This window comes from Mycobacterium sp. E1214 (genome assembly GCF_001666755.1).
Lineage (GTDB): Bacteria > Actinomycetota > Actinomycetes > Mycobacteriales > Mycobacteriaceae > Mycobacterium.
Window position 1 is genome coordinate 1 of sequence record NZ_LZJC01000083.1, and the last position, 55621, is coordinate 55621.

55 protein-coding genes, 1 tRNA gene and 1 pseudogene (1 of these 57 cut by a window edge) are annotated in these 55621 nt (G+C 70.6%); 22 read left to right on the forward strand and 35 right to left on the reverse strand.

Features of this window, described 5'->3' with window-relative positions:
- A partial coding sequence (locus A5700_RS10290) for an aminodeoxychorismate synthase component I (protein WP_197504151.1) occupies positions 1 to 1119 on the forward strand: 1119 nt, incomplete at its 5' end.
- 7 nt (positions 1120 to 1126) lie between these two features.
- On the opposite strand, the gene rsmI is transcribed toward A5700_RS10290, so the two are convergent.
- On the reverse strand, positions 1127 to 1963 hold the full coding sequence (gene rsmI / locus A5700_RS10295; RefSeq protein WP_068065292.1) for a 16S rRNA (cytidine(1402)-2'-O)-methyltransferase: 837 nt from the start codon (positions 1961 to 1963) through the stop codon (positions 1127 to 1129).
- Between the two features lie 24 nt (positions 1964 to 1987).
- Here rsmI and A5700_RS10300 point away from each other — a divergent pair, with 24 nt between their 5' ends.
- Both A5700_RS10300 and A5700_RS10305 read left to right on the forward strand, forming a co-directional pair.
- Entirely contained in the window at positions 1988 to 3565 is a 1578-nt protein-coding gene (locus A5700_RS10300; RefSeq protein ID WP_068065295.1) for a dolichyl-phosphate-mannose--protein mannosyltransferase, read from the forward strand.
- Positions 3566 to 3678: 113 nt separating this feature from the next.
- Positions 3679 to 4527, forward strand: coding sequence for a DUF559 domain-containing protein (locus tag A5700_RS10305; protein WP_068065298.1), 849 nt, complete (start codon positions 3679 to 3681; stop codon positions 4525 to 4527).
- Between the two features lie 60 nt (positions 4528 to 4587).
- Here the strand turns inward: A5700_RS10305 and arcA are convergent, their stop codons facing one another.
- The gene (gene arcA / locus A5700_RS10310) at positions 4588 to 5799 is read right to left on the reverse strand and encodes an arginine deiminase (protein ID WP_068065300.1); all 1212 of its coding nucleotides are present in this window, start codon (positions 5797 to 5799) and stop codon (positions 4588 to 4590) included.
- An 82-nt stretch (positions 5800 to 5881) separates the two neighbouring features.
- Between arcA and A5700_RS10315 the strand changes: the two genes are divergently transcribed.
- Positions 5882 to 6478, forward strand: coding sequence for an alpha-ketoglutarate-dependent dioxygenase AlkB (locus tag A5700_RS10315; protein ID WP_197502714.1), 597 nt, complete (start codon positions 5882 to 5884; stop codon positions 6476 to 6478).
- A 33-nt stretch (positions 6479 to 6511) separates the two neighbouring features.
- Here A5700_RS10315 and A5700_RS10320 read toward each other — a convergent pair whose 3' ends face one another.
- Genes A5700_RS10320 through A5700_RS10330 form a run of 3 tightly spaced genes read right to left on the reverse strand, consistent with a single transcriptional unit; the run spans position 6512 to position 8927 of the window.
- Complete coding sequence (locus A5700_RS10320; protein WP_068065303.1) at positions 6512 to 7162, reverse strand: DUF5642 family protein; 651 nt, start codon at positions 7160 to 7162, stop codon at positions 6512 to 6514.
- A gap of 28 nt (positions 7163 to 7190) precedes the next feature.
- Positions 7191 to 7880, reverse strand: a complete 690-nt coding sequence (locus A5700_RS10325) for a DUF5642 family protein (RefSeq protein ID WP_068065306.1) — start codon at positions 7878 to 7880, stop codon at positions 7191 to 7193.
- A 54-nt stretch (positions 7881 to 7934) separates the two neighbouring features.
- The gene (locus A5700_RS10330; protein ID WP_068065309.1) at positions 7935 to 8927 is read right to left on the reverse strand and encodes a GNAT family N-acetyltransferase; all 993 of its coding nucleotides are present in this window, start codon (positions 8925 to 8927) and stop codon (positions 7935 to 7937) included.
- Positions 8928 to 9159: 232 nt separating this feature from the next.
- Between A5700_RS10330 and A5700_RS10335 the strand changes: the two genes are divergently transcribed.
- Positions 9160 to 9933, forward strand: coding sequence for a WecB/TagA/CpsF family glycosyltransferase (locus tag A5700_RS10335; RefSeq protein ID WP_082960336.1), 774 nt, complete (start codon positions 9160 to 9162; stop codon positions 9931 to 9933).
- On the opposite strand, the gene A5700_RS10340 is transcribed toward A5700_RS10335, so the two are convergent.
- From A5700_RS10340 to A5700_RS10360, 5 genes are all read right to left on the reverse strand, one after another.
- Positions 9920 to 10483: an HAD-IIIA family hydrolase gene (locus tag A5700_RS10340; RefSeq protein WP_068065312.1), complete on the reverse strand. Its 564-nt coding sequence runs from the start codon at positions 10481 to 10483 to the stop codon at positions 9920 to 9922. The genes A5700_RS10335 and A5700_RS10340 overlap by 14 nt on opposite strands.
- Positions 10484 to 10485: 2 nt before the next feature.
- Positions 10486 to 11103 carry an SIS domain-containing protein gene (locus A5700_RS10345; protein ID WP_068065315.1) on the reverse strand — a complete coding sequence of 206 codons (618 nt, stop codon included), beginning with the start codon at positions 11101 to 11103 and terminating at the stop codon, positions 10486 to 10488.
- Positions 11091 to 12107 carry a GHMP kinase gene (locus tag A5700_RS10350; protein ID WP_068065318.1) on the reverse strand — a complete coding sequence of 339 codons (1017 nt, stop codon included), beginning with the start codon at positions 12105 to 12107 and terminating at the stop codon, positions 11091 to 11093. Before A5700_RS10350 ends, A5700_RS10345 begins: the two co-directional genes overlap by 13 nt.
- A 122-nt stretch (positions 12108 to 12229) precedes the next feature.
- On the reverse strand, positions 12230 to 13354 hold the full coding sequence (locus A5700_RS10355) for a M42 family metallopeptidase (protein WP_068065322.1): 1125 nt from the start codon (positions 13352 to 13354) through the stop codon (positions 12230 to 12232).
- Positions 13355 to 13424: 70 nt separating this feature from the next.
- Complete coding sequence (locus tag A5700_RS10360) at positions 13425 to 13916, reverse strand: MarR family winged helix-turn-helix transcriptional regulator (RefSeq protein WP_068065325.1); 492 nt, start codon at positions 13914 to 13916, stop codon at positions 13425 to 13427.
- Positions 13917 to 14049: 133 nt separating this feature from the next.
- On the opposite strand from A5700_RS10360, the gene A5700_RS10365 reads away from it, so the two are divergent.
- Positions 14050 to 14994, forward strand: a complete 945-nt coding sequence (locus tag A5700_RS10365) for an NADP-dependent oxidoreductase (RefSeq protein ID WP_068065328.1) — start codon at positions 14050 to 14052, stop codon at positions 14992 to 14994.
- A gap of 82 nt (positions 14995 to 15076) precedes the next feature.
- On the opposite strand, the gene A5700_RS10370 is transcribed toward A5700_RS10365, so the two are convergent.
- On the reverse strand, positions 15077 to 15430 hold the full coding sequence (locus A5700_RS10370) for a metalloregulator ArsR/SmtB family transcription factor (RefSeq protein ID WP_068065331.1): 354 nt from the start codon (positions 15428 to 15430) through the stop codon (positions 15077 to 15079).
- Between the two features lie 60 nt (positions 15431 to 15490).
- Between A5700_RS10370 and A5700_RS10375 the strand changes: the two genes are divergently transcribed.
- Positions 15491 to 17452: a heavy metal translocating P-type ATPase gene (locus A5700_RS10375; RefSeq protein WP_082960326.1), complete on the forward strand. Its 1962-nt coding sequence runs from the start codon at positions 15491 to 15493 to the stop codon at positions 17450 to 17452.
- A gap of 334 nt (positions 17453 to 17786) precedes the next feature.
- Here A5700_RS10375 and A5700_RS10380 read toward each other — a convergent pair whose 3' ends face one another.
- The 3 genes from A5700_RS10380 to A5700_RS10390 all read right to left on the reverse strand — a co-directional run bounded on the left by A5700_RS10380 (position 17787) and on the right by A5700_RS10390 (position 20196).
- Entirely contained in the window at positions 17787 to 18095 is a 309-nt protein-coding gene (locus A5700_RS10380; RefSeq protein WP_068065337.1) for a hypothetical protein, read from the reverse strand.
- A gap of 163 nt (positions 18096 to 18258) precedes the next feature.
- Positions 18259 to 19032 carry a hypothetical protein gene (locus tag A5700_RS10385; protein WP_068065341.1) on the reverse strand — a complete coding sequence of 258 codons (774 nt, stop codon included), beginning with the start codon at positions 19030 to 19032 and terminating at the stop codon, positions 18259 to 18261.
- A gap of 531 nt (positions 19033 to 19563) precedes the next feature.
- Entirely contained in the window at positions 19564 to 20196 is a 633-nt protein-coding gene (locus A5700_RS10390) for an NADPH-dependent F420 reductase (protein ID WP_068065344.1), read from the reverse strand.
- Between the two features lie 91 nt (positions 20197 to 20287).
- Here A5700_RS10390 and A5700_RS10395 point away from each other — a divergent pair, with 91 nt between their 5' ends.
- Complete coding sequence (locus tag A5700_RS10395) at positions 20288 to 20755, forward strand: MarR family winged helix-turn-helix transcriptional regulator (protein WP_068065347.1); 468 nt, start codon at positions 20288 to 20290, stop codon at positions 20753 to 20755.
- 176 nt (positions 20756 to 20931) lie between these two features.
- Here A5700_RS10395 and arsB read toward each other — a convergent pair.
- A pseudogene (arsB, locus tag A5700_RS10400) lies at positions 20932 to 22005 on the reverse strand (ACR3 family arsenite efflux transporter); the annotation flags it as partial.
- A complete protein-coding gene (locus A5700_RS10405; protein ID WP_068065353.1) occupies positions 22002 to 22466 on the reverse strand; it encodes an ArsI/CadI family heavy metal resistance metalloenzyme in 465 nt (154 codons plus the stop codon). The pseudogene arsB and the gene A5700_RS10405, both read right to left, overlap by 4 nt.
- 98 nt (positions 22467 to 22564) lie before the next feature.
- Here A5700_RS10405 and A5700_RS10410 point away from each other — a divergent pair, with 98 nt between their 5' ends.
- Positions 22565 to 22924 (forward strand): Rv2640c family ArsR-like transcriptional regulator, encoded by a 360-nt coding sequence (locus tag A5700_RS10410; protein ID WP_068065356.1) that lies wholly within the window; start codon positions 22565 to 22567, stop codon positions 22922 to 22924.
- Positions 22925 to 22935: 11 nt separating this feature from the next.
- On the opposite strand, the gene A5700_RS10415 is transcribed toward A5700_RS10410, so the two are convergent.
- On the reverse strand, positions 22936 to 23268 hold the full coding sequence (locus tag A5700_RS10415) for a metal-sensitive transcriptional regulator (RefSeq protein ID WP_068065622.1): 333 nt from the start codon (positions 23266 to 23268) through the stop codon (positions 22936 to 22938).
- 126 nt (positions 23269 to 23394) lie between these two features.
- Here A5700_RS10415 and A5700_RS26080 point away from each other — a divergent pair, with 126 nt between their 5' ends.
- Positions 23395 to 23712 (forward strand): hypothetical protein, encoded by a 318-nt coding sequence (locus tag A5700_RS26080; RefSeq protein ID WP_156671183.1) that lies wholly within the window; start codon positions 23395 to 23397, stop codon positions 23710 to 23712.
- Between the two features lie 176 nt (positions 23713 to 23888).
- On the opposite strand, the gene A5700_RS10420 is transcribed toward A5700_RS26080, so the two are convergent.
- The 5 genes from A5700_RS10420 to A5700_RS10440 all read right to left on the reverse strand — a co-directional run bounded on the left by A5700_RS10420 (position 23889) and on the right by A5700_RS10440 (position 28203).
- Positions 23889 to 23961, reverse strand: a tRNA-Ala gene (locus A5700_RS10420).
- A gap of 50 nt (positions 23962 to 24011) precedes the next feature.
- Complete coding sequence (gene glpR / locus A5700_RS10425) at positions 24012 to 25043, reverse strand: gephyrin-like molybdotransferase receptor GlpR (RefSeq protein ID WP_068065359.1); 1032 nt, start codon at positions 25041 to 25043, stop codon at positions 24012 to 24014.
- Positions 25044 to 25244: 201 nt separating this feature from the next.
- Positions 25245 to 25898 carry a GNAT family N-acetyltransferase gene (locus A5700_RS10430; protein ID WP_068065362.1) on the reverse strand — a complete coding sequence of 218 codons (654 nt, stop codon included), beginning with the start codon at positions 25896 to 25898 and terminating at the stop codon, positions 25245 to 25247.
- Positions 25899 to 25920: 22 nt separating this feature from the next.
- A complete protein-coding gene (gene glp, locus A5700_RS10435) occupies positions 25921 to 27213 on the reverse strand; it encodes a gephyrin-like molybdotransferase Glp (RefSeq protein WP_068065365.1) in 1293 nt (430 codons plus the stop codon).
- A gap of 78 nt (positions 27214 to 27291) precedes the next feature.
- Complete coding sequence (locus A5700_RS10440) at positions 27292 to 28203, reverse strand: UTP--glucose-1-phosphate uridylyltransferase (RefSeq protein WP_068065367.1); 912 nt, start codon at positions 28201 to 28203, stop codon at positions 27292 to 27294.
- 76 nt (positions 28204 to 28279) lie between these two features.
- On the opposite strand from A5700_RS10440, the gene A5700_RS10445 reads away from it, so the two are divergent.
- From A5700_RS10445 to mscL, 4 genes are all read left to right on the forward strand, one after another.
- Positions 28280 to 28879, forward strand: a complete 600-nt coding sequence (locus A5700_RS10445; RefSeq protein ID WP_068065370.1) for a 5-formyltetrahydrofolate cyclo-ligase — start codon at positions 28280 to 28282, stop codon at positions 28877 to 28879.
- A gap of 88 nt (positions 28880 to 28967) precedes the next feature.
- Positions 28968 to 29312, forward strand: coding sequence for an FmdB family zinc ribbon protein (locus A5700_RS10450; RefSeq protein ID WP_068065373.1), 345 nt, complete (start codon positions 28968 to 28970; stop codon positions 29310 to 29312).
- 65 nt (positions 29313 to 29377) lie between these two features.
- On the forward strand, positions 29378 to 30058 hold the full coding sequence (locus A5700_RS10455; protein ID WP_068065376.1) for an SAF domain-containing protein: 681 nt from the start codon (positions 29378 to 29380) through the stop codon (positions 30056 to 30058).
- 66 nt (positions 30059 to 30124) lie between these two features.
- Positions 30125 to 30586, forward strand: coding sequence for a large-conductance mechanosensitive channel protein MscL (gene mscL / locus A5700_RS10460; RefSeq protein ID WP_068065379.1), 462 nt, complete (start codon positions 30125 to 30127; stop codon positions 30584 to 30586).
- A gap of 16 nt (positions 30587 to 30602) precedes the next feature.
- On the opposite strand, the gene A5700_RS10465 is transcribed toward mscL, so the two are convergent.
- From A5700_RS10465 to rpmF, 5 genes are all read right to left on the reverse strand, one after another.
- Positions 30603 to 31100, reverse strand: a complete 498-nt coding sequence (locus A5700_RS10465; RefSeq protein ID WP_068065382.1) for a molybdenum cofactor biosynthesis protein B — start codon at positions 31098 to 31100, stop codon at positions 30603 to 30605.
- 60 nt (positions 31101 to 31160) lie between these two features.
- Positions 31161 to 32699: a S1C family serine protease gene (locus tag A5700_RS10470; RefSeq protein ID WP_068065385.1), complete on the reverse strand. Its 1539-nt coding sequence runs from the start codon at positions 32697 to 32699 to the stop codon at positions 31161 to 31163.
- A gap of 93 nt (positions 32700 to 32792) precedes the next feature.
- Positions 32793 to 34337 (reverse strand): HAMP domain-containing sensor histidine kinase, encoded by a 1545-nt coding sequence (locus A5700_RS10475; protein ID WP_068065389.1) that lies wholly within the window; start codon positions 34335 to 34337, stop codon positions 32793 to 32795.
- 16 nt (positions 34338 to 34353) lie between these two features.
- Positions 34354 to 35040 (reverse strand): two-component system response regulator MprA, encoded by a 687-nt coding sequence (mprA, locus tag A5700_RS10480; RefSeq protein ID WP_068065392.1) that lies wholly within the window; start codon positions 35038 to 35040, stop codon positions 34354 to 34356.
- Positions 35041 to 35098: 58 nt separating this feature from the next.
- Positions 35099 to 35272: a 50S ribosomal protein L32 gene (gene rpmF, locus A5700_RS10485; protein WP_068065395.1), complete on the reverse strand. Its 174-nt coding sequence runs from the start codon at positions 35270 to 35272 to the stop codon at positions 35099 to 35101.
- 237 nt (positions 35273 to 35509) lie between these two features.
- Here rpmF and A5700_RS10490 point away from each other — a divergent pair, with 237 nt between their 5' ends.
- From A5700_RS10490 to A5700_RS10520, 7 genes are all read left to right on the forward strand, one after another.
- The gene (locus A5700_RS10490; protein WP_068065399.1) at positions 35510 to 37231 is read left to right on the forward strand and encodes an acyclic terpene utilization AtuA family protein; all 1722 of its coding nucleotides are present in this window, start codon (positions 35510 to 35512) and stop codon (positions 37229 to 37231) included.
- Positions 37228 to 38376: an acyl-CoA dehydrogenase family protein gene (locus A5700_RS10495; RefSeq protein ID WP_068065402.1), complete on the forward strand. Its 1149-nt coding sequence runs from the start codon at positions 37228 to 37230 to the stop codon at positions 38374 to 38376. The genes A5700_RS10490 and A5700_RS10495 overlap by 4 nt, the downstream gene beginning before the upstream one ends.
- A complete protein-coding gene (locus A5700_RS10500) occupies positions 38373 to 39968 on the forward strand; it encodes an acyl-CoA carboxylase subunit beta (RefSeq protein ID WP_068204714.1) in 1596 nt (531 codons plus the stop codon). The genes A5700_RS10495 and A5700_RS10500 overlap by 4 nt, the downstream gene beginning before the upstream one ends.
- Before the next feature lie 5 nt (positions 39969 to 39973).
- Entirely contained in the window at positions 39974 to 41953 is a 1980-nt protein-coding gene (locus tag A5700_RS10505) for a biotin carboxylase N-terminal domain-containing protein (protein WP_068065625.1), read from the forward strand.
- Positions 41950 to 43116, forward strand: coding sequence for an acyl-CoA dehydrogenase family protein (locus A5700_RS10510; protein ID WP_068065408.1), 1167 nt, complete (start codon positions 41950 to 41952; stop codon positions 43114 to 43116). The genes A5700_RS10505 and A5700_RS10510 overlap by 4 nt, the downstream gene beginning before the upstream one ends.
- Positions 43116 to 43886: an enoyl-CoA hydratase family protein gene (locus A5700_RS10515; RefSeq protein WP_068065411.1), complete on the forward strand. Its 771-nt coding sequence runs from the start codon at positions 43116 to 43118 to the stop codon at positions 43884 to 43886. Before A5700_RS10510 ends, A5700_RS10515 begins: the two co-directional genes overlap by 1 nt.
- A 117-nt stretch (positions 43887 to 44003) precedes the next feature.
- Positions 44004 to 44606 carry a DUF1707 domain-containing protein gene (locus tag A5700_RS10520; protein ID WP_068065414.1) on the forward strand — a complete coding sequence of 201 codons (603 nt, stop codon included), beginning with the start codon at positions 44004 to 44006 and terminating at the stop codon, positions 44604 to 44606.
- A gap of 21 nt (positions 44607 to 44627) precedes the next feature.
- Here the strand turns inward: A5700_RS10520 and A5700_RS10525 are convergent, their stop codons facing one another.
- The 7 genes from A5700_RS10525 to A5700_RS10555 all read right to left on the reverse strand — a co-directional run bounded on the left by A5700_RS10525 (position 44628) and on the right by A5700_RS10555 (position 53982).
- Entirely contained in the window at positions 44628 to 45476 is an 849-nt protein-coding gene (locus A5700_RS10525) for an aldo/keto reductase (protein WP_068065417.1), read from the reverse strand.
- A 127-nt stretch (positions 45477 to 45603) separates the two neighbouring features.
- Positions 45604 to 47598 (reverse strand): VWA domain-containing protein, encoded by a 1995-nt coding sequence (locus A5700_RS10530; RefSeq protein WP_156671185.1) that lies wholly within the window; start codon positions 47596 to 47598, stop codon positions 45604 to 45606.
- Positions 47591 to 48976, reverse strand: coding sequence for a sigma 54-interacting transcriptional regulator (locus A5700_RS10535; RefSeq protein WP_068065420.1), 1386 nt, complete (start codon positions 48974 to 48976; stop codon positions 47591 to 47593). The genes A5700_RS10530 and A5700_RS10535 overlap by 8 nt, the downstream gene beginning before the upstream one ends.
- Positions 48977 to 49050: 74 nt before the next feature.
- Positions 49051 to 50634, reverse strand: coding sequence for a bifunctional phosphoribosylaminoimidazolecarboxamide formyltransferase/IMP cyclohydrolase (purH, locus tag A5700_RS10540; protein WP_068065423.1), 1584 nt, complete (start codon positions 50632 to 50634; stop codon positions 49051 to 49053).
- A complete protein-coding gene (purN, locus tag A5700_RS10545) occupies positions 50631 to 51278 on the reverse strand; it encodes a phosphoribosylglycinamide formyltransferase (RefSeq protein WP_068065426.1) in 648 nt (215 codons plus the stop codon). Before purN ends, purH begins: the two co-directional genes overlap by 4 nt.
- Positions 51279 to 51546: 268 nt before the next feature.
- The gene (locus A5700_RS10550; RefSeq protein WP_068065429.1) at positions 51547 to 52995 is read right to left on the reverse strand and encodes a DUF6350 family protein; all 1449 of its coding nucleotides are present in this window, start codon (positions 52993 to 52995) and stop codon (positions 51547 to 51549) included.
- 48 nt (positions 52996 to 53043) lie between these two features.
- The gene (locus A5700_RS10555; RefSeq protein ID WP_068065432.1) at positions 53044 to 53982 is read right to left on the reverse strand and encodes a DUF5336 domain-containing protein; all 939 of its coding nucleotides are present in this window, start codon (positions 53980 to 53982) and stop codon (positions 53044 to 53046) included.
- Between the two features lie 278 nt (positions 53983 to 54260).
- On the opposite strand from A5700_RS10555, the gene A5700_RS10560 reads away from it, so the two are divergent.
- Positions 54261 to 55109: an LLM class F420-dependent oxidoreductase gene (locus tag A5700_RS10560; protein ID WP_068065434.1), complete on the forward strand. Its 849-nt coding sequence runs from the start codon at positions 54261 to 54263 to the stop codon at positions 55107 to 55109.
- 25 nt (positions 55110 to 55134) lie between these two features.
- Here A5700_RS10560 and A5700_RS10565 read toward each other — a convergent pair whose 3' ends face one another.
- Positions 55135 to 55621: the 3' end of an acetyl-CoA acetyltransferase gene (locus A5700_RS10565; RefSeq protein ID WP_068065437.1), read on the reverse strand. Its footprint extends 1040 nt past the window's final position; the window shows 487 of its 1527 coding nt (coding positions 1041–1527); the start codon falls outside the window, past its right edge; it ends in the stop codon at positions 55135 to 55137.

Consider the following 55621-nt stretch of genomic DNA (forward strand, 5'->3'; position numbering starts at 1 on the left):
GGGGTGCCCCCCCCCCCGGGTCGGGGGCGGGGGGGGCCGCCGGCGCGGGGGGGCGCGGCCCCCCGGGGCCCCCGGGCCCGGGGGGCGACGGCGGTCGGCGGCGGGTGGATCGGCTTCCTGTCCTACCCCGATCCGGGGGCGGACGGCCTCGGGCACCGCATCCCCGAGGCCGCCGGGGGCTGGACGGACTGCGTGCTGCGTCGCGACCGCGACGGCCGCTGGTGGTACGAGAGCCTGACCGGGGCGCCGCTGCCCCCGTGGCTGGCCGGCGCCCTGGCCACGCCCGGGGCGGCGGCGCGTGACTGCCGCATCGACTGGGGCGGCGCCGATCGGGCGGCGCACCGCGAGGGGGTGCTCGCCTGCCTGGACGCCATCCGGGCCGGGGAGGTGTACCAGGCGTGCGTGTGCACGCAGTTCACCGGCGTGGCCGCCGGGGCGCCGCTGGACTTCTTCGTCGAGGGCGTCGCCCGCACCTCCCCCGCCCGGGCGGCCTTCGTCGCCGGCGGCTGGGGCGCGGTGGCGTCGCTGTCCCCCGAGCTGTTCCTGCGCCGGCGCGGGACACTGGTGATGTCGAGCCCCATCAAGGGCACCCTGCCACTGGATGCGTGGCCGTCGGCGCTGCGGGCGTCGCCCAAAGAGGTGGCCGAGAACATCATGATCGTGGACCTGGTGCGTAACGACCTCGGCCGCGTCGCGGTGGTGGGCAGCGTGACCGTGCCCGAGCTGCTGGTGGTGCGCCGCGCACCGGGCGTGTGGCACCTGGTGTCGACGGTCTCGGCGCGCGTGCCGGTCGAGCTGCCCACCGCGGCGCTGCTGGACGCCGCATTCCCGCCGGCGTCGGTCACCGGCACGCCCAAACACCGTGCCCGCCAACTGCTTTCGCAGTGGGAACCGAACCGGCGCGGGATCTACTGCGGCACCGTCGGTTTGGCGTCGCCCGTCGCCGGGTGCGAGCTGAACGTCGCCATCCGCACCGTGGAGTTCGACGCCGACGGCGGCGCGGTGCTCGGCGTCGGCGGCGGCATCACGGCCGACTCCAACCCGGACGCCGAGTGGGCCGAATGCCTGCACAAGGCGTCGCCGATCGTGGGCCCGGCGCCCGTCGCCCAGGCGGGCTGAGCGGCGCTCAGTCGCGGCGGGCCTGCAACACCGCGTCGTAGAGCTGGCGCGACCGCACGCCCGGATGGGCCGACGCCACCTCGCCGCAGGCGTCCTTGACGCGGCTGCCGCCCGCGACCAGGTCCTCCACCTGCGCGACCAGCGACGGCAGGTCGGCGCGCGGGGTCGCCCCGGCCAGCACGACGGTGATCTCGCCCAGCACGCCGTCGGCCGCCCATTGCGCCAGTTCGGCCAGCGAGCCGCGCACGACTTCCTCGTGCACCTTGGTCAGCTCCCGGCAGACCGCCGCCCGGCGATCGGGGCCGAGCTCGTCGACGGCGTCGGCCAGACATTCCGGCAGCCGCCGCGGGGACTCGAAGAACACGCAGGTGCGCGCCTCGTCGGCCAGCGCCGCCAGCCAGGCCCGCCGGGCCGCCTTCTTGCGCGGCGCGAACCCCTCGAAGCAGAACCTGTCCGACGCCAGGCCGGACACGGCCAGCGCCGTCAGCACCGCCGACGGCCCCGGCAGGCAGTGCACCGGCAGGCCGTGCTGCACGCAGGCGGCGACCAGCCGGAAGCCGGGATCGCTGATCACCGGCATCCCCGCGTCGCTGACCACCAGCACCGTCGCCCCGGCCTGCATGGCCTCGACCAGCGAATCCACCCGGGCGGCCTCGTTGCGGTCGAACATGCTGACCACCCGGCCCGCGATGCGCACCTCGAGCGCCGTCGCCAGCGCGCGCACCCGCCGGGTGTCCTCGGCCGCCACCACGTCGGCGCGGGCGAGCGCGTCGACGAGGCGGGGCGAGGCGTCCGACGGCTGCCCCAGCGGGGTCGCGCCCAGCAACAGACGGCCACGGGTCATGAGGGACAGCCTACGATCGACGAGATGACCGCCCCGCCCCGCGAAACCGCCGCCGCCGCGGGACGCGCCGTTCCGGAGCGCGAGGTGCCCGTGGTCAGCCCGGGCCCGGTGATCCCGGTGGCCGATTTCGGGCCCACCGACCACGTCCGCGGCTGGGTGGTCACCGGCGTCGTCGCCCTGCTGGCCACCATCACCCGGTTTCTCAACCTCGGCTCCCCCACCGACGCCGGCACCCCGATCTTCGACGAGAAGCATTACGCGCCCCAGGCCTGGCAGGTGCTGCACAACCACGGCGTCGAGGACAACCCCGGCTTCGGCCTGGTGGTGCACCCGCCGCTGGGTAAGCAGCTGATCGCCACCGGCGAGGCGCTGTTCGGCTACACCGGGGTGGGGTGGCGGTTCACCGGCGCCCTGCTCGGCGTCGTGCTCGTGGTGCTGGTGATGCGGACCGTGCGGCGGATCAGCCGCTCGACGCTGGTCGGCGCCATCGCCGGCGTGCTGGTCATCTGCGACGGCGTCAGCTTCGTCACCGCCCGCACGGCGCTGCTCGACGGCACGCTCACCTTCTTCGTGGTCGCGGCGTTCGGCGCGCTCATCGTCGACCGCGACGAGGTGCGCCGGCGCCTGCACGTCGCGCTGCTGGAGGGCCGCGCCGCCGCGACGCTGTGGGGTCCGCGGCTGGGCGTGCGGTGGTGGCGGTTTTTGGCCGGGGTGATGCTCGGATTGGCCTGCGCGACAAAGTGGTCCGGCCTGTACTTCGTGGTGTTCTTCGGGGCCATGTCGCTGGCCTTCGACGTGGCAGCGCGCCGCCAGTATCAGGTCACCCGCCCGTGGGTGGGCACCTGGGGACGGGACCTGCTGCCCACCGCGTACGCGCTGGCGATCATCCCGGTGGGCGTGTACCTGGCCAGTTACGCGCCGTGGTTCGCCTCGGAGACCGCGATCGACCGGCACGAGGTGGGCCTGACGATCGGCCCCCGCTCGATCGTGCCGCTGCCCGACGCCGTGCGCTCGCTGTGGCACTACACCGCGAAGGCCTTCCAGTTCCACGCCGGGTTGACCAACGCGGCCGGCAACTATCACCCGTGGGAGTCCAAGCCGTGGGCGTGGCCGATGTCGCTGCGCCCCGTGCTCTACGCCATCGACCAGCAGAACGTGCCGGGCTGCGGGGCGCAGTCGTGCGTCAAGGCCGAGATGCTGGTCGGCACGCCCGCCATGTGGTGGCTGGCGGTTCCGGTGCTGGTCTACGGGTTGTGGCGGTCGCTGGTGCGCCGCGACTGGCGGTACGCGGCGGTGCTGGTCGGGTATTGCGCCGGCTGGCTGCCGTGGTTCGCCGACATCGACCGGCAGATGTACTTCTTCTACGCCTCGACGATGGCGCCGTTTCTGGTGATGGGGATCGCGTTGGTGTGCGGTGACGTCCTCTACTCGGCGGGCCGCCCACCCGCCGCGAGCGAACGCAGGACGCTGGGGCTGATCGCGGTCTGTTGCTACGTCGCGCTGGTGGTGACCAATTTCGCGTGGCTGTTCCCCGTGCTGACGGGCATGCCCATCTCCCAGCAGACGTGGGACATGGAGATCTGGCTGCCCAGCTGGCGCTAGCCCCACCCCTCTTCTCTGCGCCGAGATTGCCGTCATGGTCGTGTTTTCGCCCGAATCGCGACCATGAGCGCAATCTCGGCGAATGTGTCAGGACGGGTGCGCATCATGACCGGGTGGCTGGCGTCTTTCTCGGAACCGAGGCGATCGAGCGCGGTCGGCTGACCCGAGGCCAGCTGCGTCACAAGTACCAACGCGTGCACCGCAACGTGTACCTCCCCGGCGACCGGGCCAGGTCGCTGGCCGACAACATCCAAGCGGCGTGGTTGTGGTCGGGCCGCCAGGCCATCATCGCGGGGCGGGCCGCGGCCGCGCTGCACGGCGCCAAATGGGTCGACCGGTTGACCCCCATCGAGATCGTCGGGCCGTTCCACCATCCGCCGCCCGGGGTGATCGTCCGCCGCGAGCGCATCGACGCCGCCGACCTCGTCGAGTTCGGGGGGCTCCGCGTCACGAATCCGGCGCGCACCGCGTTCGACCTGGCGAGGCACCTGCCGCGCGGTGCCGCGGTCGCCCACCTCGACGCCCTGTCCGCCGCCACCGGCGTCACCGCTGCGGACGTCACCCCGCTGATCGCGCGTCACAAGGGCGCCCGGGGCGTCCGCAGCTGTCGCGCCCCGCTGGCGCTCATGGACGGTGGCGCGCAATCGCCCAAGGAAAGCTGGTTGCGGCTGGTCCTCATCGATGCGGGCCTGCCGCGGCCGGTGACGCAGATCCGGGTGACCGAGGGCCCCGTCGTGGCCTATCTCGACATGGGCTGGGAGGCGCCGATGGTGGCCCTCGAGTACGACGGCGACCAGCATCGGACGGACCGCAACCAGTATGTGAAGGACATTCGGCGCGCCGAGATGGTCAACCGCTTGGGCTGGCTGGTCATCCGAGTAGTCAACGAGGACCGCCCACAGGCCGTCATCGCCCGCACCCGCGAGGCGTTGGCCCGTCGCACCGCGCCGAGATTGCCGTGAGGGTCGCGCCGTCCCGAAAATCGGGACCATGACGGCAATCTCGGCGAAAGCGGGACAGCGCTACAGCAACTCCCGCGCGACGGGGCACGACATGCAGCGGGGGCCGCCGCGGCCGGTGCCCAGCTCCGATCCGGCGATGGTGAGCACCTCGATGCCGGCGTCCGACAAACGGGTGTTCGTCTGCAGGTTGCGCTCGTAGGCCACGACGACGCCCGGCGCCAGCGCCAGCGTGTTGTTGCCGTCGTCCCACTGCTCGCGCTCGGCGACGACGGGGTCCAGGCCGGTGTCGATGACGCGCAGCTTGTCGATTCCCATCGCCGCGGCGGCCGCCTCCAGAAACGGCGCCTCCTCGCCGATCACCACGCCGTCGGGCGTGCGCCGGATCGGGAAGGCGGTCAACGAGTCCACGATGTTGGCGTACATCACCACGGTGTCGGTGTCGACCATCGTGCACACCGTATCCAGGTGCATCTGCGCGCGCCGCTGGGCGATCGGCACGGCCAGCACCGTCTGCGCCAGGCCGTCGTCGAACAGGCTGCGCGCCAACGCCTCCGCGCCCGCCGGGGTGGTCCGCTCCCCCACCCCCACTGCGAGCACACCGGGGGCGAGCAGCAGCACGTCACCGCCCTCGACGGGTGCGGTGCGCGATTCGTAGGCGCGCCGCACCCCGGTGAACCGCGGGTGGTGCGCGTAGATCAGATCGGTCAGCGACGCCTCGCGGGCGCGGGCCCGCAACGCCAGCGTCGGGATCACCACCCGCGGGCCGATCCAGATCGACGAGTCGCGGGTGAACACCAGGTTCGGCAGCGGGTCGATGACGAAATCACCGCCCTGGTGCATGCGCCACACCAGCGAGCCCTCACTGCGGGTCTCTGGCGATAATTCGCTGAACGTCAGCCCCGCCATCAACACCTGGGCCAGCCGACCGGGGGCCAGGCCGCGCAGGTGGCCCGAAAGGGCTTGCGCCAGGGGCACTCCGAGCCGGCGGGCGTCGACGGCGGCCGCGACGCCCTGCATGCGGGCGGCGCCGCTGTGCGTCAGCGCCTCGGTCAGCAGGTCCGACAGCAGCAACACCTCGACCCCACGCGACCGCAGCAGCTCGGCGAACTGGTCGTGTTCCTCCTGCGCGCGCGCCACCCACGGCAGACCGTCGAACAGCAGCTGGTCGACGTTGCGCGGGTTCAGCCGGCGCAACTCGCCGCCGGGTCGGTGCAGGATCGCCACCCGCAGCGCGCCCACCTCGGAATTCGTGCCCAGCTCAACCACACCCACCAGTCAACGGTAGCCGCCGCGCGCGCCACGCACCCGCCGCGTGCGACCCGTCATCGAACGGGTGTGCGATAAACTCGGATGCGTGGAGATCGCGGTTCAAGGCTCCCTGTTTCAACACACCGAGCGCCGGCAGCTCGGCGACGGCGCCTTCATCGAGATCCGCGCGGGCTGGCTGACCGACGCCGACGGGCTGCTCGACGCGCTGCTCGCGACGGTGCCGTGGCGGGAGGAGCGCCGCCAGATGTACGACCGGGTGGTCGACGTCCCGCGGCTGATCAGCTTCCACGACCTCGCGGTGCAGGACGCCCCGCACCCGGAGTTGGCCCGGTTGCGGCGCCGGCTCAACGACATCTACGCCGGTGAGTTGGGCGAGCCGTTCACCACCGTGGGGCTGTGCTGTTACCGCGACGGGGCCGACAGCGTGGCGTGGCATGGCGACACGATCGGGCGCAGCAGCTCCGAGGACACCATGGTCGCGATCGTCAGCCTGGGCGCCACCCGCACGTTCGCCATGCGGCGCCGCGGCGGCGGGCGGGCGCTGCGGCTGCCGCAGGCGCACGGGGACCTGCTGGTGATGGGCGGGTCGTGCCAGCGCACCTGGGAGCACGCCGTGCCGAAGACGGCGCTGCCGGTCGGCCCGCGCGTCAGCATCCAGTTCCGGCCGCGCGGCGTGCGCTGAGCCGGTCCGACGCGGCGGACAACCGGATGCGTTTCAGCCCCGGATGGCGGCCACGGCCCTGGTGAGCAGGTCACGGGCCCGTTGGGTGTCGACCGGGGCCACCGGCTGGCCGGGGATCACCAGCGGGTTGGCGATGACGACCACCTGGTAGTCGCCGAAGTGGGCGGAGAAGTCGTAGAGCTCGCCGGCGCGGGGCGGGCCGGCGGGCGCGAGGGCCTGCAGCACCTGGTGCACGCCCAGCGTCCGCGCGCCCTCGATGTGCGGCGCGTCGACAACCTGCACGCCGCCGCGCACCTGCGGCCCGGTGAAAGTCACCTTCGCGCAGTCCTTGCCGGGGTCGTCGACCGGCAGCTCCTTCGACGTCTCGAGGGCGATGACCACGAACCGGTTGCCCTTGCCCTCGGCGGACACCGCGGCCATGTTGCCCTGCAGGTCGGCCGGCAGCTGGGGTCCCGCCGCGACTTTCGCGCAGTTGGCGGGGTCGAAGGTCAGGCCGTCGGGCAGCCTGCGGGCGGCCAGCAGCTTGGGGTCGATGCCCCGTTCGCTGATGTCGGTGACATGGAACTCGGGCCCGAAGCTGGCCTTGACGTCGGAGACCTTGTTGATGTCGACCCTGGCGGAGCTCCCCGATGAGCAACCGGCGAGCAGGCACACAGCCGCCACCGTGAGCAACACCTTCGACATCGGGCCTCAATCTACCCAAGCGGGTCGCTCAGCCGCGCAACGTGGACACGGTTTTGACCAGAAGGTCGGCGGCGAATTGCGCCGGCAGCGCCGGTTGCACGGATCCGGGATCGGTGGTGAGCGTGGTGAACGCGTAGTAGTTGCCCAGGTAGGCGATGAACGTGTATGTGCGCGAATCGATTTCGGTGCCCGCCTCGACCGACGAGCGGATGTCGCTGACCATGCCCAATGTCGCGGCCCCGTCGATGTGCGGCGCGTCGGCGTGGCGCACCGCCGCGGTGGTGTGTTCGTCGGCCAGGCTCCACTGCGCGCACGTCGCCAGCAGGTCTTGCGGAAAATCCACGGGTCCCGGCAAAGCGACCACCACCGCGTCGACGATCCCGCCGCCGCCCGACCCGGACAGGCCCTGCGCCGACTGGTCGCCGCCCTCCCCCGGATCGGCCAGCCGCGCACAGCCGAGCGGCTTGGCGCGGGCGTCGGCCTCCAGGTGCCAGATCACCCGCGGGTTGGCGCCGCTGGGGATCCCGGTGGTCACCTCGTATCCGGGCGGCAGGTCGCGCACCACCCGTTTGATGTTGGCCGGGGTGATCGTGGCGGAGGCCGGCGGCGCCGATCTGGTGGGGCTGGCCGAGGGCGGGGGCGGGTGCGGGTGCCCGCAGCCGGCCAGCAGCGCCGCGAGCGCGGGAAGCACTGCCGGGCCCCACCTGAACGGCCGCATGCGGAGTTCATAGCACAGCGGCGGGGCGGTGCCGGCCCGCCCACGCCGCCGGCGTCAGCCGACCGCCTCGATCACCTGCCGGGCGACGCGCTGGATCTGATCGGCGACGTCGCGGCGGAGCTTGAGGTCGCGCCGGCGCGGCACGTCGATGACGGTGGTGATGACCCCGACGTCCTCGCGGCGCCACACCGCGCCGTAGCGGTCCATGATGACGCGCATCGGCAAGTTATCGGAAAGCATTCGCGCCGAGAACCTTTCGACGCCGTCGATGCTGGCGGCGATCGACAGCGCACCGATCAGGAAGCTGCCGATGCCGCGGCCCTGGTAGGCGTCGGCCACCATGAAGGCGATCTCGGCGACGGTCGGGTCGTGTTCGTCGCGCACGAACCGGGCGTCGGCCACCGGGTCGTCCCCATCGGTCACCACCCACACGAAGTGGTCGACGTAGTCGACCTCGGACAGGTAGTGCATCAGCGCGGGGCTGGGCCGCCGGGCGGTCATGAAGCGCCGGTACAGCGTCTCGTTGGAGAACCGGATGTGCCCGCGCACCGTCCGCTCGTCGTCGCCGGGCAACACCGGCCGCAACAGCAGCCGGGTGCCGTCGCGCACCCGGATCGGGATCGGGGTGATGAACCCGGCGAGGCGTTGCCGCACCGTGCGCAGCAGCCGCGGCAGCACGCCGGGGATGTGGATCAGCCGGGTGAACGCATCGTTATCGCCGATCCAGCCGGTCAGCGGCTCGGCGGTGGTGACCGTCGCGATGCGGGGAATGTCGCGCAGCAGGGCGATCTCGCCGATGATGGTGCCCGCGGTCGCCTCGCCGACCGCCACCACGCCGTCGGACCCCACGTGGTGGATCTCGGCGCTGCCCGTGGCGATCAGCAGGAACGACACCGCCTGCTCGCCCTGGCGCATCAGCACCTGCCCCGCCGCGGCGAACAGCGGCATCAGGCGCCCCGCCAGCGGGGCCAGCTCGTCGAGGGGACATCCCTTGAAGATGTCCATCGTGGCCAGCTCGTCGGCCCGCGCGCCGGTCAGTCCGACCACTGTGACAACCCGCCCGCCCCCGCAGCGCGGCCTCGAGCCGCGCGTCGCAGTGACCGCTGTGTCATGACCTGCCCGCCTGCGTTGCCGTCGTCTTCTGCGCCAGGCCCGACGTTCCTGGACGCGCTCGGATGTTGCCCAGGTTATGAGCAGGGTCGCGGCCCCGGCAAGGATGCGAGGTGACACGGTTTCGCCGCGCGTCGTGTCCGACGGCGGCGTCGGGCATGATGAGCGGGTGAGCGCCGCTCATCGTCCCCGGATCCGGGTGGGCGACGTCTCATTCGACGCGCTGACTCAGCAGCAGGTCGTCGACGTGGTGCGCAAGGAGTGGGCCGCCGGTCAGGGCGGCTCGATCACCCCGGTCAACGTCGACGTGGCCCGCACGGCCGCCCGCGACGCCGGCCTTGCCGATTTGATCGCCCGCGCGTCGGTGGTGGTCGCCGACGGCATGCCGCTGGTGTGGGCCGCGCGCATCCAGGGCGACCCGCTACCCGAGCGGGTCGCCGGCTCATCGCTGATCTTCGCGCTGTGCGAGGCGGCGGCGGCCGACGGGAAGTCGGTCTATCTGTTCGGCGGCGCCGACGGGATCCCGGACCGCGCGGGCGCGGCGCTCGCGGCCCGATTCGGCACGCGGATCGCCGGCACGCTGTCGCCCGAGTTCGGCTTCGACCGCACTCCGGAGGGAACCCGCCGGGCCGTCGCGGCCCTGGCCGCCGCCGCCCCCGATCTGGTGTTCGTCGGGCTCGGGTTTCCCCGGCAGGAGCGTCTCATCGAGTCGCTGCGCGCCGAGTTGCCCGACGCCTGGTTCTTGGCCTGCGGCGGCGGCATCGCGATGGCCGCCGGCGCGGTCCGCCGGGCGGCGCCGGTCATCCAGCGGCTGGGTTTCGAGTGGCTGCACCGGCTGGCGCTCGAGCCGCGGCGGCTCGCGCGCCGCTACCTGCGCGATGACCTGCCGTTCGCGCTCGCCCTGATGGCCCGCTCGGTGGCCCGGCGCTTCACCCGGCGCTGACGCCGATCCCGTTGCCGGCCAAGATGAGTCGCACGGCGGCGGCCAGGTCCTCGACCACGGCATCCGCGGCTTCCGGTGCGGCCGGCGCGCCGGCCGGGCGCAGCAGAATGGTGCCCGCGCCGGCGGCGCGCCCGGCGGCCACGTCGGCGGGGCTGTCCCCGACCATGACGGACTCGGCCAAGTCCAGGCCGTGCTCGCGGGCGGCGCGAAACAGCATGCCCGCCAGGGGCTTTCGGCAGTCACAGCTGTCCGCCGCGTGGGGGCAGTGATACGCGGCGTCCAGGTGCGCGCCCTCCTCGGCGAGCAGCTGCGTCAGGCGTTCCTGCACGGCGTCGAAGCCCGCCGGGTCCGCCGACGGCCCGGACAGCCACCGCTGGTTGGTCACCAACACGGTCCGCAGGCCGGCGGCGTTCAGGGCCGCCACCGCCCGGGCCGCGCCCGGCAATAGCACCAAATCGGTTGCGCGCGTGACGTATTCGCCTTCGTCGGCTTTGACGTTGATAGTGCCGTCGCGGTCCAGGAAGACGGTGCGGACGCTGCGCGGGCCCATCGTCAGGATGGTCTGGGAAACAGCGCCGCTTCGACCATCTCGCAGATCGAGTGACCCAGATGCAGGCACGCCTCCTGGATGCGGCCGGTGTCGTGGCTGGGCACCCGAATGCACAGCCGCGCCACGTCGGCCACCTTGCCGCCGCGGGCTCCGGTGAGCGCGACGGTGCACATGCCGGCCCGGTCCGCGGCCTCGAGCGCGCGCACGACGTTCGCCGAGTTGCCGGAGGTGGTCAGGCCCACCACCACGTCGCCGGGGCGGCCGGCGGCGAGCACCTGGCGGGCGAACACCTCGTCGTAGCAGTAGTCGTTGCCGATCGCGGTCATCGCCGCGGTGGCGTCGGGCAGGCTGAACGCGGCCAGGCCCGGGCGGTCGAACGCGAAGCGGCCCATCAACTCCGCCGCCAGATGTCCGGCGTCCTGCGCGGAGCCGCCGTTGCCGAGGAAGATCACCTTGCCGCCCGCGCGCAGGCAGTCGATCATCCGTTGCGCGACCTCGACGGTCCGCGCGGCGAAATCGCCGTCGAGCATCTGCTGTTTGACGGCGATCGTCTCCGCCAGTCGCTGCCGGACCAGCCCGGCGTCCGGAGCGACGACGTCGGACATGCTCACGCCTGCCATGTGGTCAATCCCTTGCTCTCGAAGGCGAATTCGGTGATGGTGGCCCCCGCGGACTCCAACGCCTCGATCAGGCGGTGCTTCTTGGCGAAGTCGCAGAACAGCAGGATGTAACCGCCACCGCCGGCCCCGGTGAGCTTGCCGCCCAGCGCGCCGTTTCGGGTGGCCACGTCGTAGAGCTCGTCGATGCGCGCGTTGGTGATGTAGGGCGACATGCGTTTCTTCTCGTTCCACGCCTCGCCGAGCAGCGCGCCGAATTCGTTGAGCTGGCCGGTGAGCAGCGCGGCCTTCATCGCGACGGCCAGTTCCTTCTGCGCCCGCAGACCCGCCAGGGTGTCGCCGGAACCCGTTGTGGCGCGCCGAGTTTGGTCCTCGATCACGCGCGCGGAGTCCCGGGTGATGCCGGTGTAGCAGAGCAGCAGGCTCAGCTCGAGCTCGAAGGCGGTCTCGTCGCGAATGCGCAACGGGTTGACGATCACCCGGTCGGTGAACTCGATGAAGTTGAACCCGCCGAACGTCGCGGCGTACATGTCCTGCATGCCGCCGGCGATGCCGAGGTCTTCGCGTTCGATGGCGCAGGCCAGCTGCGCGGTCTCGTATTCCCCCATCGGCACCCGGTAGTGCTCGGCGAGCAGGCCGGTCAGCGCCACCATCATCGTCGACGACGAGCCCAACCCCGAGCCCGGCGGCGCGCTGGACCGCAGCACCAGGTCGTAGCCGTCGGTGCCGTCGCGGCCGAATCTGCGGACGGCGGCCTTGATCAGATCGAGGCTGCCGTCGTAGAGGATTTCACTGTCAAGCGTCATCTCGTGCGTGGTCTTGAAGTCCACCGACTCGATGCTGACCCGGCGATCGGTCCGCGGGACGAGCGACCCCTGGGCGTAGCGGTCGATGGTCGCCGACAGCACGCAGCCACCCTCGGTGGTCGGGAAGGGCGGCACATCGGTCCCGCCTCCGGCGAACGAGATCCGCAACGGCGCGCGGGCGCGGATTCGTGGCCTGGCCATGAAGGTCCTTCCGACTCAGCATCGCTTCGGGGGCCGTCATGTCCGCGCGGCCAGCATCGCTCGCCGCGAAGCGTAGCAGCGTGACCAGCGACGTCGGCCGGTTTTGCCGAAACGACCGTGGGCTACACCGCGTCGCGAGTGGCCTGCAGCACGAAGTCGACGACGATTCCGGCCATGTCATCGATTGCGTGGCGGGCGATCACCTCATAACCGTGGGTGCTCAGCGTGGGCAGGCACAGCAGGCCGGCCCGCGGGGTCAGGCCGTTGGCCTTGGAGTGCGAGGCGTCGGACTCGAAGGCGCCGAGCGCGGCGGCCTGTGGTGACAGGCCGCGGTCGGTGGCGATCTGCATCAGCCGGTCGGCGACGTCCTTGTCGTAAATGCACAGGGCGTCGCTGTAGCCGACGATCGGGCCGCCGGCGACGCTGGTCGCGTATTCGCGTTCGGTGGGCCCGACCTCCAGCGCCAAGGTCAGCGCGCCGGGCAGCGACGCGCTGGCGTACGAGCCGCCCACCCCGCCGATCTCCTCGTTGGTGGTGCAGACCAGGTAGACATCCTCGGCGGGCCGCGCGCCGCGGTCGTGCAACTCCCGCGCGGCGCGCAGCAGGGCGGTGACCGCCGCGCGGTCGTCCAGGAAGTAGCACCCGACGTAATCCCCCACGTCGACCAGCGTTCGCTTGCTGCGGTCGACGCACACGCGCGTCCCGGCCCGCACTCCCGCGGCCGTCAGCTCGTCGACGCTGCGGCCGGTGAAGACGTAGACGTGATCCCAATCCAGCGACCGGTCGCCCTGGTCGGGTTTGGTCTCCCAGATCCGCTGGCTCTCCTGCGTGGTGTGCTCGGACCCCAAAGTGAGTACGGCCGTGAGGGTTTCGTGCTGGCCCAGCACGGCGACGGGGCCGAGACCGAAGTTGCCGGGGTACATGGTGCCCAGTTGCGTCAAATGCAGCGAGCCGTCGGGCTCGACGCGCTTGACCAACATCGACAGCTCGTCCATGTGCGCCATCACCCGCGTCCCGGCGCCGGGGCCCGCGGTGTGTTTGAGCCGGTGGGTGTGGTCGCGCGGCGCCCCGCCGGCGCCGACGAAGCCGATCAGGTTGCCGGCGTCGTCGGTCCACATGTCGTCGACGAGCGGTTGGAGTTCGCGGGCGCACACCGCCCGCACGGCGTCCTCTTGCCCGCAGGGCCCGTAGGCGAACAGCAATTCCTGCAGCAGGCCGTCGGTGGCGTCGCTCTCACCGCTCGTCATGGGGTCCTTTCCGTCGTGGCGCCGGGTCGACACTTCAGACCAGTACCCAGATCCGCCGCCGGCGACGCCGCTAGCTTCCGGCCGAGCGTTTGCGCGCCGCGGCCGAACGCGGCGGACGGCCCCGCAGGTGCTCGCGGACGCGGCCCATGATGTCGCCCAGCGCGCGCACGTCCCGGTCCGACAGCGCGGCGAAGAGCAGATCGTGGATCACCTGCACGTGGCCGGGCAGCACCCTGGCGACCCGCTGCCGCCCGGCATCGGTGATGTCGACCGCCGTCGCGCGTTGATCGTGCGGGCTCGCCGCGCGGGTGATCAGGCCCGCCCGCTCCAGCAGCCCCGCCTGATGGGTGAGGCCGCTGCGGCTGTAGACCAGGCGATCGGCGAGGTCGGTCATGGTGAGCGAGCGCCCGGCGTCGGCCAGGGTGGCCAGGATTTCGAACTGCACGTAGCTCAGGTCGCCGTCGGCGCGCAGCTGCCCCTGCACGGCGTACTGGATCAGGCTCGCCGACTCGGTCAGGGCGAAGTAGGTGCGCAGTTGCTCGGGCCCGAGCGCATCGGCCATAGCTTCAGCGTAAAGCTTCGATGTCGAAGCATTGTGCCCAGCGTCACGCTCTGGCGCGGAATCGCTTCGAATTCGAAGCAGTTGCAGCAAGGGTAACCGCTTCGAATTCGAAGCACATACCAGGGAGGCGATCATGAAGGCAGTGCGTTACCACCGCTACGGCGGCAGCGAGGTTTTGGAATACGCGGAGGTCGAGCGCCCGACACCGGGACCGGGCCAGGTGTTGGTCAAGGTGGCCGGCACGTCGTTCAACCAGGTGGACGCCGGGATTCGCGGCGGTTACCTGGCCCAGGAGTTCGCCATCACGTTGCCGCACATCCCCGGCATCGACGTCGCCGGCACGGTCGCCGCGCTGGGCGAGGACGTGCGGGGTTGGCAGCTCGGGGACGCGGTGGTGGCCCTCCTGCCGATGGAGTCCGACGGCGCCGCCGCCGACTACGTGCTCGCACCGGCCGACGCGCTGGCGGCGGCCCCCAGGACGGCGCCCCTGGCCGAGGCGGCCGCGCTGCCCACGGCCGCTTTGACGGCATGGCAGGCGCTGTTCGACATCGCGGGACTGACGGCCGGACAGACCGTCCTGATCAACGGTGCCGCCGGAGCGGTCGGTGGCTACGCGGTTCAGCTCGCGAAGCAGGCGGGCGCCACCGTCACCGCGACCGCGAAACCGGACAGCGCCGAGCGGCTTCGCGGTTACGGCGCCGACCGCATCGTCGGCTACATCGACTACGCGGCCGCCCCGGTCACCATCGACGGCCAACCGTTCGATGTGATCCTCAACGTGGTGAGCACCACGCCGGAGCAGACGGCGGCCCTCGTGGCGGCGGTGGCCGACGGCGGCATTCACGTCGGCACCATGACGGCCGGGCAGCCGGATCCCGGGCGCAGCGTGCGCGCCGAGCGGGTGTTCGTGCGCAGCGACGCAACGCAATTGGCCGGCCTGGTCAGCCGCGTCGACGCCGGACAGTTGCGCATCCACGTCGCCGAGCGCCGGCCACTCGCGGCGGCAGCGTCCGTGCACGACGACGCCGACGCCGGGCGGCTACCCGGCAAGACGATCCTGATTCCCGCGAACGAATAGAGCTGCGCCACGACGGTTCTGACGACAGACGCTCCGCCCCGTCGGCGCCCCGCCGGCGGGGCGGACGCGTGCCGACATCCGGCTAGGCCGTGGTGTCCCTGGCGCCCAGACGCAGGTGCTCGATGTGATAGACGGCCTCGTCGAGCAATTGCGCGACGTGGTTGTCATAGAGGCGGTAGACGATGTTGCGACCGCTGCGGTCACCGGAGACCAGGCCGAGCGCGCGCAGCAACCGCAGCTGGTGCGATACCGCCGGTTGTTCCATTCCGACCGCCGTCGACAATTCGCCGACCGAACACGGCGACTGGCGCAGCCGCGTCAGGATCATCAGCCGGTTGGGCGAGGCGAGGGCCTGCAGCGTCTCGGCGATCTTGCCCGCCGACGCCGCGTCGAGTGCTGCCGGCGGCGTGACCCGGCCGTCCACCCCGTGTCCCATCGCTCCATTGAAGCACGTCACACCATTGCGCACGATACATGAAGACCTTTACATGTATACATGCTTTCGATGGATGCCACCGCCGCGCCCTCGACGCGCAGACCCACCGCACCGATGCCCCGCCCCCGGGCGCTGTGGGCGGTCCCGTCGGCCCGCTGGGCGTTTGCCGCGCTGCTGTTGTTCCTCGCCGGAATCGCGGTCCAGCTGTGCGGCGGGCCGCCGTGGCTGTGGTGGTCCCTGTACCTGGCGTGCTATGCCAGCGGCGGCTGGTCCCCTGCGTCAGAAGGGCTGCGAGCGTTGCGGTTTCGCACCCTCGACGTCGACCTGTTGATGGTCGTCGCCGCGATCGGCGCGGCCGCCATCGGGCAAGTCATGGACGGCGCTCTGCTGATCGTCATCTTCGCCACCTCCGGGGCCTTGGAGGACGCGGCCACCAGGCGCACCGAGGACTCGGTGCGGGGACTGCTCGACCTTGCACCCGACCGGGCCACCCGCCTCGCTGACGACGGCACCGAGACCGTCGTCGACGCCGAACGCCTTTGCGTCGGCGACCTCGTCGTCGTCCGTCCCGGGGAGCGGGTCTCCGCCGACGGCGTCGTCGCCGGCGGGTCCTCGGACGTCGACCAGTCGTCGGTCACCGGGGAGCCGTTGCCCGTCGGCAAGACCGCGGGCGAGGAAGTCTTCGCGGGCACGCTGAACGGAATGGGGATGCTGCGCGTGCGCGTCACGCGGGATCCGTCGCAGACCGTCGTCGCGCGCATCGTCGCCCTGGTCGCCGAGGCGTCCGCCACGAAGGCGCGGACCCAGCTGTTTATCGAAAAGGTCGAGCAGCGTTACTCGGTGGGCGTGGTGGCGGCGACCCTCGGGCTGTTCGCGGTGCCGCTGCTGTGCGGCTCCGGCCTGCAGGCCACGCTGCTGCGCGCCATGACTTTCATGATCGTCGCGTCCCCGTGCGCGGTGGTGCTGGCGACCATGCCGCCGCTGCTCTCGGCGATCGCCAATGCCGGCCGCCACGGCGTGCTAATCAAATCGGCGGTGGCCATGGAGCACCTCGGCGACGTCGGCGTGGTCGCCTTCGACAAGACCGGCACGCTCACCACCGGCACGCCGCGGCTGACCAGCGTCGCGCCCGCCGACGGCCGGTCCGGCAAGGACGAGGTGCTGCGGATCGCCGCCGCCGCAGAGCATTTCAGCGAGCATCCGCTGGGCAACGCCATCTGCGCGGCCGCCCGCCGGCGGGGCCTCGCGGTGCCGCAACCCGACGAGTTCGTGGCGATGCCGGGCAGCGGGGTGCGCGCCGGCGTGGACGGCCACGTGGTCGAGGTGATCAGCCCGCGAGGGTTGGCTGACGACGCCGCCGTCGACGCGTTGCAGGCGGCCGGGGCGACCGCCGTCGTGGTGACCGTCGACGGCCGGCGGGTGGGCGTGCTCGGCCTCGACGACACCGTACGGCCGGACGCCGCGCACGTGGTGCGGGCCGTCGCCGCGCTGACGTCGGCTCCCCCGGTCGTGCTCACGGGGGACAACCGCCGGGCCGCGGCGCGCCTGGCCGCGCATCTGGGGGTCGACGACGTCCGCGCCGACCTGTTGCCCGACGGCAAGGTCGCGGCGGTCCGCGAGTTCGAGGCTAGCGGCCTTCGGGTGCTGCTGGTCGGTGACGGCGTCAACGATGCCCCGGCGATGGCGGCCGCGCACGCGTCGATCGCCATGGGTCGCGGCGGCGCCGACCTGGCGCTGGAGACGGCCGACGCCGTCACCGTGCGCGACGACCTGATGACGATTCCCGCGGTGATCACGTTGGCGCGGCGCGCGCGGCGCGTCGTCGTCGCCAACCTGGCCATCGCCACGACGTTCGTCACCGCGTTGGTGGCCTGGGACCTGCTCGGACACCTCCCGCTGCCCCTGGGCGTGGCGGGTCACGAGGGCTCCACAATCCTCGTCGCGCTCAACGGGTTACGGCTGCTGGGCGAGCGCGCCTGGCGGGAACCGTCTCGGCGTCCTCACGAGACGGTCGGCGGCTAGCGGCTTGTCGTGGGAGAGGCTGATAAAGCGGAAACCTCGCGAAACAACCCTCTTCTTGAGCGGTGACGGTCTGGCTTCGGGTTGTTCCTATAGGACTCGGTTCAGCCCCTCCGGCATCGAGTGTGCTCCCCCACTCGTCCCAAACCGTAGCCGGCGACTCACACCGTTCACTTCCTGACATAGCTCTTCGTTTGGTGGCCGACCACCGGCTATGTCGATGATCGCGAAATGTTTTGCTGTGCAACGGTATACGCGGTGAAGCGTCGGCCCGCTGCGGCGGCGCCGAGCGGAGCGGGCCGGACGCCCCGGCGCCGGCCCGCTCCCGTCAATTGGCTCACACGTCGATCGTCTGGCTGACGTAGTTCTCCCATGTCGCGAGCTGACCGGCGTCGACCAGCAGACCCTGGTAGTCCGGGTCGGCGGTGAGGCTCTGCTGAATCTGGCCATAGCTTGCCCAGTCGTCGGCCGTGCTCAGCAGGCCGAGTGAGTTGGTGCCTTGCCCGCCGACCACGTTGACCAGCGCCGTGGCGTTCTGCGCGCCGTGCTTCTTGGCGAGGTCCATGGCGCGCTTCAGTTGCTTGTGGATGTCATCCCACGCCACACCTTGATTCGGGTGGATGATGGTGGTTGCGACGATAGTCACGGTCGACTCCTTTGCTGTGGTTTCAACACTCGAAAGGTAAGCACCATGGCGTGAGCGTTGCCTCAGCCGAACGGATGAGATCACTACCTCATTCGCGCACCGGGGCGCGGCCGCCCCGGGTGCGATGTCGCTGCGCCGCAGAGCGCTTCAACGTGCCAGGCTTTCATGCGGATCCGGGCGCGGTGTCCGTCCGGCCGCGGCCGGGCGGGCCACCCCTCGGTGCCGCATTGAGGTGGTCGCTGTCGGCGGCGACGCCGGCGGTGACGTTCAGCCTCGCCACCTCCAACTCTCGGCTCGCCAACAGCTCCTCGACGCACGCGGCCGACGCGCCCACATATGTGCTGTCCAGGTCGATGTCGGTCGCCACGCACCAGGCGTGGTCGTCGGGCCACCACAGGTTGGCCGACCGATGGCTGTGTCCTAAGAATCCCAACGATTGGGCTGCCGCGGAGAGCGGACCACGAGCCAACCAGTATTCGCGCTGCGGCAGCGAGAAGATCGGCCGCTCATCGAACGCGGGGTCAAGGTCGGCGAAACCCCACCACACCGCAAACCAGCACCGGTCGGCGGTCGTGGTGTGTCGTGCCAGCACTTCAGCCAACATCGCGGCCGTCCCCGCGGGCAGCGAGCCCACCTCTGGCGCTTCGTCGAAGAGTCCCGGCTGTGTTGCGCAATAAGCCTTTTCGTAACGCGAGGCATAGCCGATCAGCCGAGTGAATTGCATCAGCGGGTGCGCAACTTTGCCGTTGACGCGCGCGATCTGGTCCCAACGCACCTGTTTCGCGCCGTGGTGAGCCGGGTGGAAGACCCGCGCGTAGGCGGCGAACGTGTCAGGAAGCAGCGATTCGACGTTGTAGGCGAAACGGCGCACCGTTTCGGTCAACCACGCCGCCGGGCCGACGTCGTCGACGACGTCCACCGCGCCGACGGTCACCATGGCACCCACCGTAGCGCGGCGCGGTCGCCAGCCGACACCAGCCGCGCCTGCCGGGAATAGTTGTGGCGACAGTCAGTTCCGTCCGCACTGGGTCGTTGGCCGTCCGCAGCGATCCGTCGAAGAAAGCGCCGGTCACAATGCCGTCGACGTTGTCGACGCAAACTCGAGCCCTTGCCGAAGGCGAGGTGGTCATCACGGTTGTTGGCCACCAGGACCGAGCCGGCCCGTGCTTGGGCCACCTTCGTGGCGCCCGTCGAGCTCGGCGACGGGTCCACCGGAATTGTTGGGTTTGGCGACTATGGGCTCGGGGTTGTGCGTCGGCGGCACCGGCTCAGAAGCTGCACACCGAGTCACGGCACGTCTGATTCGCGGCCAAAAGCGCCGAGCGAGAAGCGGATTGGGCGGATCGCCGATTATCCGAGCCACCAGGTCCGCATCGGAGAGCTGGGGATGATGTGCGAGCCGGCATGGCCGGTCCCGCCGGTAACGAAAACGCGCATGAGACTTCCCTTTTCGAGGTTGGTGTGTTGGTCAGTCGAGGACGGTGACGCCCAGCGCAAAACTGCTGTCTCGCAGGGCGTGATTCAACAGACTTATTTCCAGCAGGCCCGCGTACTCGAGCGCCCGCGCCAGGGGCAGCGGGCCGGCGTCCAGCGGGCGCAGGCCAAGGCTTTCGACGAAGGCCGACACCCTCGTCTTCGCCTGCGCGTCATCACCTGCGAGGAACACGTCCAGGGAGCGGCCGTCGGCCATGCCAGCGGTCAGAACGTTGCCGAATACGGTGTTGAAGGCCTTGATGACGTGCGCGCCGGCGGGGGCGGCCTTCGCGATTTGCTGCGCGGCGGAACTGCCCTCGGGGGTGACGAGGCCCGTCATGTCGGCAGAGACGGGGTTGGTGATGTCGACGATGACCTTGCCGCTCAGGGCATCCCCGTACTCGCCGATCACGTCGACGGCGCTGGCATAAGGCACGGCGAGGATGACGATGTCCCCTACCGGGGCGGCTCCGGCGGTGCCGACGGTGGCGCCGTCGAGCCCGGCCGCCATCTTGTTCGCCTTCGTCGAGTCGCGGCCGATGATCTCCACGGCGTTGCCGCCGGCAACCGCGCGTTCGGCCAAGGCGCGGGCCATGTCGCCCGTGCCGATGATGCTGATGCTGCTCACGCGTCCTCCTTTGGTTGATAACCCAGTATGTTGATGTCTCAACCATAACCATTGGATGAGACGTCAACCAAGCGCGGTAAGGTGACCGCTGATGGAACCGAAGTGGCTGAATCCCGACGAAGACCGCGCGTGGCGTGCGTTCGTGTTCGCGCAACGACAGCTCGTCACGCGCCTCAATCGGAGCCTGCAGGAGATGGGCCTGTCCGGCCCCGACTACGACGTCCTCGTCGTGCTGTCGGCGGTGGCCGGGAACCGCATGCGCGCCCGCGATCTTTCCCTCGCGCTGGATTGGGAGAAGAGCCGCCTGTCGCACCAGCTGCGGCGCATGCAACAGGACGGGCTGATCAGCCGGGAGCTTAATCCCGACGACGCCCGCAGCACCGTCGTTGCGCTACTGCCGGCCGGACGCGCCGCCATCGAAAGGGCCGCACCACGGCACGTCGAGGACGTCCGCCGGCATTTCATCGACCTGTTCACACCGGCCGAGCTCGCCACCATCGCCACCCTCAACGAACGAATCATGCGCCACCTGGCCACGCCCGACGGCCAAGCCGTCTGATGCCTGGCCGCCGTTCGGCAGTCCGAATGAGCGCCCGAGGCAGGCTTGACAACCGCGGGTCCCGGCGGGAGCCATGGGGGTTCGAAAGACCGCTGAGGAAGCTACTGCGGACGCTAGCTTCTGTTGTATCCGTTCGCGGGAGGGGCGGCACTGCGGGTTCGGCATCACGCGGCCCTGTCACGGGTGGCGGAGAATCGCCCCCTCAAGGCCAGCGAAACGTAGACCAGGGCTACCAGGACCGGGACTTCGATAAGGGGGCCGACGACACCGGCAAGCGCCTGTCCCGAGGTGGCCCCGTACGTCGCGATGCATACCGCGATGGCCAATTCGAAATTGTTGCCCGCAGCCGTGAACGCCAACGTGGCGGTGCGTTGATATCCGAGGCCGATAGCTACTCCCAGCAGGTACCCGCCACCCCACATGATGGCGAAGTAGGCCAACAACGGGATCGCGATGCGAAGTACGTCGAGTGGCCGGCTGGTGATCTGGTGTCCTTGCAACGCAAAGAGAATGACGATGGTGAACAGCAGCCCGTAGAGCGCCCATGGTCCGATTCTGAGGAGGAACGAGGACTCGTACCAGTCGCGTCCTTTGGTGTTCTCGCCGAAGCGTCGAGTGAGGTATCCGGCCGATAGGGGGATGCCGAGGAAGACGAGGGCGGATTTGGCGACCTGCCAGGGCGAGGCGCTGATGGTGCTTTGCGGCAGGCCAAGCCAGCCAGGTAACACCGAGAGGTAGAACCAGCCGAGGACGCCGAACATGATGACCTGGAACAGTGAATTCAGCGCGACGAGCACGGCGGCGGCTTCTCGGTCGCCACAGGCAAGGTCGTTCCACATGATCACCATCGCGATGCAGCGCGCCAAGCCCACGATGATTAGACCGGTGCGGTAGTCCGGGAGATCTGGCAGCAGCAGCCACGCCAACGTAAACATCAGCGCGGGGCCGACGAGCCAGTTGAGGATGAGTGAGCTTGCGAGCAGTCTGCGGTCGCCGGTCACGGTGCTCAGCCTGCCGTAACGGACCTTGGCGAGAACCGGGTACATCATCACCAATAGGCCGATGGCGATGGGCAGCGAGATACCGTCAATCTGAACGTGATTCAGGGCGGTGTTGAGTCCTGGGATGAGTCTTCCGAGCAGTAGACCGGTAGCCATCGCAAGGCCAATCCACACCGGCAGGAGTTGATCGAGCCGCGATAGCTTCTCCGCGACCGCAGGCGGCGTCTCTCGTTCTGTTCGCTGGCTCACGATTCGTCTGTTGCGTGGTCGCTGGTTAATGCGGTGCAGCAGGCGCTGATGGTGCCAGGCCCGTTGGCAAGTGCGGTGGAGTCAGTGCCGAACGACTCGGAGTCAGTGAGGACGGTGTACACCTCCCACTTCTCGCCCGCGGGTCCGGTCACCCATACCTTGTCCTGGGCGGCAAAGCAGCAGGTTGTTTCAAGTTCCTCTTCGGTGAAGAGGCCTTCGTCGGTCAGGCGGGCGATCTCGGAGTGCACGGCATCGCTGGACTCCACCTCGATGCCGAGATGGTTGAGACTCCCACCGTGGCCAGGGTTTTCGATGAGGACGAGCTTCAAGGGCGGTTCGGTGACCGCGAAGTTCGCGTAGCCCGGTTTGATTTTGGCGGGGGCGGCATTGAACAGCTTGGAGTAGAACGCGATGGCCTCGTCAAGGTCGTCCACGTTGAGTGCGAGTTGGGTGCGGGACATGACGGGTTCCCCTTACCTCTGTGGCTTATGTCGAACTACCGACTACGCCGATCCTGCCACCTCTTCGATATAAGTCAACCTTGTGGCAGGATGGCGACATGCCCAAGACGTTGCCGGCGGTGGATATGTCCGCGCCCGTGTGCTGTTCACCGGTCGCCGCCGGTCCGGTCGACGACGAAGCGGCCTTGGCGATTGCGTTGCGCCTCAAGGCGTTAGCAGACCCGGTGCGGGTCAAGTTGGTGTCGCTGTTGTTCAGTTCGGAGGCGGGTGAGGTTTGTAGTTGCGATCTCGCATCGGCGGTGGAACTGAGCGAATCGACAGTGAGCCATCACCTGTCCCAACTACGCCGTGCAGGTTTGGTCGAGTCCGAACGTCGCGGGATGAATGTGTATCACCGACCCCGCCGCGACGCACTCGTCGCGCTGTGCACCGTGCTCGATCCGAACTGCTGTCGCTAGCCGCGACGGAGCTACGTCCGAGCCCTAGCGTCCGCCGTCGTGCGGTTCATGCACGCGTCGGGCCCAGTCAGGGCAGGACTGAACTTGAGCGCATCGACCAGCTCTGCGATCGCCTGCTGGCCCTGACCAGTTACGACAGCTTCCGAGAAGCAGGTTTCCAGGTGGTTGTGCAACATCACCCTGTTGGTGCGCTCCAATGCTGACTGCACCGCGGAAATCTGCTTCATCACGTCCACGCAGTACGCGTCGGATTCCAGCATCCTGATGATCCCGTCGAGATGGCCCCGCGCAGTTTTGAGCCGACCCAGTGCAGCCTGCTTCTTGGCGGTCAACTCCTCCGACATCATCGTCTCCTTCCAGCGGCCTCCCAGCCGCCCCGGCATCGCGGTAAGCCATCGCCTACGCTACCCCACCCCACCCCCGGTGGGGTAGCATGGCCGCGTCTTATCCCGATACGAGAGGCCTTAGTCATGGCAGATACGACGGATGTCGCGCAACCAACCGACGACTCGGTCACCCCACCATCAGCCAAGCCCAATTACCAGTCGAGCCGCCTGAACCGGGCCGTGGCGTGGGTCGGCGTCGTCGCTGGCGGATTGTTCATCGTCGCCGCGATCTTTCTCTCGGGCTTCTTCCTCGATTGGAGCGAGCACGCGCATATGCAGATGGGAATGGGGCGTATGCCTGCGGCTCACGCAGCGAAGGACTGCTGTGCCGACATGAAACCGGGTGAGATGAACCCAGGAGCAATGGGACCCAACACGATGGATCCGAAGTCAGGGCGCTAAGGCGCGAACGGGCGGCAGCGGTAGTCGGAAACGGCACTCCCGCCGGATCCGACCCCACCGCACAACAGTTAGTCCACGTGTTCGGCTGCGGACCGGCTTGGATGCGGCGATCGAACCTCTTGCGGACCGCGCAGCTTCCGTGTAGCTCAACTGAGCCCTGACCTGGTCAAACTGTGTGGAGCTAAGGGGATTCGAACCCCTGACCTACTCGATGCGAACGAGTCGCGCTACCAACTGCGCCATAGCCCCTGATCGCTAGCAGGCTACCAGTCGAGCCGCCCAGCGCCGAAACCCGAGCCCTATTCGCCGACGGCGCGGGGCAGGTCCCGCGGCCAGCCGTAGTTGCGCATCGCCATGGCGTACTCCAGGTGCTCGAAGACGGGGTCTTCGTCGTCGATCTCCAGCACCACCGCGCCCGGGCGTCGCAGCCGCGACGGGACCACGTCGTAGTCGCGGTCGTGCGCGTTGTGCACGCCGAGCCGCGCGCGGGCCACCCGCTGCGCGCGGCGGCGCCGCACCTTTTCCTCGATGCGGGTCTGCCGCCGCAGGTAGCCCAGGTAGAGCAGCGTGACGACGGTGGCGGTGCCGCACAGCCACCATGCGGCCGGGGACACCTTGAACGCCGCGGTGGCCGAACCGACCAGCACGACGGCCATCGCCATCAGCACCTTCTTGCGGAAGGCGTACTTGCGGGCGCTCACCGCGGCGGCGGTCTTGGTGTCGAACCGGCGGCGCCGCGAGGCGTTGCGCGGAATCGGCGCCGGCGCCTCCTCGTCGGCCTCGTCGCCGTCGGCCTCGGGCTCCAGCCCGGACGAGTCCTCGATGTATTCGTAGGTGTCGTCGGTCTCGTCAGCGGTGCGGGCGACTTCGTCGGTGTCGGCCTCGTCGTCGTCGGCGTCGTCGGCGTGCTCGTCGGCGTCCTGGACGGCGCTGACCCCGGCGGGCAAAGCCTGGGAGTCCTCGACGACGTCGACGTCGAGATAGTCCGGTTCGGCCTGCTCGGGCACCGCCATGCGCATCACGACGGGGCGCCGGCGGCGCAGGTCGTCGGTGTCGGCGTCGTCGTCCCCGTCGGCGGCCTCGCGGTCCTCGTGGTCTTCGGCGTCGGTCTCGACCGGCGGTTGCCAGTGCGGGTCGCTGCGGTGCCCCGCGGCCGGTCCGCTGCGCTTGATCAGCCGGGAATTCGCCCCGCCGTTGAGCACCCGGGTGGCCAGCGCCACGTCGCTGGTGCGCCGCACGGCGTCGCGCTTGCTGACCAGCATGGGCACCAACACGAACAGCCACAGCACCACGAGCGAGATCCACAACAGTGACTGCGGGATGCTTGGCATAACGACCTGCTCTCTTCGGTTCCGCTCCCCGCGAGGCCGGTTGGTGGCCAGCGCGGCCGGGTCGTAACGACCAGATCAATTACACACCTGTAATTTCGCTCTCACAAGCACCACAAGCCACTCGTGTCGCGCTAGCCACAACCGCAGGTGCGCAGGCGTGTCGCCGCCGGCGTCGGCGGCCCGACCAGGGAAGCGGCCGGTTTAGGCCCAGGCGGCGTGACCCGACCGGACCAGCGCCGAAGCGACCGACCCGCTGACCTCCTCGGCCGTGATGGCCATCAAGAGGTGGTCGCGCCAGGCCCGGTCGACCTCGAGGTAGCGCTGCAGCAGGCCTTCCTGCCGAAACCCGACCTTGCCCAGCACCGCGCGGCTGGCGACGTTCTCCGGGCGCACGGTGGCCTCCACCCGGTGCAGCATCACCGGCCCGAAGCAGTGATCCAGGCCGAGCGCCAGCGCCGCGGTGGCCACGCCGCCGCCGGTGGCCACCCGGGGCACCCAGTACCCGATCCATGCCGAGCGCAGCGCGCCGTGAGTGACGTTGCCGATGGTGAGCTGGCCGCAGAAGTGCCCGTTGAGCTCGATGACATAAGGCAACATGCGCCCCTGGCGGGCCTCGGCGCGCAGGCCGGAACACAGGGCCGGCCAGGCGGCCACGGTGTGCCGGACGGTCCAATCGCTGTCCGCGCTGGGCTCCCACGGCTCGAGATGGGCGCGGTCGGCCAGCCGGATGCGGCTCCACTGGGCGCCGTCGCGCATCCGCACCGCGCGCAGCCGCACGACGCCCGCGGGGACGCGCAGCGGCCCGACGCTCGACGGCCACCCCGGATGACGGGAAGTGTTGCGCAACAGGTTCACGGTCGGACGCAGTCGGTTCGGCTCAGCCGCGCTGGGCGAGGAAGGCGACGTCGACGATTTCACCGGTGCGAATCTGCTCGGCGCCGCTGGGCACCACCACCAGGCAGTTCGCCTCGGCAAGCGTGGCGAGCAGGTGCGACGACGCGCCGGGCGCGCCACCGAGCGCCTGCACCAGGTACTCCCCGCTTTCCTGGTCGCGCATCAGCTGGCCGCGCAGGAAGCCCTTGCGGCCCGCCACCGACGCGATCGGCGCGAGCGTGCGCGCCTGCACGATGCGGCGCATCGGCTGCCGCTTGCCCAGCGACAGCCGGATCAGCGGCCGGACCATCACCTCGAATACCACCAGGGCGCTGACCGGGTTCGCCGGCAGCAGGAAGGTGGGCACGCCCTCGCGGCCGAGCTGGCCGAAGCCCTGGATCGAACCGGGGTGCATGGCGACGCGGACCACCTCCATCTCCCCCAGGTCCGCGAGCACCGAGCGCACTGCCTCGGCCGCCGCGCCACCGACGGCGCCGGCGATCACCACAATCTCGGCCCGATTGATCTGACCCTCGACGATGTCGCGCAGCTCCTTGGGGTCCTCGCTGACGATGCCGATGCGGTTGACCTCGGCGCCGGCGTCGCGTGCCGCGGCCGCCAGCGCGTAGGAGTTGACGTCGTAGACCTGCCCGTTGCCCGGCGTGCGGGAGATGTCGACCAGTTCCCCGCCGACCGCCATGATCGCCACCCGCGGGCGCGGATGCACCAGCACCCGCTCGCGGCCGACGGCCGCCAGCAGCCCGACCTGGGCCGCGCCGATCACGGTGCCGGCGCGCACCGCGACGTCGCCGGGCTGGACGTCGTCGCCGGCACGCCGGACGTAGGCGCCCGACGGCGCCCCGCGGAAGATTCGCACGCGCGACGTCCCGCCGTCCGTCCACTGCAGGGGCAGCACCGCGTCGGCGAGCGTGGGCAGCGGCGCGCCCGTGCGCACCCGCACGGCCTGGCGGGGCTGCAGGCGGCTGGGGGTGCGCGCGCCGGCCTCGATCGTGCCCATCACCGGCAGCGTCAGGCCGTCGCCCCCGTCGAGGCCGGGGCCGTCCTCGGTGACCTCGCCGAAGCCGGCGTCCTCACCCACCTCTCCGACGCCCAGCACGTCGACGCTGCGGACCGCGTAGCCGTCGATCGCGGCCTGGTCGAAGCCGGGCATCGGCCGCTCGGTCACCACTTCCTCGGCACACAGCAGGCCCTGCGCCTCGGCGATCGCCACACGAATGGGCCGCGGAGCGACGGCGGCCGCCGTTATCCGGGTCTGCTGCTCCTCCACCGAACGCACAGCGAGCCTCTCTGCCCAAAATGCCCTGGCGGGCATCGCCCTTCGAACGCCCATGACGGGCCGGGCGTCACCGCCTGGCTACTGCTCCGCCAGGCCCAACCGCGCCACCAGCCATCGCCGTAGCTCCGGGCCGTAGTCGTCACGATCCAATGCAAAGTCAACCGCAGCCTTGAGGTAGCCGCCAGGATTTCCCAAGTCGTGTCGAGATCCGTGGTGCACCACGACATGCACCGGGTGTCCCTCGGCGATCAGCAGCGCGACGGCGTCGGTCAGCTGCACCTCGCCGCCGGCGCCACGCTCGATGCGGCGCAGCGCGTCGAAGACGGCGCGATCCAGGATGTAGCGGCCGGCGGCGGCGAACAACGACGGGGCGTCCGCGGCGCGAGGCTTCTCCACCATGCCGTTGACCCGCAGCACGTCCGGGTTGTCGTCGCCGGGGACCGGCTCGACGTCGAACACGCCGTAGGCGCTGATCTCCTCGCGAGAGACCTCGATGGCGCACAGCACGGTGCCGCCGTGGTGCGCCCGCACCTTAGACATCGTGTCGAGCACGCCGGTGGGCAGCACCAGGTCGTCGGGCAGCAACACCGCGACCGCGTCCTCGTCGGCGGCCAGCCGGGACTCGACGCACCCGATGGCGTGGCCCAGGCCCAGCGGTTCGCTCTGCACCACCGACTCGACCTTGATCAGCCGCGGCGCCCGCCGCACCTTGTCGAGCATGGCCTTCTTGCCGCGCTCCTCCAGCGTGCTCTCCAGCACCAGGTCCTCGACGAAGTGCGCGACCACCCCGTCCTTGCCCTCGGAGGTGATGATGACCAGGCGTTCGGCGCCGGCCTCGGCCGCCTCGGCGGCGACCAGCTCGATGCCGGGAGTATCGACGACCGGCAGCAACTCTTTCGGCACCGTTTTCGTCGCCGGCAGAAAGCGGGTCCCGAGGCCGGCGGCGGGCACGATCGCCGTGCGCGGAACCACCACACGTGGGGAAGACATCGTTCACACGATAACCCGCTTCCGGTCAGCCAAACCGATGTGGCACGTCGAATTCGCTGGCTGTCATGGTTAACAGATGGCGACGACGAGCAAGGCGGTGCTGCGCGAGCAGCTCCTCGCGGCGCGCGGGCGCGTTGCCGACGATGTGCGGGCCGCCGAGGCCCGGCTGCTGGGCGAGCACGTGGACACCCTGAAAGCCTTTGTGCGCGGCCGCGACACCGTGTGCGCCTACGTTCCGGTGGGCACCGAGCCCGGGTCCATCGACCTTCTGGACAGGTTGCTGGCGCTCGCGGGGCGGGTGCTGCTGCCGGTCGCGCGGACGGGTCCCGACGGTGCGCCGCGGCCTCTGCGGTGGGGCGACTACCGTCCCGGGGCGCTGGTGGCCGGCCGCTGGGGGCTGCTCGAACCGCCCGCGCCCTGGCTGCCGGACACCGCGTTGGGCGAGGCGGACCTGGTGCTGCTGCCGGCGCTGGCCGTCGACCGCGCGGGGGTGCGGCTGGGCCGCGGCCGCGGGTTCTACGACCGGTCGCTGCACGCGCGCCGCGGCGCGGCGCCGCTGGTCGCGGTGGTCCGCGACGCCGAGCTCCTCGACGCGCTGCCGTCCGAACCGCACGACGTGCCGATGACCCACGCGCTAACCCCGGGGGCGGGACTGGTCGCAGTGGGTACCCCGTGACACATCGGGAATGAGTCATGTCACGTGGCGGTTCTAGCACTTGAGACGCTAGAGTGCTAATCAGGTCACAAATCATCCGGAGGTTTTTGTGCCGACTTACAGCTACCAGTGCACCGAATGCGGCGACCGCTTCGACATCGTGCAGGCATTCACCGATGACGCGCTGACGACGTGCAAACGCTGCTCCGGGCGGTTGCGCAAGCGCTTCAACTCCGTGGGCGTGGTGTTCAAGGGCAGCGGTTTCTACCGGACCGACAGCCGCGAATCGGGCAAGAAGTCGGGCGCCACCAACGGCTCCTCGTCGAGCGGTGAGTCGAGTTCCAGCTCGACGGAAAAATCGAGCGAAAAGTCCGGCTCTGCCGAGAAGTCCGGCTCGAGCGACAAGTCGAGCAGCAGCAGCTCCACCGCCTCGACCGCGGCTGCCAGCAGCTAGCGGGTTATCCACAGCGCCGCTTGTCGGCGGCATCCTCGAGGGCCCGGCCCGCCTACCGTTGCGGGGTGCGCGAGTCCCCGCTCAATGCAACCTTTTTCAGCCGGCTGGTCCTCTGGGCGCGGCCGGAATGGACCAGAACCGTGCTGGCGCGCCGCGCCGCAGCGGGCGGGTTGGTGGTGCTCGCCGCGGCCGCAACGCTGCGCTCCGACCCCGCCGGGGATTACGCCGAGGTGGTGGTCGCCGACCATGACCTGCGCCCGGGAGCGGCCCTCACCGACGCCGACGTTCGACTCGAAAAGCGCTTGCTGACAACCATTCCCGACGGCGCGAGGACGGATATGGGGGTGGTGCTGGGCGCGACGCTGGCCAGCCCGACGAGGCGCGGCGAGGTACTGACCGACGTGCGCGTGCTGGGCAGCAGGTTGGCCGAGGCCGCGATCGGCTCGCAGGCGGGCGCCGGTGCGCGCATCGTGCCGCTGCACCTGGCCGACGCCGCCCTGATCGATCTGGTGCGTCCCGGCGACGTCGTCGACGTCCTGGCCGCACCGGCGTCCGGTTCTTCCGACCCCACGCCCGCCCCGCCCAAGGTGGTGGCGACCGACGCGGTGGTGGTGCTGGTGTCGACCAAGGAAAGGGTTCAGTCCGCCGACGGCGACCGCGTAGTGTTGGTTGCGCTGCCGGCCCGTGTGGCGAACACCGTGGCAGGCTCGGCGCTGGGCCAGACGGTGACCCTGACTCTGCATTGAGCACACGGCCCCGGTGTGGCACCCGACCGGTAGCAAACTCTGTCCAGGCCCAGAAAGGACGTCCCCATGCTCAAGGGATTCAAGGAGTTTCTCTCCCGGGGCAACATCGTCGACCTGTCCACCGCGGTCGTCATCGGTACCGCGTTCACCGCGCTGGTCACGCAGTTCACCGACAGCATCATCAAGCCCTTGGTCAACCGCGTCGGCGTCAACGGCAAGTCGAATCTCGGCATCCTGCGGATCAGCATCGGCGGCGGTCAGACCATCGACTTCAACAACGTCGTGTCGGCGGCGATCAACTTCGTCATCATCGCCGCGGTGGTGTACTTCCTGGTCGTGCTGCCGTACACGACGCTGCGCAAGCGCGGCCAGGTCGAGCAGGCCGACGACGCACAGATCGTGTTGCTCAAGGAGATCCGCGACCTGCTCGCGCAGACCAACGGCGATTCGGCCGGCAAGCACGGCACCGTGGCGACGACCGCGCCGACGCCCGAGCACGGACCCCGCGCGGACGCGGAATCTCAGTGATCGCTACCGGCCGCGGTCAGATCTCGAGGCTGGACAGCTGGCCGATGATCTGGGCGGCCAACGGGTTCAGCGTCGCCATGCCGTCACGGACGGCGTAGCGCGACCCGGCCAGGTTGACCACCAGCGTGCTGCCCGAGACCCCGGCGAGGCCGCGCGACAACCCGGCGTCGATGATGCCGGCGGACAGCCCTGACGCGCGCACCGCCTCGGCGATGCCGAGGATCTCGCGGTCGAGGATGTCGCGGGTGGCCTCCGGGGTGACGTCGCGCGGCGTGACGCCCGTCCCGCCGACCGACACCACCAGGTCCACACCGCCGATCACCGCCGTGTTGAGGGCGTTGCGGATCTCGACCTCGTCGGCCGCCACGGCCACCACGCCGTCGACGACGAACCCCGCCTCCGTCAACAGCTCGGTCACCAACGGCCCGCTGTGGTCCTCGTCCCCGTGGGCGGTGCGATCGTCGACCACCACGACCAGCGCCCGGCCGACCACCAACTCAGCACCCGTATCCATGGGTGCCACCGTATATCCGAGCCCCGACAGCGATTCACTCAGTGGCTCTTCGACTCTCACTTACTGATCCGCCTTCCCCAGGGTGACCGGAACGGTTCGGCTGCCACCAGCGGGATCCTGGTAGGTCAGCGAGATCTTGTCGCCGGGCGCCTTCGAGCGCACGGCCGCGACCAGCGCGTCCGCGCTGTTGATGGGGCGGTCGTCGACCTTGGTGACCACCACGTTCTTGGGCACCCCGGCGGTCGCGGCCGCCCCGCCCGTCACGACGTCGACGACCTTCGCGCCGGGCGTGCCCTTGTCGTTGGTGACCTGCACCCCGAGCGAGGCGTGCTGGGCCTTGCCGGTGGCGATCAGCTCGTCGGCGATGCGCTTGGCCTGGTCGACCGGGATCGCGAAGCCCAGGCCGATCGAACCGCTCTGGGCGTCGGGCGAATCGCCGCCCAGGGTGGCGATGGCGGAGTTGACGCCGACCAGCTGGCCGTTCATGTTGACCAGGGCGCCGCCGGAGTTACCCGGGTTGATGGCGGCGTCGGTCTGGATGGCGTCCAGGACGGTGTTCTGGTTGCCGGACTCGCCGGTCGTGGACACCGGCCGGTTCAGCGAGCTGACGATGCCCGTGGTCACCGTGCCGGACAGGCCGAGCGGCGACCCGATCGCTACGACCGGCTGCCCGACCCGCAGGTCCGACGAGGAGCCCAGCGAGATCGGCGTCAGCCCGGACATGCCCTGCACGCGGATGACCGCGATGTCACTGGTCGGGTCGGCGCCCACCACCGTGAACGGCGCGGTGCGACCGTCGGAGAACGTCACCGTGGTCTTGGGCGCTCCGCCCGGACCTCCGGGGCCGCCGGGTCCGCCCGGTCCGCCGGGGCCCCCCGGGCCGCCGGGGCCGCCCGGCCCACCGGGCCCGCCGGGACCGCCCGGGGTGCCGGGCGCCTTCTGCGGAGGCCCCGCGGCGGTGGCGATGACGTGGTTGTTGGTCAGGATCAGCCCGTCGGCCGACAGGATGATGCCGGAGCCCTCCTCGGACTGCCGGCCCAAGTCGGTCTCGAGCATCACGACGCTGGGCACCACCTTGGCGGCCACGCCTTCGACGCTGCCCGGCGGCATGTTCGCGGCGGGGACGCTGGGCGCCGCGCCGATGGCGCGTCCACCGCCGTTGCCCGTCGGGTGGGTGCCGAGTTCGACGGCCGTCGCGGCGGCACCGCCGATGCCGGCCGAGACCACCGCGATGGCCAGCGCGCCGACCGCCAACAGCCCTGCGCGGGGCCGCTTTTGGGGTGCCGGCGGGCCGGGGATGGGGGGCATCATGCCGGGGATCGGGCCCGCGCCGGTGCCACCGGGAATGGGGCCCACCCCGGTACCGCCGGGGATGCGGCCCGGCCCGGTGCTGCTGAACGGCTCGTAGGGCTGCCGGAACTGGGAGGTCTGCGACGACGGCTGCGACCGATAGCGCCAGTCGAACTGCTGGTTGTACGGCGCCTGCGGCCCTTGGCCGTAGGGCACCGGGCCGGTCGGGCCACCCGCCGATGCCGGCGGGTTTTGCGCCGGGGGGTAGCCCTGCTGCGGCGGTGGCGAATACCTCGGGTCATTCGTCATGTCGCTAAGTCGCTCTTTCCTCTATTTCGGTGATCCGGCTCGACTCGCCTCGGTTCAGGCTCGACTTGGCTCGGTTCAACAGTAGCTGCAGACCTACCTTGCTCGCGCGGACTGAGAGTCCACTGAGATAACGTTCGCCGATTGCCGAGAGTTCGCTGATCGGCCATCCGATCCGACGCCTGCGTCGGTCTCGCCCGGTGCCTCGGCGGCGTCGGCCGGCGAATAGGGCTGCGCCGGCAGGGGACGGCCCGGAAGCAGCACGTAGAACGACGTGCCCGGAGGTTGGCCGCCCGGCACGGTGTCCTCGACGCGCAGCAGCCCGCCGTGGTTGAGCACCACCTTTTTCACGATGGCCAGCCCGAGGCCGGAGCCCGGCATGGCGCGCGCCGTCGTCGAGCGGTAGAAGCGTTCGAAGACCAGGCGCCGCTCGTGGGGCGGGATGCCCGGGCCGTGGTCGGCCACCACCAGCTCGGCGTGGGAGTCGTCGAGCTGGCGCATGGTCACCCCGACGCGCCCGCCCGCGGGGCTCCATTTGGCGGCGTTGTCCAACAGGTTCAGCACGGCGCGCGACAACCCGGCCGCGTCGCCGTACATCTGCCAGGGCGTCACGTCGACGTCGAAGTGAATGTCGTTGCGGCGCCGCCGGACTCGCTCGAGACTGCGGTCGACCACCTCGGACATGTCGACGGGCTCGTGGATCACTTGTCCGGCATCGTCGCGGGTGAGGTCCACCAGATCGCCGACCAGCGTCGACAGTTCCTCGATCTGGGCGAGCACGTCGGCGCGCAGGTCCACCATCTCCTGCTCGGGCAGCCGCGGCGCGCCGGGCTCCATCGAGGCCATCAGCAGCTCGACGTTGGTGCGCAGCGACGTCAGCGGCGTGCGCAGCTCGTGCCCGGCGTCGGTGACCAGGCGGGCCTGGCGCTCCCGCGACTCGGCCAGTGCGCGCAGCATCAGGTTGAAAGCCTCGGTGAGCCTTGCCAACTCGTCGCTACCGAACACCGGGATGGGCCGCAGGTCGTCGGTGCGGGCCACCCGCTCGGCCGCCTCCGTGAGCCGGCCCACCGGTCGCAGGCCGGCGCGGGTGACCATGCCGCCGGCCACCGCCGCGACCGCGACGCCGATCCCGCCGACGATCAGCAACACCCAGCGCAGCCGGGTCATCACCGCCTCGGTGGGCTTGAGGCTCTTGGAGATCAGCAGCGACGTGCCGTTGGGTAGGTGGATGGCCAGGATGCGCTGATCGCCGGCCGTGCGCCGGGACATGAACAGGTCGCCGTGGATCACCGCCTTCTCCGGGGGGCCGACCGGCAACGTCTGACCGGGTTGCTGCGCGGTGTAGATCGAATGCCCCGGATTGACCAGCATGGCGTTGACGTCGGAATACGCCGTGCCCTCGATGGCTTTGCCGGGGTCGGCCGCCAGCGAACCGCTGGCGATCAGCAGCTGCGCCCGGCTCTGCAGCTGGCTGTCGATGTCGCTGTAGAGCGCGGCCGAGATCACGGCGTAGACCGCGAATGCCATCAGCACGACGACCATGGCGACCATCGACATCGCCAGCAGCATGACCCGCCAGCGCAGCGACAGCGAACTGGTGGCGCGCAGCGGCGCCCGCTGGTGCCAGGGGAAACGGATCATCGCCGCGGCTGCGTCCTCACGGGGGCGTCTCCCGCAGCACGTAGCCCACCCCGCGCACCGTGTGGATCAACCGGGGCTCGCCGTCGGCCTCGGTCTTGCGGCGCAGGTAACCGACGTAGACCTCGAGCGCGTTGCCCGACGTCGGAAAGTCGAATCCCCACACCTCTTCGAGGATGCGGCTGCGGGTGAGCACCCGGCGCGGGTTGGCGATCAGCATCTCCAACAGCGAGAATTCGGTGCGCGTCAGGCTGATCCGGCGTTGTCCCCGGGTGACCTCCCGGGTCACCGGGTCCAGGGTCAGGTCGGAGAACTTCATCGCGACCGACTCGGCGTCGTCGTCGGGCTTGGTGCGGCGCAACAGCGCCCGCATTCGGGCCAACAGCTCTTCCAGCGCGAACGGCTTGGGCAGATAGTCGTCGGCGCCCGCGTCCAGGCCGGCGACCCGCTCGGACACCGAGTCGCGGGCGGTCAACACCAGGATCGGCAGGTCGTCGCCGGTGCTGCGCAGCTGGCGGCACACCTCGAGGCCGTCGAGCCGCGGCATCATCACGTCCAGGACGAGCGCGTCGGGCCGGTCGCTGGCGATCCTGTCGAGGGCCTCGAGCCCGTCGTTGGCCAGCTCGACCGAGTAGCCGTTGAAGGACAACGACCTGCGCAGCGACTCGCGCACCGCGCGATCGTCATCAACGACCAGTATTCGCACAGACCCTAGTTTCGTCCCAGCGCCTGAGAGCGGCCTGAGAGGCGCGCCGGTAGTTGACTTAGCGCCGGTCGAGGTCGATCAGGCCCAGCCGGGCCGCCTTGAGCAGCCGGCGGGGCACCTTGTGCCGCTGACCGGCCACGGTCACGCCGACGAGCTCGGTCTTCTCGGCCTTCCACTGCGCGCGCCGGCTACGGGTGTTCGAGCGCGACATTCTGCGCTTGGGTACGGCCATGGTCGGGCCTAACTCCTCATGTTGCTTCGGGGACGGCAGTCGCGCGGCGTGGCCGCAAGGCCGACGGGCGACGATCGCTGTCCAGGATAGTCGCATGGTTGCCGGTCGCCAAAACGCGTCGGCCGGCCCGGCGACGCGCGGCGGGATGGGATCCTTGACGTGACACCGGCGGTACCCGCTAACCTACCGGTTGGTTGGTTCGGCATTCACCGGTGAATCCCTGGATGGAGGACGGGCATGGCCCCTGCTTTCGGCGCCTCCGGCGACGGCGGCCCCGTCCGCATCGCCAACTGTTCCGGGTTCTACGGCGACCGGTTGTCGGCCATGCGCGAGATGCTCACCGGGGGCGAGGTCGACTACCTCACCGGCGACTACCTGGCCGAACTCACCATGCTGATCCTGGGGCGCGACCGGATGAAGCACCCGGACCGCGGCTACGCCAAGACGTTTCTGACCCAGCTGGAGGACTGCCTGGGCGAGGCGCGCGACCGCGGGGTGCGCATCGTCGCCAACGCCGGCGGTCTCAACCCGGCCGGCCTGGCCGACGCGATCCGCGCCCTGGCCGAACGCCTGGGCGTCGACGCCCGAATCGCGCATGTCGAAGGCGACGACCTCTCGGCGCGCGCCGCCGAGCTCGGGCTGGGCACGCCGCTGACCGCCAACGCCTACCTGGGCGCCTGGGGCATCGTCGACTGCCTGGCCGACGGCGCCGATGTGGTGGTCACCGGCAGGGTCACCGACGCCTCGGTGATCGTGGGGGCGGCGGCCACGCACTTCGGGTGGGGCCGCGCCGACTACGACCGGCTCGCCGGCGCCGTGGTCGCCGGTCACGTCATCGAGTGCGGGGTGCAGGCCACCGGCGGCAATTACGCGTTCTTCACCGAGGTGCCCGACCTGCTGCACGCCGGTTTCCCGCTGGCCGAGGTCAGCGCCGACGGCTCGGCCGTCATCACCAAACATCCGGGCACGGGCGGGCGGGTGAGCGTCGACACCGTCACCGCGCAGCTGCTCTACGAGATCACCGGGGCGCGCTACGCCAACCCCGACGTGACCGCGCGCATCGACACCGTCGAGCTGTCCGCGGACGGCGCCGACCGGGTGCGGATCAGCGGGGTGCGCGGCGAGCCGCCGCCGCCCACCTACAAGGTGTCGCTGAACAGCATCGGCGGCTTCCGCAACGCGATGACGTTCGTGCTCACCGGCCTGGACATCGACGCCAAGGCCGAGCTGGTACGCCGGCAGCTGGAAAGCTCGTTGACGGTCAAGGCCGCCGAGCTCGAGTGGTCGCTGGCCCGCACCGATCACGTCGACGCGGACACCGAGGAAGCGGCCAGCGCCCTGCTGCACTGCGTGGTCCGCGACCCCGATGCCGCCAACGTGGGTCGGCAATTCTCCTCCGCCGCAGTGGAATTGGCGTTGGCCAGTTACCCCGGGTTCCATGTCACCGCGCCGCCCGGCGACGGTCAGGTCTACGGGGTGTTCCACGCCGGATACGTCGACGCCGCGCAGGTGCCGCACGTCGCCGTGCGCGCCGACGGTAGCCGCACCGAAATCCCCTGCGCCGCCGAGACGTTGGCGTTGGCACCGGTCGACGCGCCGCCGCTGCCCGAGCCGCTGCCCGAGGGCCCGGTGCGCCGCGTGCCGCTGGGCCGCATCGCCGGTGCCCGCAGCGGCGACAAGGGCGGCTCGGCCAACGTCGGGGTGTGGGTGCGCACCGACGAGCAGTGGCGCTGGCTGGCGCATGCCCTGACCGTCGACCTCCTCAAGGAGTTGCTGCCCGAGGCCGTCGACTTCGCGGTCACCCGGCACCTGCTGCCGAACCTGCGCGCGGTCAACTTCGTCATCGACGGCATCCTGGGCCAGGGTGTCGCCTACCAGGCGCGGTTCGACCCGCAGGCCAAGGGCTTGGGCGAGTGGTTACGCGCCCGGCACGTCGACATCCCGGAGGGGTTGCTGTGAATCTTTGGACGACGGCGGAGCGCGAACAGCTGCGCAAGACGGTGCGCTCCTTCACCGAACGCGAGATCCTGCCGCACGCCGCCGAATGGGAGCGCGTCGGGGAGTTGCCGCGTGACCTGCACCGGCGGGCCGGCGCCGCCGGCCTGCTGGGCGCGGGCTTCCCCGAGGCGGTCGGCGGGGGCGGCGGCGACGGCGCCGACGCGGTCGTCATCTGCGAGGAGGTGCACCAGGCCGGCGCGCCGGGCGGGGTGTTCGCGTCGTTGTTCACCTGCGGCATCGCGGTCCCCCACATGATCGCCTCCGGCGACGAGCGGCTGATCGAGGAGTTCGTGCGGCCGACGCTGGCCGGCGAGAAGATCGGCGCGCTGGCCATCACCGAACCGGGCGGCGGTTCGGACGTCGGGCACCTGCGCACCGCGGCGGTTCGGGACGGCGACCACTACGTGGTCAACGGCGCCAAGACCTACATCACCTCCGGGGTGCGCGCCGACTACGTGGTCACCGCGGTGCGCACCGGCGGTCCCGGCGCCGCCGGGGTGTCCCTGCTGGTCGTCGAGAAGGGCACGCCGGGTTTCGAGGTCAGCCGCAAGCTGGACAAGATGGGCTGGCGGTCCTCGGACACCGCGGAACTGTCCTACGTCGACGCTCGCGTGCCCGCGGCGAACCTCGTGGGCATTGAGAACAGCGGATTCCTGCAGATCGCGCAGGCGTTCGTCGCCGAGCGTATCGGGCTTGCGGCACAAGCATATTCGAGCGCGCAGCGCTGCCTGGACCTCACGGTGCAGTGGTGCCGCGACCGGGAGACCTTCGGCCGGCCGCTGATCTCGCGGCAGTCGGTGCAGAACACGCTGGCCGAGATGGCCCGCCGCATCGACGTCGCGCGGGTCTACTCGCGCAACGTGGTCGAGCGGCAACTGGCCGGCGAGACCAACCTCATCGCGCCGGTGTGCTTCGCCAAGAACACCGCCGTCGAAGCCGGCGAATGGGTGGCCAACCAGGCGGTACAGCTTTTCGGAGGGATGGGCTACATGGCCGAATCGGAGGTCGAACGCCAGTACCGCGACATGCGGATCCTGGGCATCGGCGGCGGCACCACCGAAATCCTCAGCTCGCTGGCCGCCAAAACCCTTGGCTACCAATCGTGACCGCGCTGACCTCCACCCTCGACCCGCGCGCGGCCGGCTACGCCGACGCCGCCGCCACCGCCATCGCGCGCCTCGAGGAGATCGGCGGGGAGCTGGCCAAGGCGCTGTCCGGCGGCGGCCCCAAATACGTCGAGCGACACCACAGCCGGGGCAAGCTGACCGCCCGGGAACGCATCGAGCTGCTCCTCGACGCGGATGCGCCGTTCCTGGAGCTGTGCCCCCTGGCGGCCTACGGCAGCGCCTTCCAGGTCGGGGCCAGCGTGGTCACCGGCATCGGCGTGGTGTCGGGCGTGGAGTGCATGATCGTCGCCAACGACCCCACCGTCAAGGGCGGCACCAGCAATCCCTGGACGCTGCGGAAGATCCTGCGGGCCAACCAGATCGCCTTCGAGAACCGGCTGCCGGTGATCTCGCTGGTGGAATCCGGCGGGGCGGATCTGCCCACCCAGAAGGAAGTGTTCATCCCGGGCGGGCGGATGTTCCGCGACCTCACCCGGCTCTCCGCGGCGGGCATCCCCACGGTCGCGCTGGTGTTCGGCAACTCCACCGCGGGCGGCGCCTACGTGCCCGGCATGTCCGACCACGTGGTGATGATCAAGGAGCGCTCCAAGGTGTTCCTCGCCGGTCCCCCGCTGGTCAAGATGGCCACCGGCGAGGAGTCCGACGACGAGTCGCTCGGCGGAGCCGAAATGCATTCCCGCGTCTCGGGTCTGGGTGACTACTTCGCGATCGACGAGCTGGACGCCATCCGCATCGGGCGCCGCATCGTCGCGCGCCTCAACTGGGTCAAACAGGGCCCGGCGCCCGCGCCGGTGCTCGAGCCGCTGTTCGACACCGAGGAACTCCTCGGCATCGTGCCCGCCGACCTGCGCATCCCGTTCGACCCGCGCGAGGTGATCGCCCGCATCGTCGACGGGTCGGACTTCGACGAGTTCAAGGCGCTCTACGGCTCGTCGCTGGTCACCGGCTGGGCCCGGCTGCACGGCTACCCGCTGGGCATCCTGGCCAACGCCCGCGGGGTGTTGTTCAGCGAGGAGTCGCAGAAGGCCACCCAGTTCATCCAGCTGGCCAACCGCTCGAACACCCCACTGTTGTTCCTGCACAACACCACCGGCTACATGGTGGGCAAGGACTACGAGGAGGGCGGGATGATCAAGCACGGGTCGATGATGATCAACGCCGTGTCCAACTCGACGGTCCCGCACATCTCGCTGCTGATCGGCGCCTCCTACGGCGCCGGCCACTACGGCATGTGCGGGCGCGCCTACGACCCGCGCTTCCTGTTCGCCTGGCCCAGCGCCAAAGCCGCCGTGATGGGCGGCGCGCAGCTGTCGGGGGTGCTGTCGATCGTCGCCCGCGCCGCGGCCCAGGCCCGCGGGCAGCAGGTCGATGAGGACGCCGACGCCGCCATGCGCGCCGCCGTCGAGGGTCAGATCGAGGCCGAGTCGCTGCCGCTGGTGCTGTCCGGGATGCTCTACGACGACGGGGTGATCGACCCCCGAGATACCCGCACCGTGCTGGGAATGTGCCTGTCCGCCATCGCCAATGGCCCGATCAAGGGGACGTCGAACTTCGGCGTCTTCCGAATGTGAGCACCATGGTCACTCGAGTGCTGGTCGCCAACCGCGGCGAGATCGCGCGGCGGGTGTTCGCGTCCTGCCGACGGCTCGGCGTGGGCACCGTCGCCGTCTACACCGACCCCGACGCCGCCGCCCCACACGTCGCCGAGGCCGACGCGCGGGTGCGGCTGCCCAACACCAACGACTACCTCAACGCCGACGCCCTGATCGCCGCGGCGCGGTCGGCCGGCGCCGACGCGATCCATCCCGGCTACGGGTTTCTCTCGGAGAACGCGCAATTCGCGGCCGCCGTGCAGGACGCCGGCCTGATCTGGATCGGGCCGCCGGTAGACGCGGTGCGCGCCATGGGCTCCAAGATCGAGTCCAAGAAGATGATGGCGGCGGCCGGGGTCCCGGTGCTCGACGAGCTGGATCCCGACACGGTCACGCAGGCGCAGCTGCCGGTGTTGGTCAAGGCCTCCGCCGGTGGCGGCGGCCGCGGCATGCGGGTGGTGCACGAATTGTCCGCGTTGGCCGGGGAAGTCGAGGCGGCGCGCCGCGAGGCGCAGTCCGCGTTCGGTGACCCGACGGTCTTCTGCGAGCGGTACCTGCCCACCGGGCACCACATCGAAGTACAGGTGCTGGCCGACGCGCACGGCACCGTCTGGGCGGTCGGGGAGCGGGAGTGCTCGATCCAGCGCCGCCATCAGAAAATCATCGAGGAGGCCCCCGCCCCCCTGGTCGAGCGGGCGCCTGGCATGCGGGACCGGCTGTTCGACGCGGCCCGGTTGGCCGCGAGCGCCATCGGCTACACCGGTGCCGGCACCGTGGAGTTCCTCGCCGACGAGCACGGCGAGTTCTACTTCCTGGAGATGAACACCCGCCTGCAGGTCGAGCACCCGGTCACCGAGGAGACCAGCGGCCTGGACCTGGTCGAGCTGCAGCTCGCGGTGGCCGACGGCGCCCGGCTCGACGCTAATCCGCCGGCGGCGCAGGGGCATTCGATCGAGGCCCGGCTCTACGCCGAGGACCCGGCGCGCGGCTGGCAGCCGCAGGCCGGGCCGGTGCACGCGATCGGTGTGCCCGGCGTACGCACCGAATTCGGCTCGCTGGGGCACCGTACCGGGATCCGGCTGGACTCCGGGATCGTCGACGGCTCGGTGGTGTCCATCCACTACGACCCGATGCTGGCCAAGGTCATCTCGTACGCCCCGACGCGCCGCCAGGCGGCGCTGGTGCTCGCCGACGCGCTGGCCCGCGCCCGCCTGCACGGGTTGCGCACCAACCGTGAGCTGTTGGTCAACGTGCTGCGGCACCCGGCGTTTCTCGACGGCGCCACCGACACCGCGTTCTTCGACACCCACGGGCTGGCGAGGCTGGCGGCGCCCCTGGCCGACGCGACCGCCGTGCGGTTGTCCGCGATCGCCGCCGCGCTCGCCGACGCCGCCCACAATCGCGCGACGGCCGGCGTGCTGGGTTCGCTGCCCAGCGGGTGGCGCAACCTCGCCTCCGGTTTCCAGGTCAAGAGCTACCGCGACGACGAGGACGGCGAGCACCGGGTCGCATACCGCTGGACCCGCGGCGCGGTGGCGCTGCCCGACGACGAGTCGGTCGACGTCGTGTCGGCCGCGCCCGGCGCGGTCGTGCTCGGCGAGGACCATGTCGAGCACCGCTTTTCGGTGCGGCGCTACGGTGCCGAGGTTTACGTCGATTCCGCGCTGGGACCGGTGCGCCTGGTCGCGCTGCCCCGATTCCCCGAGCCCGGCTCGGCCGTGGAGAAGGGTTCGTTGGTGGCGCCCATGCCCGGCAACGTGATCCGGCTCGGTGCGGCGGTCGGTGACACCGTCACCACAGGCCAGCCGCTGATCTGGCTGGAGGCGATGAAGATGGAGCACACCATCACCGCGCCGTCGGACGGCGTGCTCGCCGAACTCAGCGTGACGACCGGTCAACAAGTCGAAGTCGGTGCCGTCCTGGCGAGGGTGGATGCGCCGCAAGCAGAAGGAGATTCCCAGTGACCGAAAGCAGCTTCATCGAGAACGAGGACCGCCGAGCGCTGCGCAAGGCGGTCGCCGAGTGGGCGGCCAACTACGGCGCCGACTATTACCTACAGAAGGCCCGCGCGCACCAGCACACCGACGAATTGTGGTCGGAGGCCGGCAAATTGGGCTTCCTCGGGGTCAACCTGCCCGAGGAGTACGGGGGCGGCGGCGCCGGCATGTACGAGCTGTCGCTGGTCATGGAGGAGATGGCGGCCGCCGGTAGCGCGCTGCTGCTGATGGTGGTCTCCCCCGCCATCAACGGCACCATCATCAGCAAGTTCGGCACCGACGAGCAGAAGAGGCGGTGGCTGCCCGGCATCGCCGACGGCACGCTGACGATGGCGTTCGCCATCACCGAGCCCGACGCCGGGTCCAACTCACACCGGATCACCACCACCGCGCGCCGCGACGGCAGCGACTGGATCTTCAAGGGCCAGAAGGTGTACATCTCCGGCGTCGACCAGGCGCAGGCGGTGTTGGTGGTGGCGCGCACCGAGGAGGCCAAGACCGGCAAGCTGCGCCCGGCGCTGTTCGTGGTGCCCACCGATTCGCCGGGGTTCACCTACACGCCCATCGAGATGGAGCTGATCAGCCCGGAGCGCCAGTTCCAGGTCTTCCTCGACGACGTCCGGCTCCCCAGCGACGCCCTGGTCGGCGCGGAGGACGCCGCCATCGCCCAACTGTTCGCCGGCCTGAACCCGGAGCGCATCATGGGCGCCGCCAGCTCGGTGGGCATGGGCCGATTCGCGCTCAGCCGGGCGGCCGACTACGTCAAGACGCGGCAGGTGTGGGGCACCCCGATCGGCTCGCACCAGGGTCTGTCGCACCCGTTGGCGCAGTGCCACATCGAGGTCGAGCTGGCCAAGCTGATGATGCAGAAGGCGGCGACGCTGTATGACGCCGGCGACGACGGCGGCGCCGCCGAGGCCGCGAACATGGCCAAGTACGCCGCGGCCGAGGCCGCGACGCGCTCGGTGGACCAGGCGGTGCAGTCGATGGGCGGCAACGGCCTGACCAAGGAGTACGGCGTGGCGGCCATGCTGGCCTCGGCGCGGCTGGGCCGGATCGCCCCGGTCAGTCGCGAGATGGTGCTCAACTTCGTCGCGCAGACCTCCCTCGGCCTGCCGCGCAGCTACTGATGGACAGGCTGGTCGGCTACGCGGTAGACGGGCACACCGCGCGGCTGACGCTCGACTCGCCGCACAACCGCAACGCGCTGTCGACGACGCTGGTGAACCAGCTGCACCAGGGCCTGCAGGACGCGGCGGCCGACCCGGGAGTGCGGGTGGTCGTTCTCGGGCACACCGGCAATACGTTCTGCGCGGGCGCCGACCTGTCGCAGGGAGCCGCCAGCACGGATCCCGCCGAGGCGACCGTCCAGCGGTCCCACGAGATGGCGGCGCTGCTGCGGGCCATCGTCGAGGCGCCGCTGCCGGTGATCGGCGCCGTGGACGGTCACGTGCGCGCCGGCGGCATGGGTCTGGTCGCCGCGTGCGATCTCGCGGTGGCCGGCCCGCGCAGCACGTTCGCGCTCACCGAGGCCCGCATCGGCGTCGCGCCGGCGATCATCTCGCTGACGCTGCTGCCGAAGTTGTCCGCCCGCGCGGCCGCCCGCTACTACCTGACGGGCGAGACCTTCGACGCGGCCACCGCCGCCGCCATCGGGCTGATCACGATGGCCACCGACGACGTCGACGCCGCGCTGGCGGCACTGGTCGCCGACATCGGCCGCGGGTCGCCGCAGGGGCTCGCCGCGTCGAAGGCGTTGACCACCGCCGCGGTGCTCGACGGGTTCGACCGGGACGCCGAACGGCTCGCCCAGGAATCGGCCCGGCTGTTTGTCTCGGACGAGGCCCGGGAGGGCATGCTCGCGTTCCTGCAGAAGCGCCCGCCCAGCTGGGCGAGTTAGCCAGGTGTCGAACAACCGCGCCGGCCCGTCGGCCCGCGCGGCGACCCCACCCGCGGCAAGGTTGCAGTTTAGCCAATCCTCTTGCAGCCAAAGCTGGACGTCGTAGGCTCGTGGGTGATGAGCAACTCCGCGCAGCGCGATGCGAAGGACGCCCGCGACGAACCGTCACGCGCGGCCGACACCGATCGCATCCAGATCGCGCAGTTGCTGGCGTTTGCCGCCGAGCAGGGACGCCTGCAGCTCAACGACTACGAGGACCGCCTGACCCGGGCCTACGCTGCGCAAACGTACGAAGAACTGGATCGGCTGCGGGCCGACCTGCCGGGGTCGCCGGTTAACCTGCGCCGGGGCGGCAAGCCCAACCCGGCGCCGTCCACGCTACTGCTGGCCCTGTTGAGCGGCTTCGAACGGCGCGGCCGGTGGAACGTTCCCAAGAAGCTGACCACCTTCGCCCTGTGGGGCAACGGCGTGGTCGATCTGCGCTACGCCGACTTCACCTCGACCGAGGTCGACATCCACGCGATGTCGATCATGGGCGCCACGCGGATTTTGCTGCCGCCCGAAGTGAACGTGGAGATCGACGGCCGCGGCGTCATGGGCAACTTCGACCGCAGCGTCCTCGGCCAGGGCACCCCCGGCGCGCCGACGGTGCGCATCCACGGCTTCTCCCTGTGGGGCGGCGTCGGCATCATCCGCAAGGCCCGCCGGTCGCGTCCGTAGCGGCGCCGCCCCTGCGGGACGTCAGCCGGGCACGTAGTCGAAGGTGTCGGGGTTGGGTCCGCGACGGCCCGACTCACCCTGATCGAGTCCCGAGATGGCGTCGAGGTTCGCGTCGCCCAGCTCGAAGTCGAAGATCTCGAAGTTGGACTTGATCCGGTCCGGGGACACCGACTTGGGGAACACGATGTCGCCGCGCTGGATGTGCCAGCGCAGCACCACCTGCGCGGGGGATTTCCCGAGGGCCTCGGCCACGCTGTTGACCACCGGGTCGCCCAGCACGTCGCCCTGGGCGATGGGCGACCAGGCCTCGGTGGCGATGCCGTGTTCCCGGCCGTAGCTGCGCACCGTCTCGTTCGGGAAGTAGGGGTGCACCTCGATCTGGTTGACGGCCGGGACGGTGTCGGTCTCCTTAGCCAGCCGATCCAGGTGTGCGGGTTGGAAATTCGAGACACCGATGCTGCGGGCCCGCCCGTCGGCGGCGAACTCCTCGAGCACCTTCCAGGTGGAGACGAAGTCACCGTCGTACAGGGTGGGCAACGGCCAATGGATCAGGAACAAATCGACGTAGTCGAAGCCCAGCTCCTGCAGCGTCTTGTCGAAAGCGCGCCGCGCGTCGTCGGGCTTGTGAAAGCCGTTGTTGAGCTTGCTGGTGACGAACACCTCGCCCCGGTCGAGGCCGGCGTCCCGGATGCCCTGCCCGACGCCCTTCTCGTTGCCGTACATCTCGGCGGTGTCGATGTGCCGGTAGCCGATGTCGAGGGCGGTCCGCACCGCCTCGGCGGTCTGGTCCGGTTCGATCTGATACACGCCGAAACCGAGCTGGGGGATGCTGACGCCCTCGGCGATCTCGATCGCGGGAACAGTGCTCATGCTTTCTCCTTCGTTGTCCTTGGTCCCTGTACCCGATGCGGCAACGCCCTATCCCCGTCGGCCCGCGACGCGTTGGGTCGCAGGCCGGAGCCTTCGGCTCCAAGTCGGCCGGGCCGCACCGCCTCGGTCAGCGGCGGCGCCGGGACCGCAGGTAGTCGCCGACCACGGCGGCGCCCAAGCCGTCGAGGTCGGGCACCACGACGCGACCCTCGACCCGGCGGGCGACCTGGTCGATGAAGCGCGCCAGGCCCGGGTCGCTGCCCAACCGGAAGATGGTGATCTGCGCGCCCAGGCGTGCCATGTCGTCGAAACCGCGCACGGTGTGGGCGATGGTCCGCGGGTGCGGCGGGTAGTCGAAGAACACCGTCGTGCCGTCCCCGTCGAAATCCTCCAGGTGCGCGGTCGGCTCACCGTCGGTGACCACCAGCACGACGGGCTGCGCGTTCGGGTGCCGACGCAGGTGCCGTCCCGCCAGCGCCAGCGCGTGGTGCAGGTTGGTGCCCTGCTCGTAGACGCCCTCGAGGCCGGTGAGCTCGGCGGCGCTCACCGTCCGGGCGTAGCGCCCAAAGGCGATGATCTGCAACGCATCCGAACGGAACCGGGTGCACACCAGGTGGTTGAGCGCCAGCGCCGTCTGCTTCATCGGCAGCCACCGGTTCTCCATCACCATCGAAAACGAGGTGTCCACCAGCAGCGCCACCGCGGCCTGGGTGCGGGTCTCGGTCTCGGACACCTCGACGTCCTCCACGGTGATGTCGAGCCGCCCGCTCGCGCCGTCAAGGGTGGCGGTGCCCGCCTGCCGCAGCACCGCGTTCGTCAGGGTGCGCGAGATGTTCCACGGCTCGGTGTCGCCGAATTGCCAGGGCCGGGTGGCGCCGGTGAGCTCGCCGGCCGCTCCCGCCCGCCGATGGTCGCGGTCGCCGCGACGTCCCGAAAGTTGTTGCACCACATCGCGCAACGCCGTCTCACCGAGGCGACGCATGGCCTTGGGCGAGAGCCGCCACTGGCCGTCCGAGCCGCGATCCAGGAAGCCCTGGTTGACCAGCGCCCGCTCGAGTTCGGCCAGCGTGCGCGCGTCGACCGCGGCCTGGTCGCCGAGCTGGCGGGCCAGCGCGTCGAGGTCGACGTCGTCCATCGTGGCGCCGGGGTAGCTCTGCGAGAGCTGCTCGGCCAGCTGCTCCAGCTCGGCGACGTCGGCCAGCGCCTGGGTGCCCTCGCCCATGCCGAACGGGTTGTCCCCGGAGAACTCCTCGGAGCCCGTCCAGTCCTCGCCGGGGCGGGCGGCCTGCAGGTGGGCGTCCAGCCGGTTCAGCGCCTGCATCAGCGACGGGGAGCCGAACGCCTGCTGCGCCAGCGCGTCCAGCTCGGCGCGCTGCTCGGCGCTCAGGCTGTTGCGGAAGCGCTGCGCGGCCGCCGCGCGCTTGGCCAGCGAGTCCAGCAGCTCGTCGACGTTGCGGGGGTTTTCCGGGAAGAACTCGCCGTGCGAGTCCATGAAGTTGTCGAAGTCTTCCTGGGTGTCCTCGCCGCGGGAGTGCTTGTCCAGCAGCTGATTCAAGTCGTCGAGCATGTCGGTGACACGCTGCCGGTCCTCGTCGGTGGCGCCTTGCAGCGCCTGCTTCATGCCGGCGAAGCGCTGGTCCAGCATTTCGCGTCCCAGCAGATCCTTGATCTGCTCGTACTTCTGGCGGGCCTCGCCGCTGCGCCAGTTGTACTCGGAGAGCTCCTGGACGGCCTTGGCCGGCGACGCGGGCAGCGCGTCCAGCTGCAGTTCGCCGAAGCGGGCGTCGTCGTCGAGGGCCCGCGCCAGCTCCTTGCGCTCGGCCAGCACCGCCTCGTCGAGCAGCTTCTTGATGTCCTGAAGCGTGCCGTCAAGGTTGTTGCGCCGCAACAGCTCTCGGCGTCGCCGGTTGGCCTCGGCGGCCAGCCGGTCGGCGCCCGGCATGTTGCGGGTGCCGCGGCGCAGCAGCTCCGACAACGCCCGGCGCGGCGAGGTGCCGGCCATGACGTCTTCGCCGATCTGTTCCAGCGCCTCGCGTAGGTCCACCGGCGGGGCCAGGGGGTCCGGCCCGCCGGTGTAGGCGGAGTAGCGCGACGAGTGCCCTTTCGCGGAGGGTTTAGCCATAGACCGTTTGACCTTCTCCGGAGACCTTGTCGATCCGCTTCGCCAAATACAGTGCCTCGAGCGCCATTTCGAGCGCGGCGGCGCGTTCGCCCTCGGACTGCGCGTGCAGCTTGGCCGAGATCTTGTCCACCACCGGCAGGCCGGAGACCGCGGCCAGCACGTCCTTGGCCGAGATGCGCTCGCCCGTGGTCACCGCCGAACCGCCCTCGACCGCATTCACCAGCGACGCCACGTCGATGCCGCCCAGCACGCGCGACGCCGTGTCCGCGGTCGCCCGGCGCAGCAGGTGTTCCAGCACCGCCTGCTCGCGGCCCTCCTCGCCGGACTCGAATTCCAGCTTGCCGCGCAGGACGTCGATCACCGTGCCGAGGTCGACCACGCGGGCGACCGGATCGGTCTCCCCCAACACGGCGCCGCGATGCCGGGCCGAGGCCGCGACGGTCTCCGCCGCGGCGATCGCGAACCGCGCCGACACCCCGGAGCGCTGGTCGACCGAGTTGGACTCGCGCAGGTAACGGGCGAACCGGGCGATCACCTGCATCAGGTAATCGGGCACCTGCGCCGACAGGTGCGCCTCCTGGACGATGACGCCGACCTCGGCGTCCAGCTCGAGCGGGTAGTGGGTGCGGATCTCCGCGCCGAAGCGGTCCTTGAGCGGGGTGATGATGCGCCCGCGGTTGGTGTAATCCTCGGGGTTGGCGCTGGCGACCACCAACACGTCCAGCGGCAGCCGCAGCGTGTAGCCGCGGACCTGGATGTCGCGCTCCTCCATGACGTTGAGCATCGAGACCTGGATGCGCTCGGCGAGGTCGGGAAGTTCGTTGACCGCGACGATGCCGCGGTGCGCCCGCGGGATCAGGCCGTAGGCGATGGTCTCCGGGTCTCCGAGGCTGCGGCCCTCGGCGACCTTGATCGGGTCGATGTCACCGACCAGGTCCGCGACGCTGGTGTCGGGGGTCGCCAGCTTCTCGGTGTAGCGCTCGCTGCGGTGCCGCCACTCGATGGGCAGGTCGTCGCCCAGGGTGGCGGCCTTGCGGATCGACTCGGGCGTGATCGGGGAGAACGGGTGCTCGCCCAGTTCGGCCCCGGAGATCACCGGCGTCCACTCGTCGAGCAGGCCGGTCAGCGCGCGCAGCAGCCGGGTCTTGCCCTGGCCGCGTTCGCCGAGCAGGACGAAGTCGTGGCCCGCGATGAGCGCCCGCTCCAGCTGCGGCAGGACGGTGTCCTCGAAACCGAGGATGCCGGGCCAGACGTCGTCGCCCTCGGCCAACGCGGTCAGCAGATTCTCGCGGATTTCCTGTTTGACGGTCCGCTCGCGGTGACCGCTGGCGCGCAGTTCGCCGACGGTGCGGGGCAGGTTGCTCGGTGATGTCACCACTCCACGCTACGACGCGTTACGGAGATGCGTCATGCGGATGCCGTTCACGTGCGGCGTAATGGCGTGGCGGCGGGTCAGTGGGCGAAGTGCCGCGCCCCCGTGAGGTAGACGGTGACGCCGGCCGCGGCGGCCGCCGCCGTCACCTCGTCGTCGCGCACGGAGCCGCCCGGATGCACGATCGCCTTGACCCCCGCGGCGGTCAGGGTCTCGAGCCCGTCGGGGAACGGGAAGAACGCGTCCGACGCCGCGACCGCCCCGCGAACCCGGTCCCCGCCCCGTTCGACGGCCAGCCGGGCCGCGTCGACCCGGTTCACCTGGCCCATCCCGACGCCGATGGTGGCGCCGCCGCCGGCGATCACGATCGCGTTGGACTTGACCGCGCGGCAGACCCGCCAGGCGAACACCAGGTCGGCCAGCGTCGCGGGGTCGGCGGGCGACCCGGTCGCCAGCGTCCAGTTCGCGGGATTGTCGCCGTGCGCGTCCAGCTCGTCGCGCTGCTGCACCAGCAGCCCGCCGCTGATCGGGCGCAGCTCGTGGCCGCCGGTGAGCGGCTCCGAGCCCACCAGCACCCGGATGTTCTTCTTGCGGGTCAGCACGTCGACGGCGCCGGGCGCGTAGGCGGGCGCGATGATCACCTCGGTGAAGATGGTGCTCACGAACTCCGCCATCTCGACGCTCACCTCGGTGTTGGCCGCGATCACCCCGCCGAAGGCGCTCAGCGGGTCGCACTCGTGGGCCTTGCGGTGGGCGTCGGCGACGGATTCCGAGGAGATCGCGATCCCGCACGGGTTGGCGTGTTTGATGATGGCGACGCAGATCTCCTCGTGATCGAAGGCGGCCCGCCAGGCCGCGTCCGCGTCGGTGAAGTTGTTGTAGGACATCTCTTTTCCGTGCAGCTGCTCGGCCTGCGCCAGGCCGGGCCACGCGCCGGGGTCGCTGTAGAGCGCCGCCTGCTGGTGCGGGTTCTCGCCGTAGCGCAGCGTCGCCGAACGACGCCAGCTGCGGCCGAGCCACTGCGGGAAGCCGGTGGGCGGGTGCTCGGGCGCCAGGGTGGACTCCATCCAGGTGGCGACGGCGATGTCGTACTCCGCGGTGTGCCGAAATGCCAAGGACGCCAACCTTTTTCGCTCGGCGAGGCTAAAGCCCCCCTGCCGCACGGCGGCGAGCACGCCGTCGTAGCCGAGCGGGTCGGTGATCACGGCGACGCTGGGATGGTTCTTGGCCGCCGCCCTGACCATCGACGGGCCGCCGATGTCGATCTGCTCGACGCATTCGTCGATGCTCGCGCCGGATTCGACGGTCTCGCTGAACGGGTAGAGGTTGACGACGACGAGTTCGAACGCCGCGACCCCGAGTTCCTCGAGCGCGGCGGCGTGTTCGGGTTTACGCAGATCGGCGAGCAACCCGGCATGCACCCGCGGGTGCAGGGTCTTGACGCGCCCGTCGAGCACCTCGGGGAACCCGGTCAGTTCCTCCACGCGCGTCACCGGGATCCCTTTGTCGGCGATCACCTTCGCGGTCGACCCGGTCGAGACGATCTCGACGCCCGCCTCGGCGAGACCCTGGGCGAGGTCGACGAGACCCGTCTTGTCGTACACGCTGATCAGCGCGCGGCGAATCGGCCTTTTGCCCGTCTCCCGCCCGTCGTCGGTGCTCATCTGTGCGTCGCCTTTCGTCCGATCGTCGCTGTTCTTCCGACCAGCGTGAGGCCGCCGACCGCGATCGCGGCCACGACGTCCACCAGTAGCTGCCGTTCGATGACCTTGATGCGCTCGTGCAGGCTGTCCTCGCTGTCGCCGTCGAGCACGGGAACGGCTTGCTGGGCCAGTATCGGCCCGGTGTCCATCCCGGCGTCCACCAGGTGCACCGTAGTGCCGGTGACCTTCACGCCGTAGGCCAGTGCGTCGGCCACCCCGTGGGCGCCGGCGAACGCCGGCAGCAGCGCCGGGTGGGTGTTGATGATGCGGCCGTAGAACCGCGAAAGGAATTGCTGGCCAAGGATTTTCATGAAGCCGGCGGAGACGATGAGGTCCGGCGAGTGGGCGGCGGTCGCCTCGGTGACGGCGGCGTCCCAGGCGCCGCGGTCCGGGTGGTCGCCGAGCCGGACGGTGAAGGTGGGCACGTCCGCGGCCGCGGCGACGTCGGTGGCCGGGCAGTCGCGGTCGACGCCGACGGCAACGACCCGCGCCGGGTAGTCGCCGACGGCGGCGCCGATCAACGCGTTCAGCAGCGAACCGGTGCCCGACGCCAACACCACCAGTCGCGCCGGCGCGCTCGGGGGCACATGGAGCGGTTCGACCACATCGGGGAGCCTAGCGGGACGCCGGCACGCGCCGCGCAGCGACGCGAGGTGCGCGGTTGGAGCGGTGTGCGGCGGCCGGGGTCTCGCGGCCGCCTGACGCTCGCGGCCGCCTGACGCTCGCGGCCGCGGCCGCGGCGGGGCATTGCCGAAGTGCCCGCCTCATAGCGACAATCGCCGCCAGCCGCACACCCGCTGCGCAGACCTCAGCCGGCCGCCGGTGCGCGCCACGCGGCCGCGTCCGGTTGTCGCTGTGAGGCAGGCACAAACCCTAGTCCCCGGACTCCGGCTCCCTGAAGCGCTCCGGTTCCGGAAGCTGCTCCCGCTCGTGGCTTGTCGGGCCGGCCTTGCCGGGCGCGTCGGCATCGCCGGACGGGCCGCCATCGCCGGAAAGGCCGCCAGCGCCGGAAGGGCCGCCATCGCCGGAAAGGGCGTCATCGCCGGGAAGGCCCTCGGAGTCAACCGCCCCATCGCCGGGCTCAGCGTCAAACGGCCCCTCAAACGGCGCGCCGCCCGGCTCGTCGTCGAACAGCTCACCGAAATCCGCGGGCTCCTCCCGCGGCCGGGGTTTGGGCCGTCGCGGCCGGCGGCGTCGCCGGATCCCGCCGGTCATGACCACCGTGACGGCGCCGATCACCGCGAACCAGAACAACGCACCGACGAACATCGCGCCCTGGTCCACGCCGACGTGCCCGAAGTTGCCCAGCTGACCACTTCCGGCGTAGGCGAGCAGCGACATGGCCGCCGCCGCGGTGACGGCGGCGACCAGAAGCTTGCCCGCCGCGGCGAGCAACGGCAGCGGGCGTCGGGCGCACTGCTGCCCGAGCGCCACGCCCGACGACGCGCCGATGATCAGCAGCGCAACCCATACCGGGCCCAGCGGGGGGCGGGGCACCGCGGCCAGCACGGGCAACGCGGGAATGTCGCCGCCGAACACGGTGAAGGAGCTAAACGTCGCGAAGCCGATGTGGGCGCTGGAACCGACGGCCACCGCGGCGGTGCCCACGATCACGTTGGGCGCGTAGAGGATCGACAGCACGGTGAGGCTGAACTCGCCGAAGATCGAGTCGGTGATGCCGTACAGATCCTGCATCGTCGCCCAGTGCACCACTAGCGACCCGGCCGTCACCACGCCGGAGAGCCCGACCAACGCGAGCACGCCGGCCGCCGCGGCGCGCAGGGCGTCGTCCAGCCAGAACGGCAACGGCGTCGCCGCCACCGCCCGCGGCCCCACCCGCGGCCACACACCGATCGCGGCGCCGAGCGCGTGCACCGCGAGCACGCTGGCGAAGGCGCGCAGCGCGCTGGGCGTCTGCAACTCGGTGATCACCGACGACGCGTCGTGGATGACCGCCAGCGCGATCGCGGCCAGCAACAGCGGGCCGCCCAACGCCGACGCGACGACCCAGCGGACCACGAGCCAGGAGGAATACGGGGACGTCGCGCGGGCCGTGCTGCGCGCGACCGCCCATACCATCAGCAGGACCGGCAGCAGCGGCAGCACGCCCAGCTCGCGGCCGCCGATCGAAATCGGCACCTGGTGCACGCCGAGCCACATGCTGGCGATCGCGCCCAGCGCGCCGGTCATGTCGCTGTTGGCGATCAGCAACTGGAGCAGCGTGACCGCGGCGATGACAACCAGAGCCACCACCGCCGGGCCGAATGCGACCCTGACAAGGTCACGCGCCTGGCGAGCGCCCGCTGCCTGGTTGCCCTCCACCCTTGTCACTCTTGGCGAATGTCCCCTATTCGGCGGGAGAACGCGCGATTAGGACGGGGCGGGACCAGCGGGCGCCGACGGCGGCTGCTCTTGACCGTAGGCCTGGCCGCCCGTCGGGTTGGAGTAGTTCGCGGTGGCCGAGTTCGAGTCGCCCCCGCCGCTGGCGCCGGACGACGGCGGCGGGCTGAAGCTGGGGAAGCCGGTCGGCGGGGTGGAGGTGCCGTGCTGCTGCGCCGCCGGCTGCTGGCCGGACTGCGGCTGGGCGCCGAAACCGCCCGACGGCGCGCCGCTCTGGGTCGGCGCCTGGCTGGGCTGGTAGCCACCGTACTGCGAGCCGTAACCGCCGTGCTGCTGAACCGCGGGCTGCTGGCCGGTGTGCTGCTGGCCGCCGGGCTGCCCGCTCTGCTGACCGTAATAAGGCTGCTGACCGTATTGCTGCCCGTACTGGCCGCCGTACTGCCCGTACTGCTGGGCGTAGGGGTCGTACTTGGGCCGCGGGGTCGGCGCCGTGATGACCCCCGACTCCAGCAGGACCACGACCACCGCGGCGATCGCCTGCAGCACGTTCGACGCGAGCAGCGGCCACAGCGCCCAACCGATCCCGACGCCGGTCGGCAGGTTGATGGTCTCGGTGATCGCCAGCAAAGCACCGAGAACCGCGATCGCGGCGACGACGCCGGTGTAGTTCTTGGCCTTGGGCAGCAGGCTCAGCGCGGCGAGCAGCGAGGCCAGCACCGCGACGATGACGGCCGTGCCGGCGTCGCCCGCGCGGCCGCCGATGCCCGGGCCGAGGTCGGCGCTGAGGGTGAAGGTGGGGCCGAAGTTCAGGAAGTAAGAGAGGAGGCCGAGCGCCACGACCGCGGCGGTCAGGTACAGCGGCAGCTTGCTCTTGCCGTCGTCGTCCTTGGCGAAGGACGGGGTGCCGCCCGAATAGGAGCCGCCGGACTGCGCGGGCGGGTATCCGGGGCCACCGGGAGAGTAGGTCATGGCTCCTCCTGTTGCTTCCAGCTGCCATCGAGTGCGATCGGGCGCCGCGGTCGCGGCGCGCGCTGTGCTTCCGGGCGCCCCGCCCGCACAACCTCTCGAATCGGCGGTTGCGTTGGCGACGCGGTCGATCAACCACGCTAGCGCACCCGCCAGCGGGCGCGCCGTGGCGACCGGCTTCGACACGGCGCCGGTCTCACACCGCGCCGGGCCCGCCGACCGACGGGCCCGCCGGCAACGCGGCTTGCCCAGCGGAGGTAGAACACGTTCTAATTCTCTGCATGGATTACGGGCTTGTCCTTTTCACCAGCGACCGCGGCATCGCCCCGGCGACGGCCGCGAAGCTGGCCGACGACCACGGGTTTACGACGTTCTACGTGCCAGAACACACCCACATCCCGATCAAACGGGAGGCGGCGCACCCGACGACCGGCGACGCGTCGCTGCCCGACGACCGCTACATGCGGACACTAGACCCGTGGGTCAGCCTGGGCGCCGCGAGCGCCGTGACGTCGCGCGTCCGGTTGTCCACGGCGGTCGCCCTGCCCGTCGAACACGACCCGATCACGCTGGCGAAAAGCATTGCCACCCTGGATCACCTGTCGGGCGGGCGGGTCAGCCTGGGCGTCGGGTTCGGTTGGAACACCGACGAACTCGCCGACCACAACGTGCCGCCCGGCCGCCGCCGCACCATGCTGCGCGAATACCTCGAGGCGATGCGGGCGCTGTGGACGCAGGAGGAAGCCGAGTACGACGGCGAGTTCGTGAAATTCGGGCCCAGCTGGGCCTGGCCCAAGCCCGTGCAGTCGCACATCCCGGTGCTGGTGGGCGCCGCGGGCACCGAGAAGAACTTCAAGTGGATCGCCCGCAGCGCCGACGGCTGGATCACCACGCCGCGCGACTTCGACATCGACGCGCCGGTGAAACTGCTGCAGGACACCTGGGCGGCCGCCGGGCGCGACGGCGCCCCGCAGATCGTGGCGCTGGACTTCAAGCCGATCCCGGAGAAGCTGGCCAAGTGGGCGGAGCTGGGCGTGACCGAAGTGCTGTTCGGGCTGCCGGACCGCTCCGAGGACGAGGTCGCCGCCTACGTCGAGCGGCTCGCCGGCAAATTGGCCGCCCTGGTCTGAGCGGGCGGCGCCACCACGGCGGCCCTCAGGCCAGCGTGCAGCGGTTGCCGTAGTCGAAGGAGCGCACCCGCACGGCGCGGCCCAGCGGGTCGCCGTCGACCAACAGGGCGATCAGCTCGTCGTCCTCGGTAGTGGACAGGAAACGGCTGCCGTCGTCGAGCCGGCCGACGATGATCCCGGTGGGGCGCCCGTCGTCGCGGCGCACGGTGTAGGTCTCGACAGTGCCGGTGCCGTCGGCGTTCTCGACGACGGCCACCCTCGGCGATCCGTCGATGCGGGCCTGCAGCTGCGCGTTGCGGTCCGGCGTCCAGCCGACCGGGGTGGTGGAGTAGACGCCGACGGAGTACTTGCTGAGGATGCCGCCGTTCGCGCCGACCAGGCCGAACTCGCCGGGCGCGGCGCGCAGCTGGGCGACGGTCTCGGCGACGGCGTGCATCGAGTAATTGTTGCCGGCCCCACCGAAGAACGGCAGGCCGCCGGTGACGGTCAGGCCACGGGGGTCGTCGGTCGCG

What these genes read in the sequence shown, in the direction of transcription:
- rsmI (WP_068065292.1), bottom strand. Translation starts at nt 1,963, where the DNA reads ATGACCCGTGGCCGTCTGTTGCTGGGCGCGACCCCGCTGGGGCAGCCG.
- A5700_RS10300 (WP_068065295.1), top strand. Translation starts at nt 1,988, where the DNA reads ATGACCGCCCCGCCCCGCGAAACCGCCGCCGCCGCGGGACGCGCCGTT.
- A5700_RS10320 (WP_068065303.1), bottom strand. Translation starts at nt 7,162, where the DNA reads ATGTCGAAGGTGTTGCTCACGGTGGCGGCTGTGTGCCTGCTCGCCGGT.
- A5700_RS10325 (WP_068065306.1), bottom strand. Translation starts at nt 7,880, where the DNA reads ATGCGGCCGTTCAGGTGGGGCCCGGCAGTGCTTCCCGCGCTCGCGGCG.
- A5700_RS10340 (WP_068065312.1), bottom strand. Translation starts at nt 10,483, where the DNA reads ATGGGCCCGCGCAGCGTCCGCACCGTCTTCCTGGACCGCGACGGCACT.
- A5700_RS10345 (WP_068065315.1), bottom strand. Translation starts at nt 11,103, where the DNA reads ATGGCAGGCGTGAGCATGTCCGACGTCGTCGCTCCGGACGCCGGGCTG.
- A5700_RS10350 (WP_068065318.1), bottom strand. Translation starts at nt 12,107, where the DNA reads ATGGCCAGGCCACGAATCCGCGCCCGCGCGCCGTTGCGGATCTCGTTC.
- A5700_RS10355 (WP_068065322.1), bottom strand. Translation starts at nt 13,354, where the DNA reads ATGACGAGCGGTGAGAGCGACGCCACCGACGGCCTGCTGCAGGAATTG.
- A5700_RS10360 (WP_068065325.1), bottom strand. Translation starts at nt 13,916, where the DNA reads ATGGCCGATGCGCTCGGGCCCGAGCAACTGCGCACCTACTTCGCCCTG.
- A5700_RS10365 (WP_068065328.1), top strand. Translation starts at nt 14,050, where the DNA reads ATGAAGGCAGTGCGTTACCACCGCTACGGCGGCAGCGAGGTTTTGGAA.
- A5700_RS10370 (WP_068065331.1), bottom strand. Translation starts at nt 15,430, where the DNA reads ATGGGACACGGGGTGGACGGCCGGGTCACGCCGCCGGCAGCACTCGAC.
- A5700_RS10375 (WP_082960326.1), top strand. Translation starts at nt 15,491, where the DNA reads ATGCTTTCGATGGATGCCACCGCCGCGCCCTCGACGCGCAGACCCACC.
- A5700_RS10385 (WP_068065341.1), bottom strand. Translation starts at nt 19,032, where the DNA reads ATGGTGACCGTCGGCGCGGTGGACGTCGTCGACGACGTCGGCCCGGCG.
- A5700_RS10395 (WP_068065347.1), top strand. Translation starts at nt 20,288, where the DNA reads ATGGAACCGAAGTGGCTGAATCCCGACGAAGACCGCGCGTGGCGTGCG.
- A5700_RS10405 (WP_068065353.1), bottom strand. Translation starts at nt 22,466, where the DNA reads ATGTCCCGCACCCAACTCGCACTCAACGTGGACGACCTTGACGAGGCC.
- A5700_RS10410 (WP_068065356.1), top strand. Translation starts at nt 22,565, where the DNA reads ATGCCCAAGACGTTGCCGGCGGTGGATATGTCCGCGCCCGTGTGCTGT.
- A5700_RS10415 (WP_068065622.1), bottom strand. Translation starts at nt 23,268, where the DNA reads ATGTCGGAGGAGTTGACCGCCAAGAAGCAGGCTGCACTGGGTCGGCTC.
- A5700_RS26080 (WP_156671183.1), top strand. Translation starts at nt 23,395, where the DNA reads ATGGCAGATACGACGGATGTCGCGCAACCAACCGACGACTCGGTCACC.
- glpR (WP_068065359.1), bottom strand. Translation starts at nt 25,043, where the DNA reads ATGCCAAGCATCCCGCAGTCACTGTTGTGGATCTCGCTCGTGGTGCTG.
- A5700_RS10440 (WP_068065367.1), bottom strand. Translation starts at nt 28,203, where the DNA reads ATGTCTTCCCCACGTGTGGTGGTTCCGCGCACGGCGATCGTGCCCGCC.
- A5700_RS10445 (WP_068065370.1), top strand. Translation starts at nt 28,280, where the DNA reads ATGGCGACGACGAGCAAGGCGGTGCTGCGCGAGCAGCTCCTCGCGGCG.
- mscL (WP_068065379.1), top strand. Translation starts at nt 30,125, where the DNA reads ATGCTCAAGGGATTCAAGGAGTTTCTCTCCCGGGGCAACATCGTCGAC.
- A5700_RS10465 (WP_068065382.1), bottom strand. Translation starts at nt 31,100, where the DNA reads ATGGATACGGGTGCTGAGTTGGTGGTCGGCCGGGCGCTGGTCGTGGTG.
- A5700_RS10470 (WP_068065385.1), bottom strand. Translation starts at nt 32,699, where the DNA reads ATGACGAATGACCCGAGGTATTCGCCACCGCCGCAGCAGGGCTACCCC.
- A5700_RS10475 (WP_068065389.1), bottom strand. Translation starts at nt 34,337, where the DNA reads ATGATCCGTTTCCCCTGGCACCAGCGGGCGCCGCTGCGCGCCACCAGT.
- rpmF (WP_068065395.1), bottom strand. Translation starts at nt 35,272, where the DNA reads ATGGCCGTACCCAAGCGCAGAATGTCGCGCTCGAACACCCGTAGCCGG.
- A5700_RS10490 (WP_068065399.1), top strand. Translation starts at nt 35,510, where the DNA reads ATGGCCCCTGCTTTCGGCGCCTCCGGCGACGGCGGCCCCGTCCGCATC.
- A5700_RS10505 (WP_068065625.1), top strand. Translation starts at nt 39,974, where the DNA reads ATGGTCACTCGAGTGCTGGTCGCCAACCGCGGCGAGATCGCGCGGCGG.
- A5700_RS10515 (WP_068065411.1), top strand. Translation starts at nt 43,116, where the DNA reads ATGGACAGGCTGGTCGGCTACGCGGTAGACGGGCACACCGCGCGGCTG.
- A5700_RS10520 (WP_068065414.1), top strand. Translation starts at nt 44,004, where the DNA reads ATGAGCAACTCCGCGCAGCGCGATGCGAAGGACGCCCGCGACGAACCG.
- A5700_RS10525 (WP_068065417.1), bottom strand. Translation starts at nt 45,476, where the DNA reads ATGAGCACTGTTCCCGCGATCGAGATCGCCGAGGGCGTCAGCATCCCC.
- A5700_RS10530 (WP_156671185.1), bottom strand. Translation starts at nt 47,598, where the DNA reads ATGGCTAAACCCTCCGCGAAAGGGCACTCGTCGCGCTACTCCGCCTAC.
- purH (WP_068065423.1), bottom strand. Translation starts at nt 50,634, where the DNA reads ATGAGCACCGACGACGGGCGGGAGACGGGCAAAAGGCCGATTCGCCGC.
- A5700_RS10555 (WP_068065432.1), bottom strand. Translation starts at nt 53,982, where the DNA reads ATGACCTACTCTCCCGGTGGCCCCGGATACCCGCCCGCGCAGTCCGGC.
- A5700_RS10560 (WP_068065434.1), top strand. Translation starts at nt 54,261, where the DNA reads ATGGATTACGGGCTTGTCCTTTTCACCAGCGACCGCGGCATCGCCCCG.